Source organism: Pseudomonas sp. A39, from assembly GCF_058145955.1.
The window spans coordinates 1-57,671 of sequence record NZ_JBYVMD010000030.1; the positions used below are offsets into that span (position 1 = coordinate 1).

Sequence of the window (57,671 nt, forward strand, 5' to 3'; positions counted from 1 at the left end):
GTGACAGCCACAACTGCATCAGCTGACACACCGCCATCGAGAGCAAGCCAGCTCTTACACGTACCTGCTTTTGATCCAACCACTCAGGTCGGCTACTAGGCCGCCGTGCTCTTGCTTTTGATCTTGATCTTGATCTCAGGCGCCCCGTCAAACACGCTGGCCGAACGCAGGCTTGAATCCGTGGGTAACCCGGCAGGACGCCGGGTTAGCCGTCCTGGGCCAAGGATGGCCCATGACGGCGGCCCACGGATTCAAGCCGGAGTGAGGGCACACCGAGCCTAGGCGAGGTGCCGAGTGTTGGGGCAAGAGCGCTTTGGTTACTTTCGCGCTTTTCGAAAGTGACCCGCCGTAAGGGCGGAACCATAAGCCGCCGTTACCCAAATAACGGATATGTACCCACATCCCCAATTGACTCCCCTCCCACCCCCATGCTCTCCTACACATCTTGTTTCGGGTGCCCTGCAAAGGGTGAAACGGGAAACCGGTGACTCATGCACACACGCATGACAGTCCGGTGCTGCCCCCGCAACGGTAAGCGAGCGAAACGTCATATCCACTGTGCCAGCCGGCATGGGAAGGCGACGTTTTCAGGCATTGAGCCCCTCGCAAGCCCGGAGACCGGCCCGAAAAAATCAGATAACAAACCCGCGGTGGGCGGGCGCTGTTCAGAACCCTGCGTGCCTGGCTCACGGGGTTTTCATGCGCTCGTTTCACCCTGACACCTGAAAGGGACGCGCCATGTCGATCATCAGCAGCACCTCGCACTCCGCCAGCAGCACCTCTACGTTGAGCCAACGCCTGACCGCCGCCATCGGCGCGTCGATCCTCGGCGCATGCCTGGTGTACTTCGCCGGTTTCTCGCACATCGAGGCCGTGCACAACGCCGCCCACGATACCCGCCACAGCGCCGCGTTCCCGTGCCACTGAGACCTGCCGACATGATCAAGCGTATTGCGCAAACCGCAGGTTTCACCGGTCTCCTGGCCGCCCTGCTGCTCACCCTGCTGCAAAGCTTCTGGGTCGCCCCGCTGATTCTGCAGGCGGAAACCTTTGAAAAGGCCCCAGCCGTCACTGAAGTGACGCATGAACACGCTGCCGGTGCTGCCGCGCATACCCACGACGCCGAAGCCTGGGAGCCGGAAGATGGCTGGCAGCGCGTGCTGTCCACCACGGGCGGCAACCTGGTGGTCGCCGTCGGTTTCGCCCTGATGCTGGCCGGCCTGTACACCCTGCGCGCACCGACCCGCACGGCTCAAGGCCTGCTCTGGGGCCTGGCCGGTTATGCAACCTTTGTACTGGCGCCGACAATGGGCCTGCCGCCCGAGCTGCCAGGCACCGCCGCCGCCGACCTGGCGCTGCGCCAGACGTGGTGGATCGGCACCGCCGCCTCTACCGCTGCAGGTATCGCTTTGATCGTATTCGGTCGCAACGGGTTGCTGAAAGTGCTGGGCGTGGCGATCCTTGCAGTACCGCACGTAATCGGCGCGCCGCAGCCTGAGGTGCATTCGATGCTGGCACCGCAAGCCCTGGAAGCACAGTTCAAGATCGCTTCGCAGTTGACCAACGTCGCGTTCTGGCTGGCCTTGGGCCTGATCAGCGCCTGGCTGTTCCGCCGCAACCGCGACGATCAATACTCCGCATGACCCTGGTGGCCGGCCTGGGCTGCCAGCGCGGCTGTGATGTTCATACCCTGCTGGGCCTGTTTGATGCCGCCCTCGCCGAGGGCGGTATCGAGCGCCAGCGCATCACCGCACTGGCCAGTATCGCGCGCAAACAGGATGAACCGGGGCTACTGGCACTGGCCGCGGCCCTGAACCTGCCGCTGCGTTGTTTCAGCGCAGAACAACTGGCGCCTTTCGCAGACCGCCTGAGCCACAAATCCGCGATCGCCTTTGCCCATACCGGCTGTTACGGCATCGCCGAAAGCGCCGCCCTGGCACTCGCCGAACACCTTGCTGACGCCCCTGCCCGCCTGCTGATCACGCGCAAAAAAACCGCGCAGGCAACCTTTGCATTGGCTTGCGCCGGCTGAAATCCCGATAATCGCCCTTCTCGATCATGAACAATATTCATGCTCGCCCGTTTTTCGACAGGAATCACCATGACCGTCTACTTCATCGGCGCAGGCCCCGGCGACCCGGAATTGATCACCGTCAAAGGCCAGCGGCTGATCCGCAGTTGCCCGGTGATCATCTATGCCGGTTCGCTGGTACCCGCTGCCGTGCTGGAAGGCCATCAGGCAGAAACCGTGGTCAACAGCGCCGAACTGCATCTGGAACAGATCATCGACCTGATCAAGACCGCCCATGCCAAAGGCCAGGACGTCGCCCGCGTGCACTCCGGCGACCCGAGCCTGTATGGGGCGATTGGCGAACAGATCCGCCATTTGCGCGAGTGGGGTATCCCGTTCCAGATCATCCCCGGCGTGACCGCAGTCGCCGCGTGTGCGGCGTTGTTGGAAACGGAACTGACCCTGCCCGACATCGCCCAGAGCGTGATCCTGACCCGCTACGCCGATAAAACCAGGATGCCCGCCGGTGAAGACTTCGACAGCCTGGCGCGACATGGCACCACCATGGCGATTCACCTGGGGGTCAACCACCTGGAAAAGATCGTTGCCGAACTGTTGCCACACTATGGCGCCGATTGCCCGATTGCGGTGGTGCACCGGGCGACTTGGCCGGACCAGGATTGGGCGGTGGGCACGCTGAGTGACATTGCCGGGAAGGTGGCGGCGAAAGGGTTTCGGCGCACGGCGCTGATCGTGGTGGGCCAGGTGTTGGCAAGTGACAGTTTCAGCGAGTCGTCGCTGTACCGGGCCGGGCATGCGCATTTGTACCGACCATGACAATCAACATGCACTTTTAATCGTAACCAGCTGATTTAAATGAATAAATTAAAATAAAAATGCAAGAGCATGCTTGCCCTAACAATTAATCTTTTTTGTTAGGTAGTTAACGCAATCCATTGAATTTTAAGCATAAAAAAACGGCGCTCACGGGGCGCCGTTTTTTCTGTCCGCAGTGAACACCTTACTCAGTAGTAGGCGTTTTCTTTCTGCGTGTGGTCGGTCACGTCACGGACCCCCTTGAGCTCCGGAATACGCTCGAGCAAGGTGCGCTCGATGCCTTCACGCAAGGTCACATCCGCCTGACCGCAGCCCTGGCAGCCGCCACCGAATTTGAGCACGGCGATACCGTCATCGACCACGTCGATCAGGCTGACCTGACCCCCATGGCTGGCCAGCCCAGGGTTGATCTCGGTTTGCAGGTAGTAGTTGATGCGCTCGTTGACCGGGCTGTCGGCGTTGACGTTCGGCACCTTGGCGTTTGGCGCCTTGATGGTCAACTGGCCACCCATACGGTCGGTGGCGTAGTCGACCACGGCGTCGTCGAGGAAGGCTTCGCTGAAGGCGTCGATGTACGCGGTGAAGCTTTTGAGCCCCAGGGCGGTGTCTTCAGGTTTCTCTTCCCCTGGCTTGCAGTAGGCAATGCACGTTTCAGCGTATTGGGTGCCGGGCTGGGTGATAAAGACGCGGATGCCGATACCTGGGGTGTTCTGCTTGGACAGCAGGTCAGCCAGGTAATCGTGGGCGGCGTCGGTAATGGTTATGGCAGTCATGGAAACTCCTCACAGGCTTGCCGGCAGTTTACGCCAAAATATTACGCAGGTACAAAGTCCTAGTGTTTTTGTCGGGATAGTGGGTTTTTTGATGGGTGTGCCTAGCTGTTATTTGTGTTTAACGGGCGTCTAAGATCAAAAGCAGGCTGATATCAACCTGATGCATGGAGATCAAACTGTGGGAGGGGGCTTGCTGCCGATGACGGTGTGTCAGTTGATGCATCTATAGCTGTCCCACTGCTATCGGGGGCAAGCCCCCTCCCACACTTTTAACCGAGTACGGCACACACAACATTGCTCGGCTTCAATGCCGCCGCGCTTTTGATCTTAGCCGCCCAAATCAATGTCGGATTACGGGCACACCGAGCGTTGGGGCAAGAGCCTTTGGTTACTTTTCAAATAACGGATATGCCCCTGCCCCTTACAAATTCTCATACCGATTCATATCCAACACCCCCTCTTCCACTGGCGTGGTCTCACGGATGTACCGCGACAAATCATGGAAATATTGCCAAAAAAACGGATGACTACGCCGCACACCCCACCGATCCACAATCTTCTCAAACCGCTTGGCATCGTGAGCCTGCTCCATCTGCGCAACAAACTCCGGCACTTCCTGAGCCGGAATGTTGAACATGAAGTTCGGGTAGCTGCTGAGCACGCCCGGATAGAGGGTCAACGTGTCCAGGCCCGGTTGGTAGCGATACGCCTCCCCCAGCAGAAACGCCACGTTACTGTGGGCCCGGTTGCGCAGCATGCTGTAGACCACGCGCTTGCCGCTGGCCGTCTCGACACGCAGCATCGTGGCCTCGGGCAGTTGGTCGATGACCTTGAGCCCCGCGGCCGGGCGCGACGTCAAGCGGCTAAGCGCCTGCTCCGCATCCTGTAAGGCCGGATCAACACCGTCACGGGAACAATACGCACCACTGCACCGGTTGATCGGATCCGGGCTGGCGTTCAAATCGCCATAACGGCTAAGCAACTGCTTGGCAAAATCGCGCTTCGGGTCTTTTTCATCCAGATGCAAGCCGGTGGGCTTATCGTCATCAATTGCCTCGTAATCCAGCCACAACTTGAGCTTCCCGCTGTTCTGGTACCAGTCATCCATAAAGCCATCACGGGAATCAGCCGGCATCAGGCGCAGGAAGTTCTGCTCAGCGCCATTGCGGATCAAGTCGAAGTACAACCGCGTCTGGGCCTGGTGCGACACATTGCCGAACACATCGAAATTCACCGCCAACTGGTAATACGTACGCTCCAGCAGCGGGTAGTCGAACAGCCACATCGTCTGCGGCACTTCGCCGATCAGGCCTTTGGTCACCGAGGCACTGTCGAAGTGGCGGAAGATGCTCAGCAAGGCATTGTCATTGCCCGCCCACAGGCTCGACCAACTCGGCGGCGGCAGGTCGGCGTAGCTGTCACGGCGCAGGGCCTCGTACTCATTGCGCTTGTCACGGTAGGCCAGCCATAGGCTGAGTACACTGCCGACGTCATCGTTCTGCCCAGGCATGGCCAGCAATGGCGTGGCCTGGCCGCGATAGCGCGCATCAGTGATGTACAAGTCGTGGTCCGGGTCCTGGAACAGCGTCCAGAAGTTGTCGCGGATCACGTCCGTGGCGATCTGCCCACGGCACACCGGCCCGCGAATAAAGGTGCGTACGAAGTATTCGGCGTTATCCAGCATGAACTGGTAGCGCGCCTTGGCCGGGATGGCTTCGAAGGTTTCGAACGGGTTGGCGCGCCGGCCAGGGCCGTAGCCCGGCAAGGCGTTGACCTGCCAGTTATCGGCGTAGAACAACGCCTTGATGCGCGCCATCTTCTCGGCACTGAACGGGTATGTGATGTGGGTTTTATGCACGATCACGCCCTGCACCGGCCACAGGCGGTAATACACACGGGTGCCGGGGTCATCATTAGGGCGTCGGGTGGCAATCAGGTCGATCGGTTGACCGCTCGGCGTGCGCGAACGCACCCACTGGAAGAAATGCCCCGGCTCGCCGTTCTCAAAGTAGATATGGGCGAGGAACAAATGCTCGAACAACCAGCGCGCCACGAGGCTTTCGCGGGCCCCGGGCTGGTTGAACAGGTTCTCCCACTGTTGCACCTGCAGGGCTTCCTTGGCGCTTGGCGCCAGGCCTTGCTCATCAATCGGCGCGCCGGAAGCCAGCCAGCGTTGCAGGGTCTGGTATTGCTGGTCGGTCAGGCCGGTGACCGCCAGCGGCATGCCTTCCTTAGGATGGGCACCGGCGTAGGCATTGAACTCGCCGGGCATGGCGCACAGGTTTTCGCGGTTCAGGCCCAGCACGATGTCATCCGGCAGCTTGGCATTGGGCGCCAGCGGGGCGTTATGGCCCAACTCCAGCATGCGCGCCATCAAGGCGGCCTGGCTGCCCTGGGCGTCCAGCACCGAGTAGAAGCCCTTCTGCTGCCAGGCTTGCTTGCCAAAGGCGTCATAGAACAACCGGGTGGTCGGGGCGGCCTGGCTGCGTTCGCCATCGTAGACCGGCATTTTGCTCGCTCCGCGCACCGCCCCCTCGGCACTGCCCAGGTTGAGTTGGCAGGCGGAGTCGTAGCAGGCATGGCAGGCCACGCATTTCTCGGTAAAAATCGGTTGAATATCGCGGGTGTACGAAATCGCCGGGGCGGGTCCGTCGGCCTGCGCAATGCAGGCGACCAGTGCCAGGACGGCGCTGGTGATGAGGCGAAGTGACATGTATCCGGTCCCGATTCAATGCGTGCGCTGAAAAATTGCCGTGATTCTACCGATGTCGACAGGCCACCAACCTGAACGATATTCATGCAAAACCTGGACATGCCGCAAATCGGCACAGGTTTGCTATGATCCACGCCCTCCGTAATGCCTGACCAGAGTAGTCCCATGTCCGATCGTAGCGTTCGTCTGCAAGCCCTTCATCAAGCCCTCAAGGAACGTATCCTGATCCTCGACGGCGGTATGGGCACGATGATCCAGAGCTACAAGCTGGAGGAGCAGGATTACCGTGGCAAACGCTTCGCCGACTGGCCAAGCGACGTCAAGGGTAACAACGACCTGCTGGTGATCACCCGTCCGGACGTGATCGGCGGTATCGAAAAAGCCTACCTGGATGCCGGTGCCGACATCCTCGAAACCAACACCTTCAACGCCACCCGCATTTCCATGGCCGACTACGGCATGGAAGAACTGGCCTACGAACTGAACGTAGAAGGCGCACGCCTGGCGCGCAAGATCGCCGACGCCAAAACCCTCGAGAACCCGGCCAAGCCGCGCTTCGTCGCCGGCGTGCTCGGCCCGACCAGCCGCACCTGCTCGTTGTCGCCGGACGTGAACAACCCCGGCTACCGCAACGTCACCTTCGATGAACTGGTGGAAAACTACACCGAGGCCACCCAAGGCCTGATCGAAGGCGGCGCCGACCTGATCCTGATCGAGACCATCTTCGACACCCTCAACGCCAAGGCTGCGATCTTCGCCGTGCAAGGCGTGTTCGAAACATTGAATATCGAACTGCCGATCATGATCTCCGGCACCATCACCGACGCCTCCGGCCGTACCCTGTCGGGCCAGACCACCGAAGCGTTCTGGAACTCCGTGGCCCATGCCAAGCCGATTTCGGTGGGCCTGAACTGCGCCTTGGGCGCCAGCGAACTGCGTCCGTACCTGGAAGAGTTGTCGAACAAGGCCAGCACCCACGTTTCCGCACACCCGAACGCCGGCCTGCCGAACGAATTCGGCGAGTACGATGAATTGCCGTCGGAAACCGCCAAGGTCATCGAAGAATTCGCCCAGAGCGGCTTCCTCAACATCGTCGGCGGCTGCTGCGGCACCACGCCGGGCCACATCGAGGCCATCGCCAAGGCCGTGGCCGGGTATGCGCCGCGTGTGATCCCGGACATTCCCAAGGCCTGCCGCCTGTCGGGCCTGGAGCCGTTCACCATTGATCGCAGCTCACTGTTCGTCAACGTCGGCGAGCGTACCAATATCACCGGTTCGGCGCGTTTTGCCCGCCTGATCCGTGAAGACAACTACACCGAAGCCCTCGAAGTCGCCCTGCAGCAGGTGGAAGCCGGCGCCCAGGTGATCGACATCAACATGGACGAGGGCATGCTTGATTCGAAGAAGGCCATGGTGACCTTCCTCAATCTGATTGCCGGCGAGCCGGACATCTCCCGCGTCCCGATCATGATCGACTCCTCCAAATGGGAAGTGATCGAAGCCGGCCTCAAGTGCATCCAGGGCAAGGGCATCGTCAACTCCATCAGCATGAAGGAAGGCGTCGAGCAGTTCATTCACCACGCCAAGCTGTGCAAGCGCTACGGCGCCGCCGTGGTGGTGATGGCGTTCGACGAAGCCGGCCAGGCCGACACCGAAGCGCGCAAGAAAGAGATCTGCAAACGCTCCTACGACATCCTAGTGAATGAAGTCGGCTTCCCGCCGGAAGACATCATCTTCGACCCGAACATCTTCGCGGTCGCCACCGGTATCGAAGAGCACAACAACTACGCGGTCGATTTCATCAATGCCTGCGCCTATATCCGTGACGAATTGCCGTATGCGCTGACCTCCGGCGGCGTGTCCAACGTGTCGTTCTCGTTCCGTGGCAACAACCCGGTGCGCGAGGCGATCCACTCGGTGTTCCTGCTCTACGCAATCCGCAACGGCCTGACCATGGGCATCGTCAACGCCGGCCAACTGGAGATCTACGACCAGATCCCGGCCGAACTGCGCGATGCGGTGGAAGACGTGGTGCTCAACCGTACCCCGGAAGGCACCGATGCCCTCCTCGCCATTGCCGACAAGTACAAAGGCGACGGCAGCGTCAAGGAAGCCGAGACTGAGGAATGGCGTGGCTGGCCAGTGAACAAGCGCCTGGAACATGCGCTGGTCAAGGGCATCACCACCCACATTGTTGAAGACACCGAAGAGTCCCGACAGTCGTTCGCGCGTCCGATTGAGGTGATCGAAGGCCCGCTGATGTCCGGCATGAACATCGTCGGCGACCTGTTCGGCGCCGGCAAAATGTTCTTGCCCCAGGTGGTGAAATCCGCCCGCGTGATGAAACAGGCCGTGGCCCACTTGATCCCGTTCATCGAGCTGGAAAAAGGCGACAAGCCGGAAGCCAAGGGCAAGATCCTCATGGCCACCGTGAAAGGCGACGTGCACGACATCGGCAAGAACATCGTCGGCGTGGTGCTCGGTTGCAACGGTTATGACATCGTCGACCTGGGCGTAATGGTGCCCGCAGAGAAGATCCTGCAGGTGGCCAAGGAGCAGAAGTGCGACATCATCGGCCTGTCCGGCCTGATTACGCCGTCCCTGGACGAAATGGTGCATGTGGCCCGCGAGATGCAGCGCCAGGACTTCCACCTGCCGCTGATGATCGGTGGCGCCACCACCTCCAAGGCGCACACGGCGGTGAAGATCGAGCCCAAGTACAGCAACGATGCAGTGATCTACGTCACCGACGCCTCGCGCGCCGTGGGTGTGGCGACGCAGCTGCTGTCCAAGGAACTCAAGGCCGGCTTCGTCGAGAAGACCCGCCTGGAATACATCGACGTGCGTGAACGGACGTCCAACCGCAGCGCGCGGACTGAGCGCCTGAGCTACCCGGCGGCCATCGCCAAGAAGCCGCAGTTCGACTGGAGCACCTACACCCCGGTGGTGCCGACCTTTACCGGCGCCAAGGTGCTGGACAATATCGATCTCAAGGTACTGGCCGAATACATCGACTGGACGCCGTTCTTCATCTCCTGGGACCTGGCCGGTAAATTCCCGCGCATCCTCGAAGACGAAGTGGTCGGCGAAGCCGCTACCGCGCTGTATGCCGACGCCCAGGAAATGCTCAACAAGCTGATTGACGAAAAACTCATCAGCGCCCGCGCCGTGTTCGGCTTCTGGCCGACCAACCAGGTGCAGGACGATGACCTGGAAGTCTACGGTGACGATGGCCAGCCGATTGCCAAGCTGCACCACCTGCGCCAGCAAATCATCAAGACCGACGGCAAGCCGAACTTCTCCCTGGCTGACTTCGTAGCACCAAAAGACAGCGGTGTGACCGACTACATCGGTGGTTTCATCACCACCGCCGGCATCGGCGCCGAAGAGGTGGCCAAGGCATATCAGGACGCTGGCGACGACTACAACTCGATCATGGTCAAGGCCCTGGCCGACCGTCTGGCCGAAGCCTGCGCCGAGTGGCTGCACCAGCAAGTGCGTAAAGAGCACTGGGGCTACGCCAAGGACGAGCAACTGGATAACGAGGCGCTGATCAAGGAGCAGTACAGCGGTATCCGCCCTGCGCCCGGCTACCCGGCGTGCCCGGACCACACCGAGAAAGCCCAGCTGTTTCAACTGCTGGACCCTGAAGCCCGCGAAATGCAGGCGGGCCGCAGCGGCGTGTTCCTCACCGAGCACTACGCAATGTTCCCGGCAGCGGCGGTCAGTGGCTGGTACTTCGCCCACCCACAGGCGCAGTACTTTGCCGTGGGCAAGGTCGACAAGGACCAGGTGGCGAGCTACACCGCCCGCAAAGGCCAGGACCTGAGCGTGAGCGAGCGGTGGCTGGCACCGAACCTGGGGTATGACAACTGATCAGCCAGGCGCTTGCCGGGCTAGTTGCCCAGTTCGGCGATTTCGCGGGTGGAGAGTTCTCTTCTCAACCCGCGTAGCTCAACCTCATTGGCTTTTTGCAACGCATCGACTTGCTCGAGATACGCTGGATTGATGTCAGGATACTGCTCTTCCAGAGTCTCTGATTGGTCGGCCAGCGTCTGTTGCACCTTAGCGAACTCGGTTGGGTATTTTTCCTGCAGATAACTCTTCCAGTAGTCACGCGTGATCAGTTGCTCGATAAACGCCGGGGTCTGTTCCTCGGCTATCACGCTGGCGTAGGCCACGTCCAAGTCAGCAGCCTGTACCCCTGACACGCCGCGGTAGAGCATGGTAGAGGGCTGCGTGGGGAGATCCAGGCGTTGCGCCAACCCGGTTCGATACGCCAGGCGGATCTCCGCCGGGTCCGTGCCAGGGAAGCGCTGAATGCGCTTTCTCGCCAGCGCCTCAACCTCCCCCAGGCGAAACAGACGCCTGGAAAGCCTCAGTAACGTGCGGCCCTTATCGGAGGGATCCATGCGACGAAGGGCATTGAACTCATAGACCCCGACTTCCACATCGTTGAACAACAGTATTCGACCATCACCACAGGTCGCCTTATTCCTTGAGGTCCGTGCAATGAGCATCAGGCGTTCGCTCAACGCCGGGTCGCTGTGCGCAGCCTCCAGAACGTCCCAAACCCGCTCTGTCAGCCTGACGCGGTCCTGCTGAAAATCACTGGTGTGCTGAAGTTGCGCCAACATGTTCGAGAAATCCTGCGTGGTGTCCTGGGCCAACACTTCGCGCCATATCTGGTGCTTTTCCGAGTCGGCGGCCACGCCGTCGAACCATCGGGCTTTTTGCGCCTCAGGCGTCTCGAGATCAGGGTGAGCGTCAAAGTGCTCGTCGTCGGCTTCTGGCCCGTACCCCGCGATCATTTGGTCAATTTCCTGCGTGGTAAACCCAAGCCCTCGCCCGGTTTCGCGCTCGTATTCACGCAAGCGTATCAGCTCCTCCTCCAGCAACAGGTTATCGGACAAGTCCGTGCCCGCCATCAAACCGGCATGCTCGGGCAGAAAGGCGTCGAGCGGAATCCGCTGTATTTCCAAATTACTCCGCAAGTCCAGGCGAGTCAGTTGGGGTGACTGCAGCACGCCCACCGGCCAATCGCTAAGTCGGTTGCCACTCAGATTAAGGCTTTGCAACCGGTCAAGGCCGGTGACATCAAAGTCAGGCAGACGATTGCCTTCCAGGTCCAGCACCTGCAACAGGGGCAAAGCACGCAACTGGCGCTGCAACCGTTCTGCGTCGAGAAAACCGTTCTGGCTGGCGCTCAACCGAACAAGGCGTTCACACTGCGTTACCGCCTCCGGCAATGCGCCCAGCCCGTTGCCATTCAACGTCAGACTGTTCAATCGTGGAAATGCGCGCAAAAACTCGTCCGAAGCGCTCGTTAGCCTGACGTTGCTCAGGTCCAGCGCACCGACACAGTTGGGCAAATGCTTCAGGCTTGATCGCCAGCTTGTCACGAATGCGGTAACGCACCCTGCCAAACGGGTAGTGCTCAGTTTCATCGTAGCGGTGTTGTTCCAGTGCATCTTCTGGCGCCAAGGCGCTGGTTTCCTGCAGCGCCACCTCATCGAACGGCTCATCGGCCTCGAAGTTGCGCAGTGCCGCCTGCAACAGGCTCTGGGCGTCGGCACGATTGGGCGCGCGCAGATGAAACAGCTGGGTTTTGTTGACGTCCGGTGCCAGGCCAAAAGTGTCGCGCAACGCCTGGTTGAGCAACGGTGTGGCGAAGTCGGTGAGGGTCTTGAAGCTCGCCAGGGTGTTGGCCAGGGTTTGACTGGCGGACAAGTAGCCGGCCTGGCTATCCAGCAATGCTCGGCGCAACGCAGGCCGGGCACTGGCAAAAAGCTCAGGCTGGGCGGCTGTTAACGCCTGCAGCGGGTCGCGCGCGCGATGCAATCGCGGGATGTCGGCGGTCGTCAGCTGTTCGAGCCACTTGGGCAGGCGTCCTTTGATAAAAGTGACGTGAAGCCCCTCGCTGAGGGGGCTGTCGAGTGGTGACATGAGGCATGGGTTCCTGATGCTGTTTAGGGAGCCTCAGGACATCACGCGGATCAACGGGCGAAGCGGTGCATAGTTGCGCGGGTTCTGTTGTGTTGGTTTCGCTGCGGTCATTGCCGCGGAACTGACTATGCTGGATACACAGGGCGCTAACCCTGAACCGGGAGGGTGTTATGGACGACTCAGGCAACAAACCGCCAACGTTCTGGCAAATGCTCCACAGCGTGGTCGCTGCCGCCTTCGGCGTGCAAAGCGGGAAGAATCGCGCACGTGACTTCACGCACGGCAAGCCCAGCCACTTTGTCGTCCTGGGCATTCTGTTCACGGCCGTGTTCGCCTTGACGCTGTTCGGCATCGTCAAGCTGGTGTTGCACTTGGCGGGGGTGTAGAGCACGCGAAATAAGGGAACGGGCAGGCCGTTCCCTTATTCCGGATGTTACGGGTCCTGCTGCGGATCTCGCCCTCTTCCTACTGATGGCTGACCCAGAACACGGCAGTTCCCACCACCAGGATGATCAGGAACAGAATGGCCCAGGCATCAACGGTGCTGTCGGGTTTACGGGCTTTTGTCGAATTGCTCATCGCATCGCCTCTTGTCGGTTTTATAGGTGATTGCATTAAGACTCGACCACAGTTAAGTCCACACTTGCCCCTATGACAAATGTGGATATCGAGATAATCAATCTCATTAGTCGATTTGGTTCTTTGCATATACTCAAACATCACTTTTGCGCATAAACGCAAACTGGTATCGTGCCCCCGCTCCGTTGGGAGTGCGCGGCCGTGCGCGCAGATTTGCCGAGAACAGGACCTATATGTACGTATACGACGAATACGATCAGCGCATCATCGAGGACCGCGTCAAGCAGTTCCGTGATCAGACCCGACGCTACCTAGCAGGTGAACTGAGCGAAGAAGAGTTCCGCCCTCTGCGCCTGCAAAATGGCCTTTATGTTCAGCGCTTTGCGCCGATGCTGCGGGTGGCCGTGCCTTATGGCCAACTGACTTCGCGCCAGACGCGCATGATGGCCAAGATTGCCCGTGACTTCGACAAAGGCTATGCCCACATCAGTACCCGCCAGAACGTACAGTTCAACTGGCCGGCCCTGGAAGATGTGCCGGACATCCTGGCTGAACTGGCGACCGTGCAAATGCACGCCATTCAGACCAGCGGTAACTGCCTGCGCAACGTGACCACCGACCAATTCGCCGGCGTGGCCGCTGACGAACTGATCGACCCACGCCCCTGGTGCGAAATCGTCCGTCAATGGACCACCTTCCACCCAGAATTCGCCTACCTGCCGCGCAAGTTCAAGATCGCCATCAATGGCTCGACCTCGGACCGCGCTGCCATCGAAGTGCACGATATCGGCCTGGAGCCGGTGCACAACGCGGCCGGCGAGCTGGGTTTCCGTGTACTGGTCGGCGGTGGCCTGGGCCGTACGCCCGTGGTCGGCGCGTTTATCAACGAGTTCCTGCCGTGGCAGGACCTGTTGAGCTACCTCGACGCCATCCTGCGGGTCTACAACCGCTATGGCCGTCGTGACAACAAATACAAGGCCCGGATCAAGATCCTGGTAAAAGCGCTGACCCCTGAGGTTTTCGCCCAGAAAGTCGACGCCGAGATGGAACACCTGCGCGGCGGCCAGACCACCCTGACCGAAGCCGAAGTGCACCGCGTCGCCAAACACTTCGTCGACCCTGAGTACAAGGCCCTGAGCAATCAGGACGCCGAGCTCGCAGCGCTGGATAAAGAGCATCCAGGCTTCGCCCGCTGGCGCACCCGCAACACCCTGGCGCACAAGAAGCCGGGTTATGTGGCGGTCACCCTGTCGCTGAAACCAACCGGTGTTGCACCGGGCGATATCACCGACAAGCAACTGGACGCCGTGGCCGACCTGGCCGAGCGCTACAGCTTCGGCCAACTGCGCACCTCCCACGAGCAGAACATCATCCTGGCGGACGTGGAACAGAGCCAACTGTTCACCCTGTGGGGCGAGCTGCGCGAAGGCGGTTTCGCCACGCCGAACATCGGCCTGCTGACCGACATCATCTGCTGCCCGGGCGGCGATTTCTGCTCCCTGGCCAACGCCAAGTCGATCCCGATCGCCGAATCGATCCAGCGCCGTTTCGACGACCTGGACTACCTGTTCGACATCGGCGAGCTGGACCTGAACATCTCCGGTTGCATGAACGCCTGTGGTCACCACCACGTCGGCCACATCGGCATCCTGGGCGTGGACAAGAAAGGCGAAGAATTCTACCAAGTGTCCCTGGGTGGCAGCGCCAGCCGCGATGCGAGCCTGGGCAAGATCCTCGGCCCGTCCTTCGCCCAGGAAGCCATGCCCGAGGTGATCGGCAAGCTGATCGACGTGTACATCGAACAGCGCACCGAAGATGAGCGTTTCATCGACACCTACCAGCGCATCGGCATTGACCTGTTCAAGGAGCGCGTCTATGCAGCGAATCATTAAGAACAACGAAGTCCTCGACGAAACCTGGCACCTGCTGCCCAAGGACGCGAGCTTCGACGGCATCTCCAACTGCGACGACCTGATCGTGCCGTTGGCACTGTGGCGCGAACACGGCCACGCCCTCAAGGCCCGCGATGGCGGCCTGGGTGTGTGGCTGGACGCCGATGAAGAAGCCGAAGAAATCGGTGAGGACGTGGAACACTTCCAAGTCATCGCCCTGAACTTCCCGGCCTTCACCGACGGGCGTAACTACTCCAACGCACGCCTGCTGCGCGACCGTTACGGTTACAAAGGCGAGCTGCGCGCGATTGGCGACGTGCTGCGCGACCAACTGTTCTACCTGCGCCGCTGCGGGTTCGATGCCTTCGCCCTGCGCGCCGACAAAGACCCGTACGAAGCGCTGGAAAGCCTCAAGGACTTCTCGGTGACGTACCAGGCGGCAACGGATGAACCGCTGCCGTTGTTCCGTCGGCGCTGAGTCTCAAATGTGGGAGGGGGCTTGCCCCCGATGGAGGTGGATCAGTCAATGAGTCTGTTGACTGGCCCTCTGCTATCGGGGGCAAGCCCCCTCCCACATTGGCATCTACTTGCTCTGTAGACCGGTCTTGATCGACGCCAGCACCTGCTTCTGCCCCATCGAACACGGCACGCCTTCCGGCTGCGCCCGCACTGCCTCGATCACCCCCAGCAACTGCGCCTTGCTGTGGGCTAACTGCGCCTGCATCTCTTCGATCTGCACGACCTTGCATTCCAGTACCTCAATCAACGCCTCGCGCTTGTGCTCGCCCGGCGCAGGCATCAGCGCCTTGAGTTCCTGCAAGGTAAAACCTGCCTGCTGCGCGCTCTGGATCAGTTGCAGGGTTTGCAGCGCCTCCGGCGCGTAACGCCGGTAACCGTTTGCCTGGCGCCCCACCTGGCTGATCAGCCCTTCGGCCTCATAAAAGCGGATCCGCGACGCCGCCAGCCCGCTCTGCTTTGCCAGCTCACCAATATTCATCACCGCACCTGCTTGACATTAAAGTTAACTTTAAGCTTAGCCTGAGACCTCCCCTGCTCAGGAGTCAACCCATGTCACCCTTTGAAGCCCTGCAACTGCCCAATGGCCAAGTCCTCTCCAACCGCATCGCCAAAGCGGCGATGGAAGAAAACATGGCCGATGGCAATCAGGCGCCGTCCCGTGAATTGAAGCAGCTTTACAAAGCCTGGGCCGCCGGTAATCCCGGTTTGTTGATCACCGGCAACGTGATGGTCGACCGCCGCGCCATGACCGGCCCCGGCGGCGTGGCCCTTGAGGATGAGCAATACCTGGCGAGCTTCAGTGAGTGGGCCGACGTCGCCCGCGGCAACGGCGTGCACTTCTGGGTACAACTCAGCCACCCAGGCCGCCAGACGCCGGCCAACCTACGCCAGCAAGCCATTGCACCGTCCGCCGTGGCACTCGACCTCGGTGGTTTCTCGAAGATGTTTGCCACGCCCAAGGCCATGACCGAAGACGACATCCAGGACGTGATCCAGCGCTTTGCCACCAGCGCACGCCTGGCCGAAAAAGCCGGGTTTACCGGCGTGCAGATCCACGGCGCCCATGGCTACTTGCTCAGTCAGTTCCTGTCGCCACTGAGCAACCAACGCACCGACCGCTGGGGCGGCGCCCTGGAGAACCGCGCACGCCTGTTGCTGGAAGTGATCCGTGCGGTACGCGCCAGCGTCAGCCCGTCGTTTTGTGTCGCTGTCAAACTCAACTCTGCCGACTTCCAACGTGGCGGTTTTGCAGAGGCCGATGCACGTGCCGTGGTCGCAATGCTCAACCCGCTGCCCATCGACCTGCTGGAGTTATCCGGTGGCAGTTACGAAGCACCCGCCATGCAAGGCGAAACGCGTGACGGCCGCACCCTGGCGCGTGAGGCGTACTTCCTTGAGTTCGCCAGTCAACTGGCAACCATCGCCAAGATGCCGGTGATGGTCACCGGCGGCATCCGGCGCCTGCCCATCGTGCAACAGGTACTGGACAGTGGCGTCGCCATGGCCGGGATCGCCACCGCCCTGACGCTGGAACCCCACTTGATCCAGCACTGGCGCGAAGGCCGCGACCCCAACCCGCAACTCAAGCCTATCGACTGGCAACGCAAGCCCCTGGCCTCCCTCGCCATACTCGCCGTGGTGCGCTACCAGATGCGCCGCCTCAGCCGCGGCCATTCGCCCAAAGCCAACGTCGTGCCGTGCATGGCGCTGGTGCGCGACCAATGGTTTCTGGCGCGGCGCACGCGGCAGTACCGGGCGGCCATGACGCAATCTTCACATTAAAGGCGGAGCATTCGCCGTGATCGAACTGTCCCCTATTGATCAGCAGTTTTTAACCTCACTGACGATTGGAGTTCTTCATGGCGAAAATCAACCTGGCCCAGCAATTGGCGACCACCCTTGAACAGGCGGGCATCAAGCGTATCTGGGGCCTGACCGGCGACAGCCTCAACGGCCTCACCGACGCCCTGCGCACCATGGACAGCATCGAGTGGATGCACGTGCGCCACGAGGAGGTGGCGGCCTTCGCCGCCGGTGCCGAAGCAGCGGCCACGGGTGAACTGACGGTCTGCGCCGGCAGCTGCGGGCCGGGTAACCTGCACTTGATCAATGGCTTGTTCGATTGCCATCGCAACCATGTGCCGGTGCTGGCGATCGCCGCACAGATTCCGTCCTCGGAAATCGGCCTGAACTATTTCCAGGAAACCCATCCCCAAGAGCTCTTCAAGGAGTGCAGCCACTTTATCGAGCTGGTCACCAACCCCGAGCAGATGCCCCACGTGCTGCACCGCGCCATGCGTTCGGCGATCCTCAATCGCGGCGTGGCAGTGGTGGTTATTCCGGGTGACGTATCGCTGCTGGAAGTGGAGGACACGCTCAAGCCCTGGCCAGCCCTGCACGCGCCGCGCACATTGCCCGCGGAACAAGACCTGCAACGCCTCACCGAGCTCCTGGAAAACAGCCAGAAGGTCACCCTGCTGTGCGGCAGCGGCTGCGCCGGCGCGCATGACCAAGTGGTGGCCCTGGCTGACGCGCTGGGCGCACCCGTGGTGCATGCCCTGCGCGGCAAGGAACATGTGGAGTGGGACAACCCGTTCGATGTGGGCATGACCGGCCTGATCGGCTTCAGCTCCGGTTACCACGCCATGCTCGGCTGCGACACGTTGATCATGCTCGGCACCGACTTTCCTTATCGCCAGTTCTACCCCACTGACGCCAAGATCATCCAGGTTGACCGCAACCCGCAGGCCCTCGGCCGCCGCGCCACGCTGGACCTGGGCATCGCCGCCGATGTCAGTGAAACCATCGACGCCCTGCTGCCGCGCTTGACGCGCAAGACCGATCGCAGCTTTCTCGAGACCTCCTTGAAGCAGTATGAAAAAGCCCGCCAAGGGCTCGATGACCTGGCTCAACCGTCGAAGGCCAATCGGCCGATCCACCCACAATACGTGGCGCGTTTGCTCAGCGAGTTGGCGGATGACGATGCAATCTTTACTGCCGACGTCGGCTCACCGACCGTGTGGGCTGCGCGATATTTGAAGATGAACGGCAAGCGCCGCCTGATCGGTTCGTTCAACCACGGCTCGATGGCCAATGCCATGCCCCAGGCCATCGGCGCGCAGGCGGCCTTCCCGGATCGCCAGGTGATTTCGATGTCCGGTGACGGCGGCTTTGCCATGTTGATGGGGGATTTCATTTCCTTGGCGCAGTTGAAACTGCCGGTGAAAGTCATCGTGTTCGATAACGCCTCGCTGGGCTTTGTCGCGATGGAGATGAAAGCCGCAGGCTACCTGGACGCCGGTACCGAACTGAAAAACCCGGACTTCGCCGCCATGTCCAACGCCATGGGTATCCTCGGCATTCGCGTGGAGCAATCCGAAGACCTGGAGCCGGCCCTGCGCCGCGCCCTGGCCCATGATGGCCCGGTGCTGGTGGATGTGGTCACCGCCACCCAAGAGCTGGTGATGCCGCCGACGATCAAGCTGGAACAAGCCAAGGGCTTCAGCCTGTACATGCTCAAGGCGGTGATGAGCGGCCGGGGCGATGAAGTGATCGAACTGGCGCGCACCAACTGGTTGCGCTGACCCTCATTGGCGCAAGGAAGCGCCGTACCTGTGGCGAGGGAGCTTGGTCCCGTTGGACTGCGTAGCAGTCCCAGTCTTTTCAAACAAAGGCCTGGGGCCGCTTCGTGGCCCAACGGGAGCAAGCTCCCTCGCCACATTGAGAGTAAACAGCTTTAAGTGGGCGGGTAATCAGCCGTGCTGCTTGGCCACCCACTTGGCGTAAGCATCAATAAACGCCTGCAGGAACGGCTTGGTCTTTTCAGACACCTTGCCCGCGTCGTCAAATACACTGCCCGCGCCGCCCAGGTAGGCCTCCGGCTGCTGCATGCAGGGCACATCGAGAAACACCAGGGACTGGCGCAGGTGATGGTTGGCGCCAAAACCACCAATCGCCCCCGGCGACACGCTGATGATCGCCCCCGGCTTGCCACTCCAGGCGCTCTGCCCGTAAGGCCGAGAACCTACGTCGATGGCATTTTTCAAGGGCGCGGGCACGGAGCGGTTGTATTCCGGGGTCACGAACAGCACCGCGTCGGATGAGCTCACGTGTTGACGGAAAGTACTGTAGGCTGCCGGCGGTGTCGCACCGTCAATGTCTTCGTTGTAGAGCGGCAAGTCGCCAATTTCCACAATGTTCAACTTCAGGTTGGCAGGGGCCAGTTCGGCCAATGCCAGCGCGACCTTGCGGTTGATCGAGTCTTTTCTCAAGCTGCCAACCAGGACGGCTACGGTGTAGACCTTGCTCATTGGGGGTTCCCGACATCTGACTAAAGGAGCTTGTAGTTATAGAGTCTTCGCGGCGTGTTCACCAGAAGGTTTTGATAATCCTCCGGGCATTTGCATCACGCAGTGACATGTAGGAATCATCTGAAAAGATAAGCGAATAGTATTTTTATTCCGTAAGTAAACTACCCCGCTCCCTGACGGTCTACAGAACCGCAAATCGAGTGTTTATCTCCAGAGGTTCTAAACAGATGGCAGCAGTACTAGTCGGACAGTTTCATGCCAGAGACGCAGAAGGACGTGTGTATTCGGTGCATGAGTTCCAGGAATCCAACCCGGCGCAAGGCGACCTGGCTGGCTCGGCACCTACCACCACCTACAAGCTGGCCATTGGCGATCGTGTAGAAAAGCTGGAAGGCGACGAATTCAAGTTGATTCAATCGGGCACGATTCTCGTGCGCGAGTCGCAAACCACCCTCGCGTCATAAGATCACGCCTTATCCACCTGCTCAGTCCTGGCCATTGATGGCGTCGACTGGGCTGGGGTGATCACGGCCGGCGAATCTCCGTGACCTCAATGCCCTGCTCCCCCTCGACCTTCTTCAAGGTCACCATCAAGCGTCCCCGCTCGCCCTCCACGGCAAACATCGAACGCTGGTAGCCCGCGCTGTGGTAACCCGGATACGCGACCACCTGCCTGACCAATGCCACTTCCAGGACTGCCCCCACCTGTTCGGCCACCTGTTCCTGGGAACGGATGAACGTTTCAAGTGCCAGGTTTTCCGGCGTGCTTTCGTTTTGAGCGTTGAAGAGATAAGCAGCCACGCACCCGACGGTCACCAAGACCAGCAGTTGCTTGGCCGTTACCCCGAGGATCGAGGGTAGAGGCATGTGAGACCAGACCTGTTTTTGTTGTTAATGCCGGCAGCCGGCTTTGGTCGTTGATGATCAGCGCAGCCATTCTATTGAATCCCCGGCGCGCTGCACATAGACTCCGGCGATGCGTTTACGTCATATCGAAGTGATTCAAGCCATCTTGCAGACCGGACACCCAGGCTTGGCCGCCGAGTGGTTGCAACTCTCCGTGGGCGATGTGGACGCGGCGCTCAAGGAGGCCGAGGCGCAATTGGGCTTTATGCTGTTCGCCAGCGTCCGTGGACGCTTGCAGGCGACACGGGAAACCCTGGAGCTGCAGGCGGAAATCGCCCACGTGTATGAGGCGCTGGAACCGGTGCAACGCCTCGCCAGCCGCCTGAAACACCATCACGCCCCGACCCTGCGCGCCCTCTGCACCCCGCCCCTGGCCAATCAACTGTTGCCGCAAAGCATTGCGCTGCTGCGCCGACGCTTCCAGGACACGCCGTGCAACCTGTCAAGCCAGCCGACCCGCGAGATCGTCAGGAGCCTGCTGCTGCACGAAGCCGACGTAGGCCTGAGCCTGCATGACCCGGAACACCCACAGATCCACAGCACCGTGCTGGCCCAAGGCAAGCTGCAATTGCTCGCGCCCCATGGCTGGCTCAAACCCAAGCAGAAGTACATCGCGCTGCAGGACCTGGCCGGGCAAGCGATGATCGGGCTCGAAGGCCAGGACCCGCTCAGCCGCTTGCTGGATGCCAAGCTGCAAGCCCTGCGCCCGCTGCCGGTGGTGCAGACGCGCGTACAGACTTACCAGATGATGCGCAGCATGGTGGAAGCGGGAGAAGGCCTGGCGGTGGTCGACCCTTTCACCGCGTTCGGCGCACGCGAGGCCGGGCTGGATGCGTGCCCGGTGTCGCCGCCGATCATGGTCAGCCTGTATGCGCTGACCCTCAAGGAGGGCGTGACCTCCCCAGCGCTGAATGCACTGCTGGAGATCGTGACGCAGAAGGCCGAAGGCCTGTTGGCGGGCTAAGCCTTGTCGACTTCGTTCTTGAACAGCCGATACCAGAAAATCGCCACTTCGCGGGTTTGCGGATCAATGCCGCGATAGCGCAGGTGGTCGATGCCGCCCATCACGTAGCCGCAGCGCTCGTACAAACGGCAGGCCCCGAGGTTGTTGTTCTGGGTTTCCAGCATCATGCCGGGCAGGTTTTTCTTGCGGCTCCAGAACTGCGCCACATCCAGCAGCGCCTTGGCCACGCCATGGCGCCGGGCGGGCAAGGCCACGGCCAATTCGTCGACATGGGCAAAGCCGTTCCAATTGGTGCTGACCACGATGTGTCCTACCGGGCGGTCGTCCAAGTAAGCCATGAAGATCGCGCTGTCGGGCGCGTCGCGAAAACTGGCGAACTCTTCCGGATCGATGCCATAGCACTTGCGGTACGGCAAGATGCGCTCCACAGGCCATTGATCGACCCGCTTGCCCATCTGCGGCTCACCGTAGGCGCTGACTTCAAAGCTGAAATCATTGCCCCACACATAGGCGTCAAAGCCTTCGTCGGCGACCCGTACACTGAGCCCTGGATACTTCGGGTTCATTACAGCTTGCATAAACATTCTTAACCCTTGATGCAATCGACGGTGTAACAACGACCACTGCCGTCATCTTCGTGTTGTAACCCATGAACATCGGCGACAAAACCGGGGAAACTGCTATCGAACGTCCGGGCAAAGGCCAGGTAGTCGATAATCGAACGCGTCGACTCGGTGAAGCGCTCGCCCGGCATGATCAGTGGAATACCGGGCGGATAAGGCACCAGCATCACGGCTGCGATGCGCCCTGGCAAGGCATCGATGGAAACCGCTTCCACTTCACCCCTGACCAACTGGTCGTAGGCATCGGCGGGTTTCATCGCGATTTCCGGCAGAACGGTATACATCCGTTTAAGGTGCTTTGCAGTGGCGTTGCTACGGTAACAGCTATGCAGTTGGTCGCACAGGTCGCGCAGGCCCAGGCCTTGATAGCGCGTGGGGCCTTGGGCAAACACCGATGGCAAACAACTGGCCAGGCTCACATTGGCGTCGTAGCTGCGCTTGAACTCCAGCAATTCGGTGAGCAAGGTACTCCATTTGCCTTTGGTAATACCCATGGAGAACAGCACGAGGAAGGAATACAACCCGGTCTTTTCCACCACCAGACCACGCTCCCAGAGGAACTTGCTGACCACGGCAGCCGGAATCCCGCAATCGCTCAGGGCGCCGCCGGCGTTGAGGCCGGGCATCACCAGCGTCACTTTGATCGGGTCCAACAGCACGTAGTCCTCGGCGACCTCGCCAAAGCCATGCCAGTCAGCCTGGGGATGCAACAGCCAATCAGCGGTGACGACGCGGTCGATGCCCGCCACCGACGGCGGTTGCCAGATGGTGAACCACCAATCCTCGGCGGCAATGTGCTGGCGCAGGTTGGCCAGCGCCCGACGGAAGCTCAGGGCTTCGTCGAACATTTCCTGCAACAGCGAACGCCCGGCCGGACCTTCCATCATCGCCGAGGCCACATCCAGCGAAGCAATGATGCTGTACTGCGGCGACGTCGAGATATGCATCATGAAGGCTTCGTTGAAACGGTCACGGTCCAACTGACGCGCGCCGCCGTCCTGCACTTGGATCATCGAGGCCTGGCTGAACGCGGCCAGCAGTTTGTGGGTGGAGTGGGTGGTGAACACCAGCGGGCTGTCCGGCGTGCGCGAAGTGCCCATGCCGTAGCGCCCGGCGAAGAATTCATGAAACGCCGCGTAGGCGTACCAGGCCTCATCAAAATGCAGCACCTCGACGCTGTTGCCCAATTGCTGCTTGATCAGCTCGGCGTTGTAGCACAGGCCGTCATAGGTGGAATTGGTGACCACCGCCATCTTGACCTTGGGCGCCCGGCCACGGGTCAACGGGCTGGCGTCGATCTTGGCGCGGATCGACTCGGGGCTGAATTCGCTCAAGGGAATCGGGCCGATGATCCCCAGTTCGTTGCGCTCCGGGCACAGGTACAACGGGATGGCGCCGGTCATGATGATCGAGTGCAACACCGACTTGTGACAGTTGCGGTCCACCAGCACCAGGTCATCGCGCCCGACCATGGAATGCCACACGATCTTGTTGGCGGTGGACGTGCCGTTGATCACGAAGAAAGTGTGGTCAGCGCCAAAGTTGCGGGCGGCGCGGGCCTCGGCTTCGGCCAGCGGCCCGGTGTGGTCCAGCAGCGAGCCCAGCTCGGGCACCGACACCGATAAGTCCGAACGCAGGGTATTTTCCCCGAAAAATTGATGAAACGCCTGCCCCACCGGGCTTTTGCGGTAGGCCACGCCGCCGCCATGGCCGGGGGTGTGCCAGGAATAGTTGGAATCAGCGGTGTGCTGCACCAGTGCCTTGAAGAACGGCGGCAACAGGCCATCCAAGTAAGTGCGCGCCGCACGGGCAACCTGCCGGGCGAGAAACGGCACGGTGTCTTCGAACAGGTACAGAATGCCGCGCAGCTGGTTAAGCTCGCTCATGGCGTCAGCCGGCGCATTTTCCAGGGTGACTTGCTCGCCCAAGGCAAAGATCGGCAGATTCGGCGCCCGCAACCGCGCGAGCCGGATCAGCTCGACCATGTTCTGCAACAGATGGGTATTCTCGCCCGCGCCTTCGGCGGCGATCAGCATGCACGCCAGGCCATGATGGGTGGAGGCCACCAGCCGGCCCTCGGCGTAGTCCACTGCCGAGAAAATACTGAAGCCCTCCTGTTCCAGCTCTCGAGCGATGCCTCGGACCCGGTCACCGGCGACGGTGTCGGCCTTGATATCGCGGTGCACGATAAGGACGGGGAACTTCAGGTCTTTGTACATGAGTGCTTGTCGTCCTGAGGGTTATGCACTCAAGGGTAGAAGCTGGGAGTGGATGTGGCGAATGAAGATTTCGCAGGCAGATGGAGATCAACGGTGGGAGGGGCAAGCCCCCTCCCACCTTTGGATTACGTGCAGCCAGGCTATTGCTGGGTCAGTTGAGTCCACAACGCCGGCGCACCCGCCGACTTGGCAATCGCTTCCAACCTTGCCGCATGCTCGGCCAAGTCTTGCTCACTGGCACGAATAATAGGCGTGGGCTTGCGATCAGCCGGCAGCCGGCGGATTTCCGAAGGACGGTTACCCGAGCCTTCCGCCGAGCCCGTGCCATCCGACGCGTTGCCCGCCAGGGACAGGCTGGTCTGCCCGCCGGTCATGGTCAGGTAGACGTCGGCGAGGATCTCGGAGTCGAGCAAGGCGCCGTGCAGTTCACGGCCGGAGTTGTCGACGCCATAACGTTTGCACAAGGCATCGAGGCTGTTGCGCTGGCCGGGGTGACGCTCACGGGCCATCATCAAGGTGTCGAGGATCGAGCAGTGCTTGGAAATGTCTGCGCGATCGGTCTGCCCCATCAGGGCGAATTCGTTGTTGATGAAGCCGACGTCGAACGCCGCGTTATGGATGATCAACTGGGCGCCGTTGATGAACTCGAAGAACTCATCGGCGACTTCGGCAAAACGCGGCTTGCCCTTGAGGAATTCGTCAGTGATACCGTGGACGCCGATCGCGCCTTCGTCACTGTCGCGGTCCGGTTGCAGGTAGACGTGGAAGTGACGACCGGTGAGGCGGCGACCCATCAATTCGACACAGCCGATTTCAATGATCCGGTGGCCGTCGGTCACCGGCATGCCGGTGGTTTCGGTATCGAGTACAACAGATCGGATGGCCATCAGGGTTCAGCTCTCAACGGTGTGGTGTGCAGTGTGGTGTGCGTCAACGGGCGTGATCTTAACATGTGAGTCGCCATCAGCTCTGCTTGTAGCCGCGCACTTCGTCCACGCCCCGGTTGGCCAGCTGGTCCGCGCGCTCGTTGCCAGGGTGGCCGATGTGACCGCGCACCCATTTCCAGGTGATGTCATGGCGATTGCATTGCTCGTCCAGCAGCTGCCACAGGTCGGCATTTTTCACCGGTTCCTTGGCCGCAGTCTTCCAGCCACGCTTCTTCCAGTTGACCATCCACTCGTTGATGCCCTTCATCACGTATTGCGAGTCGGTCACCAGCAGCACGTTGCAGCGGCGCTTGAGTTCTTCCAGGCCACGAATGGCGCCCATCAGTTCCATGCGGTTGTTGGTGGTGTTGGCTTCACCGCCCCACAACTCTTTCTCCACGCCCTTGCACACCAGCAACGCGCCCCAGCCGCCAGGGCCCGGGTTGCCTTTGCAGGCGCCATCGGTGAAGAGTTCTACGCTATCGGTCATCGGTTACTCGGTATTCATTCAAGAAGAGGGTTGCGCATCGCTTTGCTTGCGGTTGACCTTGGCCATCGGCATCGGCACCAGTTTGCCCATCGGCTCACGGCGCACCTGCTGCACCGGCCGCAGCCCAACCACGATCTTGCGCGCCACCAGCAGATAGAAGCCGCCACCCGCCAACTGCCAGGCACCTGCGCGGCGCTCCCAACCGGCCAGGCGGCCTTGCCACTTGGTCGACGCAAGCGGCGGACGATAGCACCCGAAGCGGCGTTTCTCCAGCGCGAAGCCCAGCAGGTTAAGCCAGTCGCCCACCCGCTGCGGCGAGATGCAACGCGCCTGGCGCAGGCCATCGTGGGCGAACGCATGGCGCAGGCCCCAGCTGCTCCAGGGGTTGATCCCCACAATCAGCAAATGGCCACCCGGCCGTACGCTGCTCGCCGCTTCGCGCAGCAAGCCATGGGGTGACAGGCAGAAATCCAGGCCATGCTGCAACACCACCACGTCGGCGGCGTGCTCGCTCAAGGGCCACGCCTGTTCTTCGCAGACGATCTCCACCCCCGGCAACGGCGCCCCCAAGCGCACATTGCGCTGCACTTGGGGCGCACACGGCGGCGTTTCGGCCGAAGGGCCGTAATGCACCAGATAGCCACCAAAGAACCGGCCCAGCTCGTCTTCGAGCATGCGCCGTTCTTCGTCCAGCAGAAATTGCCCGATGGGACCGGACAGCCATTCGCGGGCGGCGCTGATCAGGGCCAGCCACTCAGGATCGGCCTGGGCGAACGCTTTATCAGTCATTGCATTCTCCAACTCGCCTAGACGTTCTAAGATGCACCAATGTGTTCAGCTTGGCGAATCGAAGAATGATACAGATCAGTGCCCTGCCCGCCTTCACCGATAACTACATCTGGTTGTTACAGGACCCGCACACCCAACGCTGCGCCGTGGTCGACCCCGGCGATGCCGCCCCGGTCCTGGACTGGCTCGAACAGAACCCAGGCTGGGCCCTCAGCGACATCCTGGTCACCCACCATCACCATGATCATGTCGGCGGCGTCGAACAGCTCAAAGGTGCTACCAACGCCAAGGTCTACGGCCCGGCCAACGAGAAGATCCCCGCACGGGACGTGGCCTTGAACGATAACGACCGCATCACGGTACTCGGCTGGGACTTCGACATTTATACAGTGCCCGGCCACACCCTGGGCCATATCGCCTTTTATCACAGCGGTGTGCTGCTGTGCGGCGACACCCTGTTCGCCGCCGGCTGCGGGCGCCTGTTCGAAGGCACGCCGGAACAGATGTACACCTCCCTTGAACGGTTGGCCGCCCTGCCCGCCGACACCCGGGTGTACTGCACCCACGAATACACACAAAGTAACCTCAAGTTCGCCCAAGCGGTGGAACCGGATAACGCCGATATCGCCGAACGAGTGGAAAGCGTCCGCCAACTGCGCGCCCGTGGCGAGATCACATTGCCTTCCAACCTAGCCCTGGAGCGGCTGACCAACCCTTTCCTACGTACCTCTGAAACATCCGTTAAACAAAAAGCGGACGAACGGAATGGCCGCGACAACCGCTCTGGGGCCGAGGTGTTTGCTAGCTTGAGGGCGTGGAAAGATAAGTTCTAACCAGAAGCAATCTGATACGTAATTTCTGAATGGTTGACCGGAACCGAACGGGTTTCTAGAATCGCCCGACATTTTTGCCCGGAACTTACTTCCAGCCAATGTCGTCATCTATTCGTAAATCCAACCATTCAGACGCATTGACCCGCCTGGCTCAAGCTGTGGCGGTGGCTGTGTCCGCCACGCTGGCGGGCTGCCAATCAAGCAATTTCACCGCACAATCCACCGTGCAACCCAAGCCGAACCTTAGCGCCAAGATCAAACAGAAACCCGTCATCTGGCTGTCAGAGAAGCCTGCACCCGAAGTGCCCCAGGACGTCTGGGAACGCATGCGACGGGGCTTTCAATTGCAGGAAGGCCTAGGCGTCAACCCGCGCATCGAGCAACAGCGCCTGTGGTTCGCCAGCAACCCTTCCTTTCTGGAGAACGCCGGAGAACGCGGCAGCCTCTACATTCACTACATCGTCGAACGCCTTGAAGAACGCAACATGCCCCTGGAGCTGGCGCTGCTGCCGGTGATTGAAAGTGCCTACAACCCGATGGCCTATTCGCGCAGCGATGCGGTCGGCCTGTGGCAGTTCATCCCATCCACCGGGCGCTACTTCAACCTGCGCCAGACCCGCGCCTACGACGGCCGCCGCGACATCACCGCCTCCACCACCGCCGCCCTCGACTACCTGACCCGCCTGCACGACATGTTCAACGGCGACTGGCTGTTGGCCCTGGCCGCCTACAACGCCGGCGAAGGCACGGTGAGCCGGGCAATCGAGCGCAACGAGAAGCTCGGCCTGCCGACCGACTACTGGAACCTGCCCCTGCCCCAGGAAACCAAGGACTACGTGCCCAAGTTCCTGGCACTGTCCCAGGTGGTGCTGGCGCCCGAGGCCTATGGCGTCAACCTGAACCCGATCGCCAACACGCCGTACTTCGAAGTGGTTGAAGTCAAGCAGAGCATGGACCTGTCACGGGTTGCCGCGCTGGCCGAGATCGACGAAGACGAACTGTTCCAGCTCAACCCTGCCCTGAAACAACGCACCACCCTGGACGGTCCCCAGCATTTGCTGGTGCCCAGCTCCAAGGCGCAACTGCTCACCAGCACCCTGTCGACGATGAAGCCGGAAGAATTACTGGCGATGCGTCCGAAAAAGCAGGTGTTCGACGAAGTCGAGACCGCCCGGGTGGCCGGCCGCAGCCGCAGCTACAAAGTGCGCAGTGGCGACAACCTCACGCTCATCGCCAAGGCCAACAAGGTCGACGTGCATGACCTGCAACGCTGGAACAAGCTCAACGGCCAGGCCCTCAAGGTCGGCCAGACGCTGGTAATGCAGGACACGCGCAAGCTGGTGGCCAAGGCCGACAGCAAGAAGCCAGTGCAGTACAAAGTCAAGAAAGGCGACTCGCTGTACATCGTCGCCAAGCGCTTCAACGTTGAGATGCAACATCTCAAGCGCTGGAACCCGCGCACAGGCCAGGCGCTTAAGCCAGGGCAGATGCTGGTGGTTTCCGGGCCACGCTAACTGACAAACCAGCCTGTTTGTGTGAACAGGCTTGTATGGTGAACAGGCTTGCTGTGTTGAGTGGGCTTCTGTGGTGAGCGGGCTTGCCCCGCGCTGGGCTGCGAAGCAGCCCCAATGGCTACACGCATTCCTCCAGACAAAACTCACCGCCTGGTTCCAGGGCTGCTCCGCAGCCCAGCGCGGGGCAAGCCCGCTCACCACAACAAGCCCGGTCCCACATAGGTTTATCGCCGATTTCAAGATGCTTTTTCCAACCGGAACAAGCTGTTACTGTACCGATCATAAAGCCCAAGCCGCCTGGATCGGATCTCTGACTTGAAGCGTCCCCTCCTTCTACTAATAAGTCTGGCCTTGAGCTTTGGTGCGAACGCGACGATTACCGAGAGCCACGGTTATACGCAGTTCGGCAGCCTCAAGTACCCGGCCAAATTCACCCACTTCGATTGGGTAAACCCTGCAGCGCCGAAAGGCGGGACATTGCGGGTCATGGCATTTGGCACCTTCGATACCCTCAACCCCTATACCTTCAAGGGCTCAAGCCCGGTTTCCACGCCCAATTTCCTGCAATACGGCGTGAATGAGCTGAATGAGCCATTGATGGTCGGCACCGGCCTTTATGCGCCGTCCGGCGATGAACCCACCTCCAGTTATGGGCTGATCGCGCAGTCGGTAGAGTACAGCGAGGACCGCAGTTGGGTGGTGTTCAACCTGCGCCCCCAGGCGCGCTTCCACGATGGCAAGCCAATCACCGCCTACGATGTGGCGTTTTCCTATCGCACGCTGCTGACCGAAGGCCACCCGCAATACCGCACCAACCTGCAGGAAGTGGCACGGGTGGATATCCTCAACCGTCACCGCATCCGCTTTGTGTTCAAGCGCGCCGGCAACCCGTTGCTGATCCTGCGCCTGGGCGAGTTGCCGGTATTGCCCCAGCACTATTGGAAGAACCGCGACTTCAAGGCCACCACCTTCGAACCGCCGCTGGGCAGCGGGCCATACCGTATCACCAAGGTTAGCCCGGGGCGGCAACTGGTGTTCGAACGGGTCAAGGACTACTGGGGCAAGGACCTGCCGGTCAACCAGGGTTTCTATAACTACGACAAGGTCGAAGTGGAGTTCTACCGAGACAGCGACGTGGCCTTCGAAGCCTTCAAGGCCGGCGAGTTCGATATCTATATCGAGCACCAGGCCAAGAACTGGGCCAACGGCTACACCTTCCCGGCAGTGAACCGGGGTGATGTGATCAAGGCGCAGATCGCCCACCAGATCCCGACCCAAAGCCAAGGCCTGTTCATGAACACCCGGAGGCCGACCTTCAGCCAGACCAAGGTGCGCGAAGCCCTGGGGCTGATGTTCGACTTCGAATGGACCAACCGCACCCTGTTCAGCAGCGCCTATAAACGCACCTTGAGCTACTACCCCAACAGCGAGTTCGCCGCGACCGGCGTGCCCACCGGGCATGAATGGCTGATGCTCTCGCCGTACCGCGAGCAGTTGCCGGCCAACCTGTTTACCCAGCCGTTCAGCCTGCCCCAGACCGACGGCCGCGGCATCCCCCGCGAGACCCTGCGCCACGCCCTGGCGTTGCTCGGCGAGGCCGGTTGGAAACTGTCAGGCCAACGGCTGCTGAACAAGGACGGCCAACCCCTGCGCTTCGAGATCCTGCTGGTCAACCCGAACCTGGAGCGCATCCTGCAGCCCTACGTCGAGAACCTGATCAGCATCGGCATCGACGCACGCCTGCGGACCGTCGACCGCGCCCAGTACAAGCAGCGCCTGGATCAATTCGACTTCGACATGATCCTGATCACCCTCAACCAGACCTTGAGCCCCGGCCTTGAGCAGTGGCAGTACTTCCACTCCAGCCAGGCCGCGATCAAGGGCAGCAAGAACTACGCAGGCATCGCCAACCCGATTGTCGATCACCTGCTGGAACAACTGCTGGCCGCCAAGACCCGCGAGGAGCAACTGGCCGCCGGCCGTGCCCTGGACCGCGTGCTGCTGTGGCAGCACTACAGCATTCCCAACTGGTACCTCAACTATCATCGCTTGGCGTACCGCAACCGGTTCGCCTTTGTCACCACGCCGCCCTACAGCCTGGGCCTGAGCGCGTGGTGGCTGAAAGCTTCGGAGAAAGCCCAATGATGTATTTGCGTACTGCCCTGCTCGGCAGCCTGCTGCTGTGCACCGTGGCCCAAGCCGCCCCGCAACATGCGTTGACGCTGTACAACGAACCGCCGAAATACCCCGCCGACTTCAAGCACTTCGACTACGTCAACCCGGACGCCCCCAAGGGCGGCACGTTCCGCGAGTCGGCCATGGGCGGCTTCGACAGCCTCAACCCCTACATCAGCAAAGGTGTGCCGGCCGATAACCTGAGCCTGATCTACGACACCCTGGCCATGCAAAGCCTGGACGAGCCCATCACCGAATACGGCCTGGTCGCCGGCAAGATCGAAAAAGCCCCGGACAACAGCTGGGTGCGGTTCTACCTGCGCCCCGAAGCACGCTTCCATGATGGCCACCCGATCCGTGCCGAAGACGTGGTGTTCACCTTCCAGGAACTGATCAAGGAAGGCTCGCCGATCTATCGCACGTATTACGCCGACGTCGACGAAGTGATCGCCGAAGACCCGCTGAAGGTGCTGTTCAAGTTCAAGCGCACCAATAACCGCGAATTGCCGCTGATCCTCGGGCAACTGCCGGTACTGCCCAAACATTGGTGGGCGACCCGCGACTTCGCCAAGGGCAACCTGGAAGTGCCGCTGGGCAGCGGGCCGTACAAGGTGGCCGAGGTCAAGGCCGGGCGCATGATCCGCTATGAGCGAGTCAAGGATTACTGGGCCAAGGACCTGCCAGTCACCCAAGGTTTCTACAATTTCGATAACCGCATCACCGACTACTACCGCGACAGCACCGTGTCGCTGGAGGCGCTGAAGGCCGGGCAGTTCGATTACTGGCTGGAATTCAGCGCGAAAAACTGGGCCAATGCCTACAACATCCCGGCAGTGACTGAGGGCCGCTTGATCAAGGAAGAAATCCCCAACGGCAACCCCACCGGGATGCAGGGCTTTGTGTTCAATACGCGCAAGCCGATGTTCCAAGACGTGCGCGTGCGCAAGGCCATCAGCCTGTTGCTGGATTTCGAGTGGAGCAACAAGCAGCTGTTCAACGGGGCCTATACCCGCACCCGCAGTTATTTCGAAAACTCGGAAATGGCCGCCACCGGCCTGCCCGGCCCGGACGAGCTGGCGATTCTCGAACCGCTGCGCGACAAGATCCCGCCCGAAGTCTTCACCCAGGCCTTCGAACCCTCCAAGACCGATGGCAGCGGCATGATCCGCAACCAACAGCGCGAGGCGTACCAGTTGCTGCAGGACGCCGGCTGGCGGATCGTCGATGACAAGATGGTCGACACCACCGGCAAGCCGGTGAAAATCGAATTCCTGCTGGCCCAGACTGAGTTCGAACGCATCCTGTTGCCGTTCAAGCGCAACCTGGCCGACCTGGGCATCGACCTGGTGATCCGGCGAGTGGACGTCTCGCAATTCGTCAACCGGATCCGCTCGCGGGATTTCGACATGCTGGTGGGCAGCTTCCCCCAGTCCACCTCACCGGGCAATGAACAACGGGAATTCTGGAAATCCTCCAGCGCCGACAAGCCGGGCAGCCGCAATTACATGGGGCTCAAGGATCCAGCCGTCGACCAGCTGGTAGAAGAACTGATCGATGCACACTCGCGAAAAAGCCTGGTGGCCCACGCCAAGGCGCTGGATCGCGTACTGCAATTTGGCTACTACGTGATCCCCAATTGGCACATCAAGACCTACCGCGTGGCGTATTGGAATCACCTCGGGCACCCCAAGGTCCCGCCGCGCTACGACGTCGGCACCGCGACTTGGTGGGCCAAACCCAACGTCAAACCGGCTATTCCTTTAGACACAAGTACCAACGCCGATCCGGCGAGCGGAGGCGATTAAATGCTGGCCTATATCTTTCGCCGCCTGTTGCTGATCATCCCGACGCTGTTCGGGATCCTGCTGATCAACTTCGTCATCATCCAGGCCGCCCCCGGTGGCCCCGTGGAGCAGATGATCGCCAAGCTCGAAGGCTTTGAGGGCGCCACCAGCCGCATTGCCGGCGGCGGGGCCGAAGTGTCGGTGGCCGGTTCCAGCAGTTACCGTGGCGCCCAGGGCCTGGACCCGACGCTGATCAAGGAAATCGAAAAGATGTACGGTTTCGACAAATCGGCGCCGGAACGCCTGTGGATCATGGTCAAGAACTACGCCCAGCTGGATTTTGGCGACAGCTTCTTCCGTGACGCCAAGGTCATCGACCTGATCAAGGAAAAGATGCCGGTGTCCATCTCCCTCGGGTTATGGAGCACGCTGATCATGTACCTGGTGTCGATCCCCCTGGGGATCGCCAAGGCCACCCGACATGGCAGCCATTTCGACGTGTGGACCAGTTCGGCAATCATCGTCGGTTATGCGATCCCGGCGTTCCTGTTTGCGATCCTGCTGATCGTGGTGTTTGCCGGCGGCAGTTATTTCGACTGGTTCCCCTTGCGCGGGCTGACGTCGAACAACTTCGACGAGTTGAGCTGGGGCGGCAAGGTCCTCGATTACTTCTGGCACCTGGCGCTGCCGATTACCGCGCTGGTGATCGGCAACTTCGCCACCATGACCCTGCTGACCAAGAACAGCTTTCTCGACGAGATCAACAAGCAGTACGTGATCACCGCCAAAGCCAAGGGCCTGACCAACCACCGTGTGCTGTACGGCCATGTGTTCCGCAACGCCATGCTGCTGGTGATCGCCGGTTTCCCCTCGGCGTTCATCGGCATCTTCTTCACCGGTTCATTGCTGGTGGAGGTGATTTTCTCCCTCGACGGCCTGGGCCTGATGAGCTTTGAAGCGGCGATCAACCGCGACTACCCGGTGGTGTTCGGCACGCTGTTCATCTTCACCCTGCTGGGGTTGATCGTGAAACTGATCGGCGACCTCACCTACACCCTGGTCGATCCGCGAATCGACTTTGCCAGCCGGGAGCATTGAGATGAATCTGTCCCCCCTCAATCGCCGCCGGTTCGAGCGGTTCAAGGCCAACAAGCGCGGCTGGTGGTCGCTGTGGCTGTTCCTGATCCTGTTCGTGCTGAGCCTGGGCGCCGAGCTGATCGCCAACGACAAGCCGCTGGCCGTGCACTACGACGGCGGCTGGTATTTCCCGGCGCTCAAGCGCTACCCGGAGACCACCTTTGGCGGTGAATTCCCGCTGGAGGCCAACTACAAGAGCCCGTATATCCAGGAACTGCTCAAGGCCAAGGACGCCTGGACGTTGTGGGCACCGATCCCGTTCAGCTACCAGAGCATCAACTACGACCTCAAGGTGCCCGCACCGGCACCGCCCTCTTCGGTGAACTTGCTGGGCACCGATGACCAGGGCCGCGATGTGTTGGCGCGGGTGATCTACGGGTTCCGCGTGTCGGTGCTGTTTGCCCTGACCCTCACGGTGCTCAGCTCGATCATCGGCGTGATCGCCGGGGCCTTGCAGGGCTTCTATGGCGGCTGGGTCGACCTGGCCGGGCAGCGCTTCCTGGAAATCTGGTCCGGGTTGCCGGTGCTGTACCTGTTGATCATCCTCGCCAGTTTCGTGCAGCCCAACTTCTGGTGGCTGCTGGGGATCATGCTGCTGTTTTCCTGGATGAGCCTGGTGGACGTGGTGCGCGCCGAGTTCCTGCGCGGGCGCAACCTCGAATACGTGCGCGCGGCCAGGGCCTTGGGCATGCAGAACGGCGCGATCATGTTCCGCCACATCCTGCCCAACGCGATGGTCTCGACCATGACCTTCATGCCGTTCATCCTCACCGGCGCCATCGGCACCCTCACCGCCCTGGACTTCCTCGGCTTTGGCTTGCCGGCCGGCTCGCCGTCGTTGGGCGAGCTGGTGGCCCAGGGCAAATCAAACCTGCAAGCGCCGTGGCTGGGCATGAGTGCCTTTGCCGTGCTGGCGATCATGTTGAGTTTGCTGGTGTTTATCGGCGAGTCCGCTCGCGATGCCTTCGACCCGAGGAAATGAGATGAATCAGGACAATCTGATCGAAATCCGCGACCTCTCCGTCGAGTTCGTCACCGGCGACCATCACCAACGCGTGGTGAACAACGTCAGCTTCGACATCAAGCGCGGCGAAACCATCGCGCTGGTGGGCGAAAGCGGTTCGGGCAAATCGGTCACCGCCCACTCGATCCTGCGCCTGCTGCCCTACCCGCTGGCGCGGCATCCTTCCGGCACCATCAACTATGCCGGGCAGGACCTGCTGACACTGAAAGAAAAAACCATCCGGCACATTCGCGGCAACCGCATTGCGATGATCTTCCAGGAGCCGATGACCTCGCTGAACCCGCTGCACAACATCGAGAAACAGATCAACGAAGTACTGGGCCTGCACAAGGGGCTCACCGGCAAGGTCGCCACCCAGCGCACCCTGGAGTTGCTGGAACTGGTGGGCATCCCCGAGCCGCACAAGCGCCTCAAGGCCCTGCCCCATGAACTCTCCGGCGGCCAGCGCCAGCGGGTGATGATCGCCATGGCGTTGGCCAATGAACCCGAACTGCTGATCGCCGATGAGCCGACCACGGCCCTCGACGTGACGGTGCAGTTGAAAATCCTCGAATTGCTCAAGGAGCTGCAGGCACGGCTAGGCATGGCGCTGCTGCTGATCAGCCATGACTTGAACCTGGTACGGCGTATCGCCCATCGCGTGTGCGTGATGCAAAAAGGCTGCATCGTTGAACAGGCCGATTGCGAGACGCTGTTCCAGTCGCCCCAGCACCCCTACACCCAGGAACTGCTGGCGGCGGAACCCAGCGGCGGCCCGGCGACCAATGTGATTGGCCCGCCGTTGCTGGAAGTCGATGACCTGAAAGTGTGGTTTCCGATCAAGAAGGGCTTTTTGCGCACCACCGTCGATTACGTCAAGGCGGTGGACGGCATCAACTTCAGCCTGCCCCAGGGACAGACCCTGGGCATCGTCGGCGAAAGCGGCTCGGGCAAATCCACCCTGGGCCTGGCAATTCTGCGGTTGATCGGCAGCAAGGGCGGCATTCGTTTTGAAGGTCAACAACTGGATCGGCTCACCCAGCAACAGGTGCGACCGTTGCGTCGGGAAATGCAGGTGGTGTTTCAGGACCCGTTTGGCAGCTTGAGCCCGCGGATGTGCGTCAGTGAGATCGTCGGCGAGGGGCTGCGCATCCACAAGATGGGTACGCCTGCCGAGCAGGAGGCGGCGATTATTGCGGCGCTCAAGGAAGTGGGGCTGGATCCGGAATCGCGGCACCGGTACCCGCATGAGTTCTCTGGCGGTCAGCGGCAGCGTATTGCCATTGCCCGGGCGTTGGTGCTCAAGCCACGCCTGATTCTGCTGGACGAGCCGACCTCGGCGCTGGATCGCACGGTGCAGCGGCAGGTGGTCGAGTTATTGCGCAGTTTGCAGGCTAAGTACAACTTGACCTATCTGTTTATCAGCCATGATTTGGCGGTGGTTAAGGCGTTGAGTCACCAGTTGATGGTGGTGAAGCATGGGCAGGTGGTGGAACAGGGGGATGCGGCGGGGATTTTTGCTGCGCCGCAGCATGGGTATACGCGGCAGTTGTTGGAGGCGGCGTTTTTGGTGCCTGCTGCTCGCGTTGATTGACGCAGTACCTATCCGTTAATGGGGGATGGCTGTCCGCCCTTACGGCGGGTCACTTTTGAAAAGAGCCGGGATACCGGCCCAGCCAAACGTATCGACGTGATGTAGGGAGATCAATCAGCTCTGCTTTTGATCTACACCGCGCCATGCCGAGCCTAGGCGAGGCACCGAGTAGTGGGGCGAAGCGTTTTTGGCGCGCTTCCAAAAGTGCCCCGCTGTAAGAGCAGAACCCTGAGTAGCCGTTACCGAAGAAACGGATATGTACGCCAATCCCACGGAACTTTGCCAGGAAATAACCGCCTGAATCCGGTACGCTCACCCTTTTTACTCAAGGAGTTACTCCCCATGGCCAAAGCCACCGCCCGTCACATCCTCGTTTCCACTGAAGACAAGTGCAACGAACTCAAGGCCCAAATCGAAGGCGGCGCCGATTTCGCAGAAATCGCCAAAGCCAACTCCAGCTGCCCTTCCAGCCGCGACGGCGGCAACCTGGGTTCGTTCGGTCCAGGCCAGATGGTCAAGGAATTCGACACCGTCGTCTTCAGCGCCCCGGTCAACACCGTGCAAGGCCCGGTGAAAACCCAGTTCGGCTACCACCTGCTGGAAGTCACCAGCCGCCAGGACTGATCCTGTCTGTGCTGATGCTATAAACAACGGCCCGCCTTTTGGTGGGCCGTTGTGCATGTGATGACTGGCGACGCTGATGCCGTTAGCGTACAAATCCTTTTTCTTCTTCACACGGCGTTCAAGGCTGACAATGCGATTGGCTTTTTCCTACATGCTGAGCTCGACCCTGGCCCTGCTGCTGGCCAGTTCCGCCGTGATCGCGGCGCCCCAACCCTACCTGACGGTGTACGGCGAACCGGCCAAGTACCCCGCCGGTTTTACCCATTTCGACTACGCCAACCCCAACGCCCCCAAAGGCGGCAGCCTGCGCCGCTCGGCCATCGAGATTGGGCGCTTCGACCATGTGCTGCCGTATATCGACAAAGGCATCGGCGTGTCCCAGGTCGACGGCTGGCTCTACGCGCCCCTGGCCCAGCGCTCCCTCGACGAGCCCTACACGGTCTACGGCCTGGTCGCCGAGAAGATGGAACGCGCCGACGATGGCCTGTCGCTGCGCTTTTTCCTCAACCCCAAGGCACGCTTTGCCGACGGCAAGCCGATCACCGCCGAAGACGTGCGCTACAGCTTCGACCTGTTGATGACCCAAGGCAGCCTGCGCTTTCGCACCCTGTTCGCCGACGTCAAGCACGTCGAGGTCGAGGGCGAGCGTCAGGTACGCTTCGATTTCTCCAGCAATGAAAATCGCACCCTGCCCCTGGATATCGCCACCCTGCCCGTCTTCCCGGAGCACTGGTGGAAGACCCGCGACTTCGCCAATGGCGGCGGCTATGAAGCGCCCCTGGGCAGCGGCCCTTACAAAGTCAGCAAGATCGACTCCGGCAGCACCATCACCTTTACCCGCGACCCGAACTGGTGGGGCAAGGACTTGCCCGTCAGCCGTGGTCTGTACAACTTCGATCACCTGAGCCTGGAATATTTCGGCGACACCGAAGTGGCCCGCCAGGTCCTGCGCGGCGGCGCCTATGATTTCAACCGCGAATTTTCCGCCACCGGCTATTCCATCGGTTACAACGGCCCGGCCCTGGATGACGGTCGCCTGCAACGCGCGCACCTGGCCAAGGAGATGCCGCAACCGGCCCAGGGTTATGTGTTCAACGTGCAAAAACCAGTCTTCAAGGACCGCCGCGTGCGCCAGGCCCTCGCGATGCTGTGGGACTTCGAATGGGCCAACCGGCAGATGATGCGCAATATGTATATCCGCCAACAAAGCTTCTTTTCCAATAGCCCGTTGGCGGCCAGCCAGCCGCCGACCCAAGAAGAACTGGCGATTCTTGAACCGTTGCGCGGCCAAGTGCCCGACGAGGTGTTCACCCAGGTGTTCAAGGCGCCGGTTACCGACGGCAGCGGCATGATCCGCGACAAACAGCTGCAGGCACTGGCCTTGTTGGAAGAGGCCGGCTGGAAACCGGACGGCGACAAGCTGGTTAACGCCGAGGGCGAGCCGCTGGAGTTTACCTTCCTTAATGCCCAATCTGGCCTCGAACGCCTGTTGCTGCCGTACAAACGCAACCTGGCGCAGATCGGTATCACCCTGAATATCCGCCGTATCGACGCCTCCCAATATGTGAACCGGGTGATGGCACGGGACTACGACATGATCGTCACCGGCTTCCCGGTCACCACCTCGCCGGGCATGGAGCTCTACAACTATTTCGGCTCGGCCGCCGCTTTTGACCCCGGCGCCAACAACTACATGGTGCTCAAGGACCCGGCCGTCGACAGCCTGATCAAGGGCCTGGTCAAGGCCGACACCCAGGCGCAGATGCTCACCTACGCCCACGCACTGGACCGCGTGCTGCAATGGAACTACCTGTGGATTCCCAATTACTACCCGCCCGGCACGTCCGCCGCGTGGTGGAACCGCTTCGGCCGCCCGGCCATCGAGGCGAAAAACGACGAAGCCCTGGAAACCTGGTGGGAAATCAGCCCCACGCCCCTGACCAACGAGCAAATGAAGGCTGAGCTGAACAAACGCGGAGGTGCACGCTGATGTTTGCCTATATCGTGCGGCGCCTGCTGCTGATCATCCCGACGCTGGTGATCATCCTGTTGGTGAATTTCGTGATCGTGCAGGCCGCCCCAGGCGGTCCGGTGGAACAAGCCATCGCTCACCTGCAAGGGATTGGCGGCGGTGGCGTCGGCGGTTCATCCGGCGAAAGCATCAGCGGCGGCTCCCGCGCCAGCCGTGGCCTGGACCCGAAGCTGATCGCCGACATCGAAAAACAGTACGGTTTCGACAAGCCCGCGCCGGAACGCCTGTGGCTGATGCTCAAGAGCTATGCGCAGTTGGACTTCGGCAACAGCTTCTTTCGCGGCAAGACCGTGATCGACCTGATCCTGGAAAAAATGCCGGTGACCATTTCCCTCGGCCTGTGGGCCACGCTGATCACTTACCTGGTGTCGATACCCCTGGGAATTCGCAAGGCGGTGCGCCATGGCAGCAGCTTCGACGTATGGAGCAGCACCGCGATTGTGATCGGCTATGCCATGCCTGCGTTCCTGTTCGCGATGTTCCTGATCGTGGTCTTTGCCGGCGGCACCTCGCTTAACTGGTTCCCGGTGCGCGGGCTGGTGTCGGAAAACTTCGAAGAGCTGAGCACCGTGGGCAAGATCGCCGACTATTTCTGGCACCTGGTCTTGCCGGTCACCTCGCTGGTCATCGGCGGGTTCGCCACGCTGACCATCCTGACCAAAAACTCGTTTCTGAATGAAATTACCCGCCAGTACGTGGTGACGGCGCGCGCCAAGGGCTTGAGCGAACGGCGCGTGCTGTACAGGCATGTGTTTCGCAACGCGATGTTGCTGGTGATCTCGGGCATTCCGCAGGCGTTTATTGCGGTGTTCTTTGCCGGCTCGCTGCTGATCGAGGTGATCTTCTCCCTCGACGGCCTGGGCCGCATGAGCTACGAAGCCGCGGTGTCCCGCGATTATCCGGTGGTGTTCGGTTCGCTGTTTATCTTTACGTTGTTCGGCCTCTTGATAAAACTCATCGGTGACCTCTGCTACACCCTGGTGGACCCGCGTATCGACTTCGCCGCGAGGAACGCCTGATGCTTAATCTGTCTCCCGTGGCGCGTCGACGTTTCGAGCGGTTCAAGAAGAACCGTCGCGGCTGGTGGTCGCTGTGGCTGTTTATCGGCCTGTTTATCCTGACCCTCGGCGGCGAGTTGATCGCCAATGACAAGCCCTTGGTGCTGAGTTTCAAGAACGAGCTGTATTTCCCGGTGTTCAAGCGTTACACCGAGCAGCAGTTCGGCGGCCAGTTGCCGTTCCAGGCCGACTACCGCAGTGACTACGTGCAAAAGCTGATAGAGCAGGACGGCGGCTGGATGCTGTTCCCACCGATCCCGTTCAGCGACGACACGCCCAACTACGAACTGACCCGCCCTGCCCCCAGCCCGCCCTCGGCGGTGAACTGGCTCGGCACCGATGACCAGTCGCGGGATGTGCTGGCGCGGGTGATCTTTGGCGCACGCGTGTCGATTCTGTTTGCCTTGGCGCTCACCGCGATCAGCGCTGCCATCGGCATTGCCGCCGGTGCATTGCAGGGCTATTACGGCGGCTGGGTGGATTTGATCGGCCAGCGCGTGCTGGAGGTGTGGTCCGGGCTGCCGGTGCTGTACCTGCTGATCATCCTGTCGGGTTTTGTGGAGCCGAATTTCTGGTGGTTGCTGGGGATCATGGCGCTGTTTTCCTGGCTGGCCTTGGTGGACGTGGTGCGCGCCGAGTTCCTGCGCGGGCGCAACCTGGAATACGTCAAGGCCGCACGAGCCCTGGGCTTGGGCGACGGCAAGATCATTCGCCGGCATATCCTGCCCAACGCCATGACCGCTACGTTGAGCTACCTGCCGTTTATCCTGACCGGGGCGATTTCCACCTTGAGCGCCCTGGATTTCCTCGGTTTTGGCATGCCGGCGGGCAGCGCGTCGCTGGGTGAACTGATCGCCCAGGGCAAGCAGAACCTGCAAGCGCCGTGGCTGGGCCTCACGGCGTTTTTCACCTTGGCGCTGATCCTGTCGCTGCTGGTCTTTATCGGCGAGGCGTTGCGTGACGCCTTCGACCCCCGTTCATGAGTGCCTCCCCTATGAACCTGATCGAAATCCGCGACCTCAACGTCGCTTTCAGTGGCCAGACCGTGGTCCGCCACCTGAGCCTGGACGTTCGCCCCGGCGAGTGCCTGGCGCTGGTGGGTGAGTCGGGCTCGGGCAAGTCGGTGACGGCCCATTCGATCCTGCAACTGCTGCCGGAAGCGGGCACCGACACCACCGGTTCCATCACGTATCGCGGCCAGGAGTTGATCGGCGCCTCGGCCTCGACGTTGCAGAAACTGCGCGGTGACCGCATTGCGATGATCTTCCAGGAGCCGATGACCTCCCTGAACCCGCTGCACAGCATCGAAAAGCAGATCGGCGAAACCCTGCTGCTGCACAAGGGCTTGGGCGGCAAGGCGGCGCAGGCGCGCATCCTCGAATTGCTCGAGCTGGTGGGCATCCAGAAACCCCAGGAACGCCTCAAGGCTTATCCGCATCAATTGTCCGGCGGCCAACGCCAACGGGTGATGATCGCCATGGCCCTGGCCTGCGAGCCGGAACTGTTGATCGCCGACGAACCCACCACCGCCCTGGATGTGACCGTGCAGCGCAAGATCCTGCTGCTGCTCAAATCCCTGCAACAACGCCTGGGCATGTCGCTGCTGCTGATCAGCCATGACCTCAACCTGGTGCGCAGCATCGCCCAGCGCGTGTGCGTCATGCGCGCCGGCGAGATCGTTGAGCAGGCCGACTGTGAGACCTTGTTCACCGCGCCGCAGCATCCTTACAGCCAGTTGCTGCTGGATGCGGAACCGGCCGGTGATGCACTGTGCAGCGATGCGCGCGAGACGGTGTTGCAAGTGGATGACCTGACCGTGCAATTCCCCCTTGGCGGCGGGTTGTTCCGCCGCAAGACCTACCTGCGTGCGGTGGACGGCATCAGCCTCAGCCTGCAGCGCGGCAAAACCCTGGGGATTGTCGGCGAGTCCGGCTCGGGCAAGTCCACGCTGGGCCAGGCGATCCTGCGTTTGCTCGACTCCACCGGCAGCATCCGCTTCCAAGGCGAAGCGCTCGACCCGTTGAATAACCAGCAAATGCGCCCTTGGCGCAAGCAGATGCAGGTGGTGTTCCAGGACCCCTACGGCAGCCTCAGTCCGCGCATGACCGTGGAACAGATCATCAGCGAAGGCCTGGAAGTGCACGCGCCGTGCAGCCTGGCCGACCGCGATGCGCAGGTGATCCAGGTGCTCAAGGACGTCGGCCTCGACCCGGCCAGTCGCCACCGCTACCCGCATGAATTTTCCGGTGGGCAGCGTCAACGCATCGCCATCGCTCGCGCCCTGGTACTCAAGCCGGCGCTGATGCTGCTGGATGAACCGACCTCGGCCCTCGACCGCACCGTGCAGAAGCAAGTGGTGGCATTGCTGCGTGAGCTGCAGGAAAAATACGGCCTGACCTACCTGTTTATCAGCCATGACCTGGCCGTGGTGCGGGCCATGGCCCATGACATGATTGTGGTCAAGGACGGTAAGGTGGTGGAGCGCGGCGCCAGCCATGAGGTGTTCGATGCACCGCAACACCCGTACACCCAAGAGCTGCTGGCAGCGGCGCACATCCCCTTGTAAACACGCCCGCTCCCACAAGGATCGCGATTCCATGTCCAATTTGTGTTGGTGGCCTAAACATGAACATCACCGATAACCTCAAGGACTACCAACAGGTTCGTGGCCTGGCCATCCAGTCGCTGTTCGAGATCATCGAGCAGTCCAGCGAAGGCACGGTGATTGTCGACCGCGACGCCAATATCGTCTGGATGAACGAGCGCTACGCCAAGCGCTTCGGCCTGAAAAGCGCCGACGAAGCCATCGGCCAGCCATGCGAGCAGGTGATTTCCAATAGCCTGTTGCGCCAGGTGGTGCGCAATGACCAGCCGATCCTGCTGGATATCCAGGACACGCCCAAGGGGCCACTGGTGGTGATGCGCTTGCCGATCCACAACGAGGCCGGCGCGGTGATCGGCGCAATCGGGTTCGCCTTGTTTGATGAGCTGCGCAACCTGTCGCCGCTGATCGAGCGCTACCTGAGCATGCAGCAAGAGCTGGCCTCGACGCGCTCGCTGCTGCGTTCACGCCAGAGCAAGTACAACTTCGCGCATTTCATCGGCACCAGCGCTGCCAGCCTCGAGGTGAAACGCCGGGCGCGGCGCAGTGCGAGTGCCGAATCGCCGGTATTGCTGCTGGGCGAAACCGGCACCGGCAAGGAATTGCTGGCCCAGGCGATTCACGGTGCCTCCACGCGGGCGCACAAGGCCTTTGTCAGTATCAACAGCGCCGCGATTCCCGCTGACCTGCTGGAGGCCGAGTTCTTCGGCACCGCACCGGGCGCGTTTACCGGCGCCGACCGCAAGGGCCGTCCGGGCAAATTCCAGATTGCCCAGGGCGGCACCTTGTTCCTGGATGAAATCGGCGACATGCCGCTGCCGCTGCAAAGCAAACTGCTGCGGGTGCTGCAGGAAAAGGAATTCGAGCCGGTCGGCTCCAACGAGATGCTGCACAGCGATGTGCGCGTGATCGCGGCCACGTCCATGGACCTGGAAGCGGCGATCAAGCGCGGGGAGTTCCGCGCCGACCTGTATTACCGGCTGAATGTGCTGCCGATCCAGGTGCCGCCGTTGCGTGAACGGCTGGACGATATTCCGGCATTGAGCGAGGCGATCCTGGAGGAGCTGCGCAGCCAGCATGAACTGGACCACGCGGCGTTGGCCTTGCTGGCACAGCATGCGTGGCCGGGGAATATCCGTGAACTGCGCAATGTGCTGGAGCGGGCGGCGTTGCTGAGTGATGACCTGGTGCTGAATGCCGGTGAGATTCGTGCGGCGATTGGCACCTTCACCCCCGTGGAGCGTGGCAGTGCCGTGCCGGCGGTTGAGGGTGAGTCGTTCAGCGCAGCGCGGGAGCGGTTTGATCGGCAGGTGATTGGCGCGGCGTTGAGGGCGTGCGAGGGGAATGTGGTGGAAGCGGCCAAGCGGTTGGGGCTTGGGCGGTCGACGCTGTACAAGAAGATGGTGGCCCTGGGCATCGACTGATCTCTAAAAAGAGACACCATTATCAATATAGAGACTTTTCAATGTGTGAGGGGGCTTGCCCCCGATGGCAGTGTGTCAGTCAACTCACAAGCAACTGAAACACAGCCATCGGGGGCAAGCCCCCTCCCACATTGGCTCATCATTTGTCTCAATTTAGAGACAGTAGCTGAAACGGCACACCACCCACCAAAGATTATCTATATTTTTCAACCACTTAAATAATTGGCACACATCTCGCTATAGCCCTTCTCCAAAGCCTCACCCCACAAAAATAACAATTCGATGGAGACACACCATGAGTGTGATCATTGCCCTGGCAGCCCTCGCGCTGCTGATGCTGGCTGCTTACCGTGGCTATAGCGTTATCCTGTTTGCCCCCATCGCCGCCCTCGGCGCTGTCCTGCTCACTGACCCTTCCGCCGTCGCCCCTGCGTTTACCGGGGTGTTCATGGAAAAGATGGTTGGCTTCATCAAACTCTACTTTCCGGTGTTCCTGCTTGGCGCGGTGTTCGGCAAGCTGATCGAGCTGTCGGGCTTTTCACGCTCGATCGTGGCGGCGGCGATCCGCTTGCTCGGCACGCGCCAGGCGATGCTGGTGATCGTGCTGGTCTGCGCCCTGCTCACCTACGGCGGCGTGTCGCTGTTCGTGGTGGTGTTTGCGGTGTACCCGTTCGCGGCGGAGATGTTCCGCCAGAGCAATATCCCCAAGCGCCTGATCCCGGCGACCATCGCCCTCGGCGCGTTCTCGTTCACCATGGACGCCCTGCCCGGCACGCCGCAGATCCAGAACATCATCCCCAGCACGTTCTTCAACACCACGGCCTGGGCCGCGCCCTGGCTGGGGTTGATCGGTACGATCTTCGTGTTCTGCGCCGGCATGCTGTACCTGGCGCGCCAGCGCAACAAGGCGCAACGTGCCGGTGAAGGTTATGGCACCGAGCTGCGCAACGAGCCGGAAACCGCCGAAAACCTCACCCTGCCCAACCCGTGGATCGCGCTGTCGCCGCTGATCCTGGTGGGCGTGATGAACCTGTTGTTCACCCACTGGATCCCGCAGTGGTACGGCAAGACCCACAGCCTCAGCTTGCCGGGGATGAGCACGCCGGTGACCACCGAAATCGCCAAGCTGACGGCGATCTGGGCGGTGCAGGCCGCACTGCTGGTGGGCATCGTCATGGTGCTGGTGTTTGGCTGGTCGGCGATCAAAAGCAAACTCGCCGAAGGCAGTAAAAGCGCGGTCAGCGGTGCGCTGCTGGCGGCGATGAACACCGCGTCGGAATACGGCTTTGGTGCGGTGATCGCCTCGCTGCCGGGCTTTCTGGTGCTGGCGGACTGGCTCAAGGGCATCCCCAACCCGCTGGTCAACGAAGCGATCACCGTGACCCTGCTGGCCGGTATCACCGGTTCTGCTTCCGGCGGCATGAGCATCGCCCTGGCGGCCATGTCCGAGAGCTTTATTTCGGCGGCCCATGCGGCCAATATCCCCCTTGAAGTGCTGCACCGCGTCGCGGCCATGGCCAGCGGCGGCATGGACACCCTGCCCCACAACGGCGCGGTGATCACGCTGCTGGCGGTCACCGGCCTGACCCACCGCGAAGCCTACAAGGACATTTTCGGCATCACGATCATCAAGACCCTCGCGGTGTTCGTGGTGATCGGTACTTTCTATGCCACCGGCATTGTGTGAGGTTTTCATGACGACATTGAACGGCAAGACCGCCCTGGTCACCGGTTCCACCAGCGGCATCGGCCTGGGCATCGCCCTGAGCCTGGCCAAGGCCGGCGCCAACCTGATCCTCAACGGCTTCGGCGATGCCAGTGCGGTCATCGCCCAGGTGCAGGCCTTCGGCGGCAAGGTCGGCCACCACCCGGCCGACGTCAGCGACCCGGCGCAGATCGCCGACATGATCGCTTACGCCGAGCGTGAGTTCGGCGGCGTGGACATCCTCGTCAACAACGCCGGCATCCAGCACGTGGCGGCGGTCGAAGACTTCCCCGCCGAGCGCTGGGACTCGATCATCGCGATCAACCTGTCGTCGGTGTTCCACAGCACGCGTTTGAGCCTGCCGGGGATGAAGGCCAAGGGCTGGGGGCGTATCGTCAACATCGCCTCGGTGCATGGCCAGGTCGGTTCGGTGGGCAAGGCGGCGTACGTGGCGGCCAAGCATGGCGTGATTGGCTTGACCAAAGTGGTCGGGCTGGAAACGGCCACCAGCAACGTCACCTGCAACGCGATTTGCCCCGGCTGGGTATTGACGCCGCTGGTGCAGAAACAGATCGATGATCGCGCCGCCAACGGCGTAGACCCGCAACAGGCGCAGCATGATTTGCTCGCGGAGAAGCAGCCGTCGCTGGAGTTTGTAACGCCGCCGCAGTTGGGTGAACTGGTGCTCTTCCTGTGCAGCGAGGCCGGCAGCCAAGTGCGCGGCGCCGCGTGGAATATCGACGGCGGCTGGCTGGCCCAGTAACAGCGGACACTGGCATTCAAAATGTGGGAGGGGGCTTGCCCCCGATGAGGCAGTGCCAGTTGATACATCGGGTGGTTGACACACCGCAATCGGGGGCAAGCCCCCTCCCACATTGGCCCGGTGTTGTCTGGATGAATTAATACATAAAAAGAGACCTGCCTATGTCCGAGATCCTCTGGCAACCCTCCCCGGAGCGCATCGCCAACACGCGGATGGACCAGTTCCGGCGCTTTATCAATGACCGCTACAGCGTGCAGCTCAGCGACTACCCGGCCCTGCACCAGTGGAGCATCGACCAGCGCCCGGACTTCTGGCGGGCGATCGTGGCGTTCTTCGACGTGCAGTTTCGCAGCCCGCCCAGCGCAGTGCTGATCGAAGACGCCGAGATGCCCAGCGCCCAGTGGTTTCCCGGCGCGACCCTGAACTTTGCCGAGCACCTGTTGCGCCGGCGCGATGATCACCCGGCCGTGGTGGCCATCAGCGAAGACGGCCAACGCGAACAATTGACCTACGCCGAACTCGCCGAACATGTCGCCGGCCTGCAAAAAAGCTTGCGGGCTGCCGGTGTCACTCAGGGCGACCGCGTCGCCGCGTGCATGCCCAACACTTGGCAAACCCTGGTGGGCATGCTTGCCACCACCAGCCTCGGGGCGATCTGGTCGTGTTCATCGCCGGACTTCGGCACCCAGGGTGTGATTGACCGATTCGGCCAGATCGAACCCAAGGTGCTGATCACCTGCGCGGGCTACCGCTATGCCGGTAAAGACATCGACCAGACCGCCAAGCTCAATGAAATCCTCGCGCGCCTGCCGTCCCTGGAGCAGTTGATCATTGTGCCGTACGCACGGCCCCAGGCACGGGTCGAGGACTATCAGACCCATGCCCGCGTCACGCGGTGGTCGGACTTCTACCCGCCTGGCGGCGAACCTGAGTTCGTCGCGGTGCCGTTCGATCATCCGCTTTATATTCTCTATTCCAGCGGCACCACCGGCGTGCCCAAGTGCATCATCCACGGCACCGGCGGCGTGCTGCTCACGCACCTCAAGGAACACGGCCTGCATGCGGACCTGTCCCGCGATGACTGCCTGTTCTACTACACCACCTGCGGCTGGATGATGTGGAACTGGCTGGTGTCGGTACTGGCCATCGGCGCCACGGCGGTGCTGTATGACGGCTCACCGTTTCATCCGGGACCGGAGCGCCTGATTGACCTGATCGACGCGGAAAAGATCAGCGTGTTCGGCACCAGCCCCAAGTTTCTCGCCACGCTGGAAAAGGCCGGGTTGCAACCGCGCCTGAGCCATGACCTGGGCAGCCTCAAAGGGCTGATTTCGACCGGCTCGCCGCTGTCGCCGCAGAGCTACGACTACGTGTACCGCGAGATCAAGGGCGAGCTGTGCCTGTCATCGATGTCCGGTGGCACCGATATCGTTTCCTGCTTTGTGATCGGCAACCCAGTGTTGCCGGTGCGGCGCGGCGAAATGCAGTGCAAGAGCCTGGCAATGGCGATTGAAGTGTGGGACGACCAGGGCCAGCCGCTGGTCGGCGAAAAAGGCGAACTGGTGTGCACCCGGCACTTTCCGGCCATGCCCATCGGCTTGTGGAACGACCCGGATCGCCAGAAGCTGCGCGCCTCGTATTTCAGCCAGTTCCCCGGTGTCTGGGCCCAGGGCGACTATGCCGAGCAACGCCCCAACGGCAGCCTGTTGATTCACGGGCGTTCCGACGCGGTGCTCAACCCCGGTGGCGTGCGCATCGGCACGGCAGAGATTTATCGCCAGGTGGAAAAAGTCCCGCAGGTGCAGGAGAGCCTGGCCATTGGCCAACGCTGGCAGGATGACGTACGGGTGGTGCTGTTCGTGCGCCTCAATAACGGTGTCGAGCTGGATGAAGCCCTTGAGCAGCAGATCCGCCAAGTGATCCGCGCCAACACCACACCCCGCCACGTACCGGCGAAGATCCTCGCTGTCACCGATATCCCCCGCACCATCAGCGGCAAGATCGTTGAACTGGCGGTGCGCAATGTGGTGCACGGCGAACCGGTGAAGAACACCGACGCCCTGGCCAACCCGCAAGCCCTGGAACAGTTTCGCGACCGGCCCGAACTGACTGAAAGGTGAAAGGTTTCAGCGCTGACGCACTCATTTGAAGACAATCCCCGAATGCATGCTATTTTTCGGGGGTAGTCACCCATTCCCGACTCACGGGATAATGGGTGTTGTCATCTTTCAAAGCGTTACGCTCAGGGTTTTTACATGAAGGCAACCTCCACCGGCAGCGAAGCCGCCGCAATGATTGCGCGGCTGGACTGGGCGCAAAGCCCCCTCGGTGAGGCCAATGAGTGGCCGCAAAGCCTGCGCACGGCCGTGGATATCGTCGTCCACTCGCCGATGCCGATGCTCCTGCTGTGGGGCGACCAACTGACGCAACTCTACAACGACGCCTTCGCCCAGTTGGCCGGCAACAAGCACCCCGACGCCATGGGCCAACCGGCGCACCAGACCTGGCCGGAGCTGGAAAGCTTTACCGCGCCGATCTACGACGCCGTGCTCAGTGGCCAGGTGCGTACCTTCAGCGAGCAGCGCTTCGTACTGCAACGCCATAATCGCGACACTGAGATCTGGCTGGACCTAACTTACAGCCCGATCCGCGACGAAAGCGGGTGTGTCGCCGGCATCCTGGTCACCGCCATCGAAACCAACGAACGCCGTAAGGCCCAGCACAACACCGAACAACGCTTGCAGCTTGCACTGGCGGCGACCGACGCGGTGGGCACCTGGGACTGGGATATCGGCGAGGACCACTTTATCGCCGACGCCCACTTCGCCTACCTGCACGGCGTCGACCCCAGCGAGGCTGGCAGGCTGCCGATCAGCGACTACCTGCAAGGCGTGCACCCCGAAGACCGGGGCATGGTGGCGCGTAGCATCAAGCATTGCATCACCTTCGGCACCGAGTACGCCGAAGAGTACCGCCTGTTGCAAGCCGACGGCCAGGTGCGCTGGGTGTTCGCCCGCGGACGTTGCTACAAGGATCACCAAGGCCGCCCGGCGCGCTTCCTCGGCGCCGCGCTGGACCTCACCGAGCGCAAACACACCGAGCAGGCGCTGCGCCAAAGCCAGACCGAGCTGCAACTGATCATCAACGCCATGCCGGTGCTGATCGGCTATGTCGACCATGAACAGCGTTTTCGCCTGAACAACAGTGCGTACCTGGAGTGGTACGGCATGACGCCCCAGGAGCTGTACGGCAAGACCATCCGCGAAGTGCTCGGTGACGAGGTGTATGCCGGGCGCGCGGACAAGATCGCCGCCGCGCTGAAGGGCAAGCCCTGCAGCTTCATGACCATCACACCGCACTGCGACGGGCGGCCACGCCATGCCTTGATGAAGTACCTGCCGCGCTTCAGCACTGACGGCTCGGTGAATGGTTTCTACATCTTTGTGATCGATGAGACCGAACGCAAACTCACCGAAGAAGCCCTGCGCCACCTTAACGAAAACCTTGAGGAACGGGTCGCCCAGCGCACCCAGGCACTGGCCGAGGCCAACCAACGCCTGCAAAACGAAATGTTCGAGCGCGAACGCGCCGAAGATGCCCTGCGCCATGCGCAGAAGATGGAAGCGGTGGGCCAGCTCACCGGCGGTATCGCCCACGACTTCAACAACATGCTCACCGGCATCATCGGCAGCCTGGACCTGATGCAGCGCTATATCGCCGCCGGGCGCAGCGATGACATCGGGCGCTTTACCGATGCCGCCGTGTCCTCGGCCCATCGAGCCGCCGCCCTGACCCACCGGTTACTGGCGTTCTCGCGGCGCCAGTCGTTGGACCTTCAACCGCTGGACCCGAACCAGTTGGTGGCCTCCCTGGAAGATTTATTCCGGCGGACCAAAGGTGCGCATATCACACTCAACGTGCAGCTGGGCCACGACATCTGGCCGGTGAACACCGACGCCAGCCAACTGGAAAACGCCCTGCTCAACCTGGTGATCAATGCCCGTGACGCCATGCCCGATGGCGGCGAGATACTCATCGAAACCGCCAACAGCTACCTGGACGGCACCGACATCACCACCCTGGAACCGGTCAAGGCCGGCGACTACGTGATGCTCGGTGTGTGTGACAACGGTACCGGCATGGCGCCGAAAATCCTCGCCAAGGCGTTCGACCCCTTCTTCACCACCAAACCCATCGGCCAGGGCACCGGCCTGGGGCTGTCGATGATTTACGGGTTTGCCCAGCAGTCCGGTGGCCACGTGACGATTCAGAGTGAACCGGGCCAGGGCACCTGCGTGCGCCTGTACCTGCCGCGCCTGCACGGTACGTCGCTGGAAAGCAACCTGCCGCCTCACTCGGGCGAGGCGCCATTGGCGCTGGCGGGTGAGGCGGTCGTGGTGGTCGAGGACGACCCGGCGGTGCGCATGCTGGTGGTCAATGTACTCGATGAGCTGGGCTACACCGCACACCAGGCCGCCGATGCGCGTACCGCATTGCCGCTGTTGGAATCGGACTTGCGCGTGGACTTGCTGGTCACCGACGTCGGCCTGCCCGGCATGAACGGCCGACAACTGGCCGAGATCGCCCGCCAGCACCGGCCGGGCCTGCGCGTGCTGTTCATGACCGGTTACGCCGAGAAAGCCGCCGAGCGCCAGGGGTTCCTCGAGGACGGCATGGACATGGTCGCCAAGCCGTTTTCCATCGACCTGCTGGCGACCAAAATCCGCAGCATGATCAGCGTCGACCCATGAGTTCAGGCATAATCGCGCGCCGTCGCACACCTGGTAGAGATCAATGAAAGCCCAAGCCCGTCATATCCTGGTGAAAACCAGCGAAGAAGCCGAACAACTCAAGCAGCGTATCGCCAAGGGCGAGGCGTTTGATGTGCTGGCCAAGAAGTACTCCACCTGCCCGTCCGGCAAACGCGGCGGTGATTTGGGCGAAGTGCGGCCAGGGCAGATGGTGGGGGCGATTGATGCGGTGATCTTCAAGAAGCCGGTGAAGGTGGTTCACGGGCCGATCAAGAGCAAGTTTGGGTATCACTTGGTGCAGGTGTTTTACCGGGATTGAGGGGTTGGCGGCGGACCGCTATCGGGGGCAAGCCCCCTCCCACAAGTGACTGCATTCCTCCAGATGAAATGCGGTCAACTGTGGGAGGGGGCTTGCCCCCGATCCGCCGCAGGCGGCCATTCACCCCCTGGAAATCAGCGCCCCCGGCACCTGGATAACCCGGCTGGCCAACCGATGCCCGGCCAAAGCCGCCGCCTCTGGAGTACCGCCCTTAAACCGACTGGCCAGGTACGCCGCACTGAACGAATCCCCCGCCGCCGTCGTATCCACCACCTGTTCGACCTTGATCGCCGGCACCGCAAACCGCTCGCCCTTGCACCGGATCAGGCACGCATCCGCGCCACGTTTGAGCACCACTTCTTCAATCGCCGGGTACGCCGCGAACACTTGCTCACTGTCGGCGTAGCCAAACAACGCCCGCTCGTCATCCTCGGTCAGCAAGGCGATATCCACTTCTGCCAACACCGTGCGATACGCCGCGCGCGCCGCCTCGACACTGGCCCACAAACGCGGCCGGTAGTTATTGTCGAACACCACCTTGCCGCCGCGCCGACGGGTTTCTATAAGGGTCTGCAGTAAACGCCCACGGCCAATTTCCCCCAGCACTGCCAGGGTGATACCGCTGAAATACACCACGGCATAGTCCGGCAAGGCGGCCAGAATCGGTTCGGCGGCGGGCGTGGTGAAGCAGTCGCGTACGGCGGCTTCGTTGCGCCAGTAGAGGAACTTGCGCTCGCCGTTGGCGTCGGTCTGGATGCAGTACAAGCCTGGCAAACGTCCGGCCAGGCGCTGCACCATGCCCAGGCCGAGGCCTTCCTCCGTCCATTGCCGGCACATGGCATCGCTGAAACTGTCGTCGCCCAGGGCGGTGACGTAGTCGACGCTGCCGGTGTCGCCCAGTTCGCGACGCAGGTACACCGCGGTGTTCAGGGTGTCGCCGCCGAAGCTCTGGTGCAAGCTGCCGTCGGCGCGGTGTTGCAGTTCGATCATGCATTCGCCGATCAGGGCGATTCGGAGTTGGGTGTTCATAGTGATTGTCTCGGGCGTGGCTGATGGCCTCATCGGGGGCAAGCCCCCTCCCACCGTTTGATGTGTGAACCTATTCAATGGTGGGAGGGGGCATACCCGCGATAGGAACGGCGCGGTCTAGAAGCAGGTATGCAGAGACTCGACGACCTGCAACTGCTCATCCACCAGGCAGCCGACCTGCCACTTATCAAAGGTCAGGCACGGGTGCGAAGTGCCGAACGAAATGATGTCACCAATACGCAGTTCAACCCCAGGCGCTACGGTCATGAACGCGTGCTGGTCCATCACCGCCGTGACCTTGCACGCCCCCACGTCATCGCCTTGTGCCGGGAGAATCCCGGCCTTGTAGCGCTTGAGCGGCACCGGCAGGCCGGCATCGTAGGCAACGTCGCGCTTGCCCAGGGCGATCACCGCAAAGCCCGGCTCGGGCATCGATTGCACGTGGGCCCAGACCTCCAGGGCCGGGCGCAAGCCTTCGCTGAGGTCGCTGCGGCGGTCGAGCACGCAGCATTGCGCGTCTTTGTAGATGCCGTGGTCATGGGCCACGTAGCTGCCGGGGCGCAGCACGCTGAGGAAGCGACCCGCAGCGTTTTGCTCTTCGAACGACTCGGCGATCAGGTCATACCAGGCCGAACCCGAGGCCGTGATGATCGGCTTGGGCAAGTCGAAAGCGCCATTGTTCTGCAGGTCCACCGCCAGGCGCACCAAGCTGGCCGCGAAGTCGCGGATGCCGCTGATGGCGTGCTCGCCGTGGATCACACCTTCATAGCCTTCGATACCGGTGAGGGCCAGGGACGGCTGGGCCTTGATCGCCTTGGCCAAGTCGCGCACCTCCTGCTCGCTGCGGCACCCGCAACGGCCGCCGACCACGCCGTATTCGATCATCACGTTCAGGCGCAAGCCACGGGCGGCGAAGAACAGGCCCAGGTCGGCAACGTTATCGGGGTGATCGACCATGCAGTGGAAGTCGAAATCCGGGTCGGCCAGCAGGTCGGCGATCAGCGCCATGTTCGGCGCGCCCACCAGTTGGTTGGCCATCAGCACACGGCGTACACCGCCGGCGTAGGCCGCGCGGGTCTGCACCGCGTTGGCCAGGGTGATGCCCCAGGCGCCTTGGGCGAGCTGGCGCTGGAACAGCGCCGGCATCATGCTGGTCTTGCCGTGGGGCGCGAGTTCCGCGCCGCTCTTGCTGACAAAGTCCTGCATCCAGCGGATGTTGTGTTCCAGGGCGTCGCGGTGCAGCACCAGGGCCGGCAGGCTGACATCGCGGACCAGGTGGGCACCGACGGCGGCGGCGCCTTTTTCAACAGCGTTGAGGGCAGACATGGAAACTCCTATTCGTTGATGCGCCGGGCCAGGTTGTTGGCGCTTTCGATCAACACCCGGCGATAGTCGTTGTAGTTTTTGCTGGCATCGGCGCGTGGGGCGACGATGCACAGGGTCGCAATGCTGATGCCTTGCGCGTCCCGCACCGGGGCGGCAAAGCAATGGGTAAAGGTGTCGGCCACGCTGTCGAAGGAAAAGAACCCATCGAGGGTGGCCTGGCGGATTTGTGCCAGGAACGTCTCCAGCGGCAGGCGCTGGCCGTCCGGCAGGATGAAGTCATCGTGGTCGATCAGGTCGACGATCTGCTGGTCACTCAAGTGCCCCAGCAACAGGCGCCCGGACGCCGTCCACGGGATCGGTGCGTTTTCACCGATGTCCGAGGAAATGCGAAAATGCCGCTCGCCCTCGCGCATCAGCGCCACTGTGTATTTGCGCCCGTTGAGCAGGCACATCTGCGCGGTTTCGTGGGTCTGGCTGACGATCTCCTGCAAGGCATGGTCGGCCTCGCGGGTCAGGTCGAAATGACGCAAGTGCGCCTGGCCGAGAAAGTACAACTGGCGGCCGAGGTAGACGTGGCCGTCCTTGCCCACCGTTTCCAGGATGCGTCGCTCCAGCAGGGACGCGACCAATTCGTAGACGGTGGACTTGGGGCTGCCGATGCCGCTGGCAATATCATTCGGGCGCAGGGGCTGGCCGATTTCCTTGAGGAAATCGAGGATATCGAATGCACGGTCCAGGCCTTTGGCGCGGCGTTTGATGGTGTCTTCGGTCATGGCAATTTCGGTCCGGTCGAAGTTGTTGGGTACGACACAATTCTACTGTGGGAGGGGGCTTGCCCCCGATGAGGGAGTGTCAGCACATGCATGTGTGACTGACTCACCGCCATCGGGGGCAAGCCCCCTCCCACATTGGATTTGCGGTGGGCTTGAGAGTGGGGGCATTTAGCCTTTTTTCTTGTAGGCCACGCAATCGATCTCCACTTTGCAATCAACCATCATGTTGGCCTGCACACAGGCGCGCGCCGGGGCGTGTTCCGGGGTGAAGTATTCGCCGAACACCTTGTTGAAACTCCAGAAGTCCCGTGGGTCTTCCAGCCACACACCAACGCGCACCACGTCTTTGAGCTCGTAGCCGGCTTCTTCAAGGATCGCCACCACGTTGCGCAGGGTCTGGCGGGTTTGCTCGATGATCCCGCCGGTGATGATTTCGCCGTCCACCGCAGGCACTTGGCCCGAGACGTACAACCAACCGTCCGCTTCCACGGCGCGGGCGAAGGGACGGGGCTGGCCGCCGCCGGCAGTACTGCCGGCACCGTAACGAGTGATGCTCATAAAACTATGCTCCTGATTAAAAACGAATGTTCTTGAGAAATTCCGCCAGGCGCGGCGATTGCGGGCGTTCAAAAATATCCTTCGAGGTGCCCTGCTCTTCAATGCGGCCCTGGTTCATGAAAACGATTTTGTCCGAGACTTCATAGGCAAAGCGCATCTCGTGGGTGACCAGCAACATGGTCATGCCCTCCTCCGCCAGGCCCTTGATCACGCTGAGCACTTCGCCCACCAATTCCGGGTCGAGGGCCGAGGTGACTTCGTCAAACAGCATCAGGCTGGGGTTCATGGCAATCGCGCGGGCAATCGCCACGCGCTGTTGCTGGCCGCCGGACATCTGGCCGGGAAAGTGGTTGCGGCGCTCCAAAAGTCCTACACGGTCCAGCCATTTTTCTGCCAATACCACTGCCTCGTCCTTAGGCATTTTCTTAACTTTCAATAAGCCCAAGGTGACGTTCTGTAACGCGGTCAAGTGCGGGAACAGGTTGAACTGCTGGAACGCCATGCCGGTCATCGCCCGGTGCTGGGCAATCACGCGCTCGGGGTGACGCACGCGCTTGCCGGCGATTTCGCTGTAGCCGATGGACTCCCCATCCAGGGTGATCTGCCCGCCCTGGAATTCTTCCAGCAGGTTGACGCAGCGCAACAGCGTGGTCTTGCCCGAGCCGCTGGACCCGATCAAGGTCACCACATTGCCGCGCTGCATGGACAGGTCGACGCCCTTGAGCACTTCGACCTCACCGTATTGTTTACGCAGGCCGCGGATGTTCAGCAGCGGTGGGTTGGTGTGAGGTTGGTTCATGGCAAGGCCACCCGCTTTTCAATGTAGCGCCCGAATAACTCGATGGCGTAGTTGATGACAAAGAACAGAAACCCGGCGAACAGGTAGAACTCCAGGGTCATGAAAGTGCGCGCAATCACTTGCTGGGTGCTCAGCAGCAACTCGGCCACGCCGATCACCGAGAGCAAGGTCGAGGCCTTGACGATTTCCGTGGAGGAATTGACCCAGGTCGGCAGGATCTGGCGCAGCGCCTGGGGCAACAGCACGTAACCCAGGGACTGGTAGAACGTCAGGCCGATCGCCTTGCCCGCTTCCAGTTGCCCACGGGGAATGGCTTGCAGCGCACCGCGCACGATTTCCGACACGTGGGAGCCGCAGAACAGCGTCAGCCCGACCGCACCAGCCTGGAACGCGCTGATCTGCCAACCGAGCGCCGGCAGCATGTAGAAACACGCCAATACCAGCACAAACACCGGCGTGCCACGGATCAGGTCGACGTACAGGCGGAACGGCGCACGCATCCAGAATTTGCCGTAGGTGAGGACCAATCCGGCGACGATGCCGATCAGGGTGCCAAAGATAATGGCCAACGCTGACACATAAACGCTGGCTTGGAAGCCCGCCCAGAGGGTATCCCGGGCGATCCACAACTCATGCAACCAGCTGGGGGATTCGTACATGGAAACCTTCCTTAACGACGGATCGCCAGACGCTGTTCCAGGTAACGGAGCAGCATGGCAATGAGGTAACAGGCGGCCACGTAGAGCGCGGTCGTGACCAGCCAGGTTTCAATCACCCGGTAGCTTTCGACGTTGATCTTGCGGGCGTAATAGGTCAGCTCGGGCACTGCGATGGCGGCGGCGAGCGAGGTGTCCTTGAACAGCGAAATGAAGTTGTTCGACAGCGCGGGCAGCACGTTGCGCAACATCACCGGCACGGTGATGTAGGCACGGATACGCCACTCACCCAAACCGATGGCCAGCCCGGCTTCACGCAAGCCCTTGGGAATGTTCAACAGCCCGGCGCGGAATACTTCGGTCAGGTAGGCACCGGCGTACAGCGACAAGGTGATGATGAACGACGGGATCTTGTCCAGGCGGATGCCCAGGCTGGGCAAGGCGAAGTAGATCAACAGGATCAGCACGAGGATCGGCGTATTGCGGATCACCGTCACGTACACCGAGGCGAGCACGCGCAGCGCCTTGTGCCTGGACAGCATGGCAAACGCCATCATCAGGCCGATCACGCAGCCCATCGCAATCGACAGCAGCGCCAGCTCAAGGCCCAGGCCGAGCCCCGCCAGCAAGCTGGGGAAGTCGCGCCACACGGCGGCAAAGTTCAACTGATAGTTCATGGTCGGCAGTACCTGATTGGGGCGCCTTCAGCGACGCC

49 protein-coding genes and 1 riboswitch are annotated in these 57,671 nt (G+C 61.4%); of the genes, 30 read left to right on the forward strand and 19 right to left on the reverse strand.

What is annotated here, in order from left to right; translation table 11 throughout:
• The first annotated feature begins 435 nt into the window (after nt 1-435).
• Nucleotides 436-641: riboswitch (cobalamin riboswitch) on the forward strand.
• Nucleotides 642-738: 97 nt separating this feature from the next.
• The 4 genes from AC3ZU9_RS20995 (at nt 739) to cobM (ending at nt 2,848) form a co-directional block, all read left to right on the forward strand.
• A complete protein-coding gene (locus tag AC3ZU9_RS20995) occupies nt 739-927 on the forward strand; it encodes a CbtB domain-containing protein (protein WP_012723860.1) in 189 nt (62 codons plus the stop codon).
• Between the two features lie 11 nt (nt 928-938).
• Nucleotides 939-1,643: a CbtA family protein gene (locus tag AC3ZU9_RS21000; RefSeq protein WP_043205253.1), complete on the forward strand. Its 705-nt coding sequence runs from the start codon at nt 939-941 to the stop codon at nt 1,641-1,643.
• Nucleotides 1,640-2,032: a cobalamin biosynthesis protein gene (locus AC3ZU9_RS21005; RefSeq protein ID WP_490091259.1), complete on the forward strand. Its 393-nt coding sequence runs from the start codon at nt 1,640-1,642 to the stop codon at nt 2,030-2,032. Before AC3ZU9_RS21000 ends, AC3ZU9_RS21005 begins: the two co-directional genes overlap by 4 nt.
• 69 nt (nt 2,033-2,101) lie before the next feature.
• Nucleotides 2,102-2,848 (forward strand): precorrin-4 C(11)-methyltransferase, encoded by a 747-nt coding sequence (gene cobM / locus AC3ZU9_RS21010; protein ID WP_093545314.1) that lies wholly within the window; start codon nt 2,102-2,104, stop codon nt 2,846-2,848.
• Nucleotides 2,849-3,036: 188 nt separating this feature from the next.
• On the opposite strand, the gene nfuA is transcribed toward cobM, so the two are convergent.
• Together nfuA and AC3ZU9_RS21020 are read right to left on the reverse strand one after the other, a co-directional pair.
• Nucleotides 3,037-3,621 carry a Fe-S biogenesis protein NfuA gene (nfuA, locus tag AC3ZU9_RS21015; protein ID WP_003190728.1) on the reverse strand — a complete coding sequence of 195 codons (585 nt, stop codon included), beginning with the start codon at nt 3,619-3,621 and terminating at the stop codon, nt 3,037-3,039.
• Between the two features lie 421 nt (nt 3,622-4,042).
• On the reverse strand, nt 4,043-6,334 hold the full coding sequence (locus AC3ZU9_RS21020) for a fatty acid cis/trans isomerase (protein ID WP_490091260.1): 2,292 nt from the start codon (nt 6,332-6,334) through the stop codon (nt 4,043-4,045).
• A 165-nt stretch (nt 6,335-6,499) separates the two neighbouring features.
• Here AC3ZU9_RS21020 and metH point away from each other — a divergent pair, with 165 nt between their 5' ends.
• Nucleotides 6,500-10,210, forward strand: coding sequence for a methionine synthase (gene metH / locus AC3ZU9_RS21025; protein WP_064053857.1), 3,711 nt, complete (start codon nt 6,500-6,502; stop codon nt 10,208-10,210).
• A gap of 20 nt (nt 10,211-10,230) precedes the next feature.
• On the opposite strand, the gene AC3ZU9_RS21030 is transcribed toward metH, so the two are convergent.
• Nucleotides 10,231-11,622 carry an NEL-type E3 ubiquitin ligase domain-containing protein gene (locus AC3ZU9_RS21030; protein ID WP_490091261.1) on the reverse strand — a complete coding sequence of 464 codons (1,392 nt, stop codon included), beginning with the start codon at nt 11,620-11,622 and terminating at the stop codon, nt 10,231-10,233.
• Entirely contained in the window at nt 11,558-12,280 is a 723-nt protein-coding gene (locus tag AC3ZU9_RS21035) for a dermonecrotic toxin domain-containing protein (protein ID WP_490091262.1), read from the reverse strand. The genes AC3ZU9_RS21030 and AC3ZU9_RS21035 overlap by 65 nt, the downstream gene beginning before the upstream one ends.
• A 170-nt stretch (nt 12,281-12,450) precedes the next feature.
• Between AC3ZU9_RS21035 and AC3ZU9_RS21040 the strand changes: the two genes are divergently transcribed.
• The 3 genes from AC3ZU9_RS21040 (at nt 12,451) to AC3ZU9_RS21050 (ending at nt 15,229) form a co-directional block, all read left to right on the forward strand.
• Nucleotides 12,451-12,666 carry a DUF2970 domain-containing protein gene (locus AC3ZU9_RS21040; protein WP_012723854.1) on the forward strand — a complete coding sequence of 72 codons (216 nt, stop codon included), beginning with the start codon at nt 12,451-12,453 and terminating at the stop codon, nt 12,664-12,666.
• A gap of 426 nt (nt 12,667-13,092) precedes the next feature.
• Nucleotides 13,093-14,751 carry a nitrite/sulfite reductase gene (locus AC3ZU9_RS21045; RefSeq protein ID WP_012723853.1) on the forward strand — a complete coding sequence of 553 codons (1,659 nt, stop codon included), beginning with the start codon at nt 13,093-13,095 and terminating at the stop codon, nt 14,749-14,751.
• Nucleotides 14,735-15,229: a DUF934 domain-containing protein gene (locus AC3ZU9_RS21050; RefSeq protein WP_012723852.1), complete on the forward strand. Its 495-nt coding sequence runs from the start codon at nt 14,735-14,737 to the stop codon at nt 15,227-15,229. Before AC3ZU9_RS21045 ends, AC3ZU9_RS21050 begins: the two co-directional genes overlap by 17 nt.
• A gap of 105 nt (nt 15,230-15,334) precedes the next feature.
• Here AC3ZU9_RS21050 and AC3ZU9_RS21055 read toward each other — a convergent pair whose 3' ends face one another.
• Nucleotides 15,335-15,748 (reverse strand): MerR family transcriptional regulator, encoded by a 414-nt coding sequence (locus AC3ZU9_RS21055; RefSeq protein ID WP_490091263.1) that lies wholly within the window; start codon nt 15,746-15,748, stop codon nt 15,335-15,337.
• 71 nt (nt 15,749-15,819) lie between these two features.
• Between AC3ZU9_RS21055 and AC3ZU9_RS21060 the strand changes: the two genes are divergently transcribed.
• Nucleotides 15,820-17,052, forward strand: coding sequence for an NADH:flavin oxidoreductase/NADH oxidase family protein (locus AC3ZU9_RS21060; RefSeq protein WP_490091264.1), 1,233 nt, complete (start codon nt 15,820-15,822; stop codon nt 17,050-17,052).
• A 77-nt stretch (nt 17,053-17,129) separates the two neighbouring features.
• Complete coding sequence (poxB, locus tag AC3ZU9_RS21065) at nt 17,130-18,854, forward strand: ubiquinone-dependent pyruvate dehydrogenase (protein ID WP_490091265.1); 1,725 nt, start codon at nt 17,130-17,132, stop codon at nt 18,852-18,854.
• A 168-nt stretch (nt 18,855-19,022) separates the two neighbouring features.
• Here poxB and AC3ZU9_RS21070 read toward each other — a convergent pair whose 3' ends face one another.
• Nucleotides 19,023-19,580, reverse strand: a complete 558-nt coding sequence (locus AC3ZU9_RS21070; RefSeq protein ID WP_046034071.1) for an NADPH-dependent FMN reductase — start codon at nt 19,578-19,580, stop codon at nt 19,023-19,025.
• A 227-nt stretch (nt 19,581-19,807) separates the two neighbouring features.
• Between AC3ZU9_RS21070 and AC3ZU9_RS21075 the strand changes: the two genes are divergently transcribed.
• Nucleotides 19,808-20,044 carry a hypothetical protein gene (locus AC3ZU9_RS21075; protein ID WP_016979714.1) on the forward strand — a complete coding sequence of 79 codons (237 nt, stop codon included), beginning with the start codon at nt 19,808-19,810 and terminating at the stop codon, nt 20,042-20,044.
• A gap of 61 nt (nt 20,045-20,105) precedes the next feature.
• Here AC3ZU9_RS21075 and AC3ZU9_RS21080 read toward each other — a convergent pair whose 3' ends face one another.
• Nucleotides 20,106-20,447: a hypothetical protein gene (locus tag AC3ZU9_RS21080; protein WP_102060304.1), complete on the reverse strand. Its 342-nt coding sequence runs from the start codon at nt 20,445-20,447 to the stop codon at nt 20,106-20,108.
• A 109-nt stretch (nt 20,448-20,556) separates the two neighbouring features.
• On the opposite strand from AC3ZU9_RS21080, the gene AC3ZU9_RS21085 reads away from it, so the two are divergent.
• Nucleotides 20,557-21,450 (forward strand): LysR substrate-binding domain-containing protein, encoded by an 894-nt coding sequence (locus tag AC3ZU9_RS21085; protein WP_012723845.1) that lies wholly within the window; start codon nt 20,557-20,559, stop codon nt 21,448-21,450.
• Here AC3ZU9_RS21085 and AC3ZU9_RS21090 read toward each other — a convergent pair.
• The 5 genes from AC3ZU9_RS21090 to AC3ZU9_RS21110 form a co-directional block, all read right to left on the reverse strand.
• Entirely contained in the window at nt 21,447-22,028 is a 582-nt protein-coding gene (locus tag AC3ZU9_RS21090; protein WP_043206225.1) for a GNAT family N-acetyltransferase, read from the reverse strand. The genes AC3ZU9_RS21085 and AC3ZU9_RS21090 overlap by 4 nt on opposite strands.
• Before the next feature lie 8 nt (nt 22,029-22,036).
• On the reverse strand, nt 22,037-24,292 hold the full coding sequence (locus tag AC3ZU9_RS21095; RefSeq protein ID WP_490091266.1) for an Orn/Lys/Arg family decarboxylase: 2,256 nt from the start codon (nt 24,290-24,292) through the stop codon (nt 22,037-22,039).
• 140 nt (nt 24,293-24,432) lie between these two features.
• Entirely contained in the window at nt 24,433-25,173 is a 741-nt protein-coding gene (dnaQ, locus tag AC3ZU9_RS21100) for a DNA polymerase III subunit epsilon (RefSeq protein ID WP_163825756.1), read from the reverse strand.
• An 82-nt stretch (nt 25,174-25,255) separates the two neighbouring features.
• A complete protein-coding gene (rnhA, locus tag AC3ZU9_RS21105; protein WP_003173571.1) occupies nt 25,256-25,708 on the reverse strand; it encodes a ribonuclease HI in 453 nt (150 codons plus the stop codon).
• Between the two features lie 18 nt (nt 25,709-25,726).
• On the reverse strand, nt 25,727-26,497 hold the full coding sequence (locus AC3ZU9_RS21110) for a class I SAM-dependent methyltransferase (protein ID WP_043205244.1): 771 nt from the start codon (nt 26,495-26,497) through the stop codon (nt 25,727-25,729).
• A gap of 65 nt (nt 26,498-26,562) precedes the next feature.
• Here AC3ZU9_RS21110 and gloB point away from each other — a divergent pair, with 65 nt between their 5' ends.
• The 18 genes from gloB to AC3ZU9_RS21200 all read left to right on the forward strand — a co-directional run bounded on the left by gloB (nt 26,563) and on the right by AC3ZU9_RS21200 (nt 51,815).
• A complete protein-coding gene (gloB, locus tag AC3ZU9_RS21115; protein ID WP_122810667.1) occupies nt 26,563-27,330 on the forward strand; it encodes a hydroxyacylglutathione hydrolase in 768 nt (255 codons plus the stop codon).
• Nucleotides 27,331-27,428: 98 nt separating this feature from the next.
• On the forward strand, nt 27,429-28,844 hold the full coding sequence (locus AC3ZU9_RS21120; RefSeq protein ID WP_046034069.1) for a lytic transglycosylase domain-containing protein: 1,416 nt from the start codon (nt 27,429-27,431) through the stop codon (nt 28,842-28,844).
• A gap of 315 nt (nt 28,845-29,159) precedes the next feature.
• The gene (locus AC3ZU9_RS21125) at nt 29,160-30,989 is read left to right on the forward strand and encodes an extracellular solute-binding protein (protein WP_102060307.1); all 1,830 of its coding nucleotides are present in this window, start codon (nt 29,160-29,162) and stop codon (nt 30,987-30,989) included.
• On the forward strand, nt 30,986-32,824 hold the full coding sequence (locus tag AC3ZU9_RS21130) for an extracellular solute-binding protein (protein WP_489096348.1): 1,839 nt from the start codon (nt 30,986-30,988) through the stop codon (nt 32,822-32,824). Before AC3ZU9_RS21125 ends, AC3ZU9_RS21130 begins: the two co-directional genes overlap by 4 nt.
• Nucleotides 32,825-33,901 (forward strand): microcin C ABC transporter permease YejB, encoded by a 1,077-nt coding sequence (locus AC3ZU9_RS21135; protein WP_012723836.1) that lies wholly within the window; start codon nt 32,825-32,827, stop codon nt 33,899-33,901.
• A gap of 1 nt (nt 33,902) precedes the next feature.
• Nucleotides 33,903-34,922 (forward strand): ABC transporter permease, encoded by a 1,020-nt coding sequence (locus tag AC3ZU9_RS21140; RefSeq protein WP_012723835.1) that lies wholly within the window; start codon nt 33,903-33,905, stop codon nt 34,920-34,922.
• Between the two features lies 1 nt (nt 34,923).
• Nucleotides 34,924-36,537, forward strand: coding sequence for an ABC transporter ATP-binding protein (locus AC3ZU9_RS21145; protein ID WP_012723834.1), 1,614 nt, complete (start codon nt 34,924-34,926; stop codon nt 36,535-36,537).
• Nucleotides 36,538-36,879: 342 nt separating this feature from the next.
• Complete coding sequence (locus AC3ZU9_RS21150; protein ID WP_010210937.1) at nt 36,880-37,161, forward strand: peptidylprolyl isomerase; 282 nt, start codon at nt 36,880-36,882, stop codon at nt 37,159-37,161.
• Between the two features lie 130 nt (nt 37,162-37,291).
• The gene (locus tag AC3ZU9_RS21155) at nt 37,292-39,151 is read left to right on the forward strand and encodes an extracellular solute-binding protein (RefSeq protein WP_012723833.1); all 1,860 of its coding nucleotides are present in this window, start codon (nt 37,292-37,294) and stop codon (nt 39,149-39,151) included.
• On the forward strand, nt 39,151-40,212 hold the full coding sequence (locus AC3ZU9_RS21160; RefSeq protein WP_490091267.1) for a microcin C ABC transporter permease YejB: 1,062 nt from the start codon (nt 39,151-39,153) through the stop codon (nt 40,210-40,212). Before AC3ZU9_RS21155 ends, AC3ZU9_RS21160 begins: the two co-directional genes overlap by 1 nt.
• A complete protein-coding gene (locus tag AC3ZU9_RS21165; protein WP_012723831.1) occupies nt 40,212-41,234 on the forward strand; it encodes an ABC transporter permease in 1,023 nt (340 codons plus the stop codon). The genes AC3ZU9_RS21160 and AC3ZU9_RS21165 overlap by 1 nt, the downstream gene beginning before the upstream one ends.
• Nucleotides 41,235-41,245: 11 nt before the next feature.
• On the forward strand, nt 41,246-42,817 hold the full coding sequence (locus AC3ZU9_RS21170) for an ABC transporter ATP-binding protein (RefSeq protein ID WP_490091280.1): 1,572 nt from the start codon (nt 41,246-41,248) through the stop codon (nt 42,815-42,817).
• A 59-nt stretch (nt 42,818-42,876) separates the two neighbouring features.
• Nucleotides 42,877-44,277 carry a sigma-54 interaction domain-containing protein gene (locus AC3ZU9_RS21175; RefSeq protein ID WP_102060309.1) on the forward strand — a complete coding sequence of 467 codons (1,401 nt, stop codon included), beginning with the start codon at nt 42,877-42,879 and terminating at the stop codon, nt 44,275-44,277.
• Nucleotides 44,278-44,572: 295 nt separating this feature from the next.
• Nucleotides 44,573-45,964 (forward strand): GntP family permease, encoded by a 1,392-nt coding sequence (locus AC3ZU9_RS21180; RefSeq protein WP_046034062.1) that lies wholly within the window; start codon nt 44,573-44,575, stop codon nt 45,962-45,964.
• A 7-nt stretch (nt 45,965-45,971) separates the two neighbouring features.
• Complete coding sequence (locus AC3ZU9_RS21185; RefSeq protein WP_046034061.1) at nt 45,972-46,745, forward strand: 3-hydroxybutyrate dehydrogenase; 774 nt, start codon at nt 45,972-45,974, stop codon at nt 46,743-46,745.
• A gap of 161 nt (nt 46,746-46,906) precedes the next feature.
• Nucleotides 46,907-48,865 (forward strand): acetoacetate--CoA ligase, encoded by a 1,959-nt coding sequence (locus tag AC3ZU9_RS21190; protein ID WP_490091268.1) that lies wholly within the window; start codon nt 46,907-46,909, stop codon nt 48,863-48,865.
• Between the two features lie 135 nt (nt 48,866-49,000).
• Nucleotides 49,001-51,496, forward strand: coding sequence for a hybrid sensor histidine kinase/response regulator (locus tag AC3ZU9_RS21195; RefSeq protein ID WP_122810671.1), 2,496 nt, complete (start codon nt 49,001-49,003; stop codon nt 51,494-51,496).
• Nucleotides 51,497-51,539: 43 nt separating this feature from the next.
• A complete protein-coding gene (locus AC3ZU9_RS21200) occupies nt 51,540-51,815 on the forward strand; it encodes a peptidylprolyl isomerase (RefSeq protein ID WP_003174397.1) in 276 nt (91 codons plus the stop codon).
• Between the two features lie 120 nt (nt 51,816-51,935).
• Here AC3ZU9_RS21200 and AC3ZU9_RS21205 read toward each other — a convergent pair whose 3' ends face one another.
• From AC3ZU9_RS21205 to AC3ZU9_RS21235, 7 genes are all read right to left on the reverse strand, one after another.
• Nucleotides 51,936-52,844, reverse strand: a complete 909-nt coding sequence (locus tag AC3ZU9_RS21205) for a sugar kinase (RefSeq protein WP_320400611.1) — start codon at nt 52,842-52,844, stop codon at nt 51,936-51,938.
• Nucleotides 52,845-52,961: 117 nt separating this feature from the next.
• Complete coding sequence (locus AC3ZU9_RS21210; protein ID WP_490091269.1) at nt 52,962-54,170, reverse strand: amino acid deaminase; 1,209 nt, start codon at nt 54,168-54,170, stop codon at nt 52,962-52,964.
• 8 nt (nt 54,171-54,178) lie between these two features.
• A complete protein-coding gene (locus AC3ZU9_RS21215; RefSeq protein ID WP_012723822.1) occupies nt 54,179-54,943 on the reverse strand; it encodes an IclR family transcriptional regulator in 765 nt (254 codons plus the stop codon).
• 168 nt (nt 54,944-55,111) lie between these two features.
• On the reverse strand, nt 55,112-55,501 hold the full coding sequence (locus tag AC3ZU9_RS21220; RefSeq protein ID WP_012723821.1) for a RidA family protein: 390 nt from the start codon (nt 55,499-55,501) through the stop codon (nt 55,112-55,114).
• A 16-nt stretch (nt 55,502-55,517) separates the two neighbouring features.
• Entirely contained in the window at nt 55,518-56,300 is a 783-nt protein-coding gene (locus AC3ZU9_RS21225; RefSeq protein ID WP_490091270.1) for an amino acid ABC transporter ATP-binding protein, read from the reverse strand.
• Nucleotides 56,297-56,959, reverse strand: a complete 663-nt coding sequence (locus tag AC3ZU9_RS21230; RefSeq protein WP_012723819.1) for an amino acid ABC transporter permease — start codon at nt 56,957-56,959, stop codon at nt 56,297-56,299. Before AC3ZU9_RS21230 ends, AC3ZU9_RS21225 begins: the two co-directional genes overlap by 4 nt.
• A gap of 11 nt (nt 56,960-56,970) precedes the next feature.
• Nucleotides 56,971-57,633 carry an amino acid ABC transporter permease gene (locus AC3ZU9_RS21235; RefSeq protein ID WP_093545278.1) on the reverse strand — a complete coding sequence of 221 codons (663 nt, stop codon included), beginning with the start codon at nt 57,631-57,633 and terminating at the stop codon, nt 56,971-56,973.
• Nucleotides 57,634-57,671 lie beyond the last annotated feature (38 nt).

Excerpts from the sequence above, each read along its gene's own strand:
- AC3ZU9_RS20995 (WP_012723860.1), top strand. The coding sequence starts at position 739 with ATGTCGATCATCAGCAGCACCTCGCACTCCGCCAGCAGCACCTCTACG.
- AC3ZU9_RS21000 (WP_043205253.1), top strand. The coding sequence starts at position 939 with ATGATCAAGCGTATTGCGCAAACCGCAGGTTTCACCGGTCTCCTGGCC.
- AC3ZU9_RS21005 (WP_490091259.1), top strand. The coding sequence starts at position 1,640 with ATGACCCTGGTGGCCGGCCTGGGCTGCCAGCGCGGCTGTGATGTTCAT.
- cobM (WP_093545314.1), top strand. The coding sequence starts at position 2,102 with ATGACCGTCTACTTCATCGGCGCAGGCCCCGGCGACCCGGAATTGATC.
- nfuA (WP_003190728.1), bottom strand. The coding sequence starts at position 3,621 with ATGACTGCCATAACCATTACCGACGCCGCCCACGATTACCTGGCTGAC.
- AC3ZU9_RS21020 (WP_490091260.1), bottom strand. The coding sequence starts at position 6,334 with ATGTCACTTCGCCTCATCACCAGCGCCGTCCTGGCACTGGTCGCCTGC.
- metH (WP_064053857.1), top strand. The coding sequence starts at position 6,500 with ATGTCCGATCGTAGCGTTCGTCTGCAAGCCCTTCATCAAGCCCTCAAG.
- AC3ZU9_RS21035 (WP_490091262.1), bottom strand. The coding sequence starts at position 12,280 with ATGTCACCACTCGACAGCCCCCTCAGCGAGGGGCTTCACGTCACTTTT.
- AC3ZU9_RS21040 (WP_012723854.1), top strand. The coding sequence starts at position 12,451 with ATGGACGACTCAGGCAACAAACCGCCAACGTTCTGGCAAATGCTCCAC.
- AC3ZU9_RS21045 (WP_012723853.1), top strand. The coding sequence starts at position 13,093 with ATGTACGTATACGACGAATACGATCAGCGCATCATCGAGGACCGCGTC.
- AC3ZU9_RS21050 (WP_012723852.1), top strand. The coding sequence starts at position 14,735 with ATGCAGCGAATCATTAAGAACAACGAAGTCCTCGACGAAACCTGGCAC.
- AC3ZU9_RS21055 (WP_490091263.1), bottom strand. The coding sequence starts at position 15,748 with ATGAATATTGGTGAGCTGGCAAAGCAGAGCGGGCTGGCGGCGTCGCGG.
- AC3ZU9_RS21060 (WP_490091264.1), top strand. The coding sequence starts at position 15,820 with ATGTCACCCTTTGAAGCCCTGCAACTGCCCAATGGCCAAGTCCTCTCC.
- poxB (WP_490091265.1), top strand. The coding sequence starts at position 17,130 with ATGGCGAAAATCAACCTGGCCCAGCAATTGGCGACCACCCTTGAACAG.
- AC3ZU9_RS21070 (WP_046034071.1), bottom strand. The coding sequence starts at position 19,580 with ATGAGCAAGGTCTACACCGTAGCCGTCCTGGTTGGCAGCTTGAGAAAA.
- AC3ZU9_RS21075 (WP_016979714.1), top strand. The coding sequence starts at position 19,808 with ATGGCAGCAGTACTAGTCGGACAGTTTCATGCCAGAGACGCAGAAGGA.
- AC3ZU9_RS21080 (WP_102060304.1), bottom strand. The coding sequence starts at position 20,447 with ATGCCTCTACCCTCGATCCTCGGGGTAACGGCCAAGCAACTGCTGGTC.
- AC3ZU9_RS21085 (WP_012723845.1), top strand. The coding sequence starts at position 20,557 with ATGCGTTTACGTCATATCGAAGTGATTCAAGCCATCTTGCAGACCGGA.
- AC3ZU9_RS21090 (WP_043206225.1), bottom strand. The coding sequence starts at position 22,028 with ATGCAAGCTGTAATGAACCCGAAGTATCCAGGGCTCAGTGTACGGGTC.
- AC3ZU9_RS21095 (WP_490091266.1), bottom strand. The coding sequence starts at position 24,292 with ATGTACAAAGACCTGAAGTTCCCCGTCCTTATCGTGCACCGCGATATC.
- rnhA (WP_003173571.1), bottom strand. The coding sequence starts at position 25,708 with ATGACCGATAGCGTAGAACTCTTCACCGATGGCGCCTGCAAAGGCAAC.
- AC3ZU9_RS21110 (WP_043205244.1), bottom strand. The coding sequence starts at position 26,497 with ATGACTGATAAAGCGTTCGCCCAGGCCGATCCTGAGTGGCTGGCCCTG.
- gloB (WP_122810667.1), top strand. The coding sequence starts at position 26,563 with ATGATACAGATCAGTGCCCTGCCCGCCTTCACCGATAACTACATCTGG.
- AC3ZU9_RS21120 (WP_046034069.1), top strand. The coding sequence starts at position 27,429 with ATGTCGTCATCTATTCGTAAATCCAACCATTCAGACGCATTGACCCGC.
- AC3ZU9_RS21130 (WP_489096348.1), top strand. The coding sequence starts at position 30,986 with ATGATGTATTTGCGTACTGCCCTGCTCGGCAGCCTGCTGCTGTGCACC.
- AC3ZU9_RS21135 (WP_012723836.1), top strand. The coding sequence starts at position 32,825 with ATGCTGGCCTATATCTTTCGCCGCCTGTTGCTGATCATCCCGACGCTG.
- AC3ZU9_RS21140 (WP_012723835.1), top strand. The coding sequence starts at position 33,903 with ATGAATCTGTCCCCCCTCAATCGCCGCCGGTTCGAGCGGTTCAAGGCC.
- AC3ZU9_RS21145 (WP_012723834.1), top strand. The coding sequence starts at position 34,924 with ATGAATCAGGACAATCTGATCGAAATCCGCGACCTCTCCGTCGAGTTC.
- AC3ZU9_RS21150 (WP_010210937.1), top strand. The coding sequence starts at position 36,880 with ATGGCCAAAGCCACCGCCCGTCACATCCTCGTTTCCACTGAAGACAAG.
- AC3ZU9_RS21155 (WP_012723833.1), top strand. The coding sequence starts at position 37,292 with ATGCGATTGGCTTTTTCCTACATGCTGAGCTCGACCCTGGCCCTGCTG.
- AC3ZU9_RS21160 (WP_490091267.1), top strand. The coding sequence starts at position 39,151 with ATGTTTGCCTATATCGTGCGGCGCCTGCTGCTGATCATCCCGACGCTG.
- AC3ZU9_RS21165 (WP_012723831.1), top strand. The coding sequence starts at position 40,212 with ATGCTTAATCTGTCTCCCGTGGCGCGTCGACGTTTCGAGCGGTTCAAG.
- AC3ZU9_RS21170 (WP_490091280.1), top strand. The coding sequence starts at position 41,246 with ATGAACCTGATCGAAATCCGCGACCTCAACGTCGCTTTCAGTGGCCAG.
- AC3ZU9_RS21175 (WP_102060309.1), top strand. The coding sequence starts at position 42,877 with ATGAACATCACCGATAACCTCAAGGACTACCAACAGGTTCGTGGCCTG.
- AC3ZU9_RS21180 (WP_046034062.1), top strand. The coding sequence starts at position 44,573 with ATGAGTGTGATCATTGCCCTGGCAGCCCTCGCGCTGCTGATGCTGGCT.
- AC3ZU9_RS21185 (WP_046034061.1), top strand. The coding sequence starts at position 45,972 with ATGACGACATTGAACGGCAAGACCGCCCTGGTCACCGGTTCCACCAGC.
- AC3ZU9_RS21190 (WP_490091268.1), top strand. The coding sequence starts at position 46,907 with ATGTCCGAGATCCTCTGGCAACCCTCCCCGGAGCGCATCGCCAACACG.
- AC3ZU9_RS21195 (WP_122810671.1), top strand. The coding sequence starts at position 49,001 with ATGAAGGCAACCTCCACCGGCAGCGAAGCCGCCGCAATGATTGCGCGG.
- AC3ZU9_RS21200 (WP_003174397.1), top strand. The coding sequence starts at position 51,540 with ATGAAAGCCCAAGCCCGTCATATCCTGGTGAAAACCAGCGAAGAAGCC.
- AC3ZU9_RS21205 (WP_320400611.1), bottom strand. The coding sequence starts at position 52,844 with ATGAACACCCAACTCCGAATCGCCCTGATCGGCGAATGCATGATCGAA.
- AC3ZU9_RS21210 (WP_490091269.1), bottom strand. The coding sequence starts at position 54,170 with ATGTCTGCCCTCAACGCTGTTGAAAAAGGCGCCGCCGCCGTCGGTGCC.
- AC3ZU9_RS21215 (WP_012723822.1), bottom strand. The coding sequence starts at position 54,943 with ATGACCGAAGACACCATCAAACGCCGCGCCAAAGGCCTGGACCGTGCA.
- AC3ZU9_RS21220 (WP_012723821.1), bottom strand. The coding sequence starts at position 55,501 with ATGAGCATCACTCGTTACGGTGCCGGCAGTACTGCCGGCGGCGGCCAG.
- AC3ZU9_RS21225 (WP_490091270.1), bottom strand. The coding sequence starts at position 56,300 with ATGAACCAACCTCACACCAACCCACCGCTGCTGAACATCCGCGGCCTG.
- AC3ZU9_RS21230 (WP_012723819.1), bottom strand. The coding sequence starts at position 56,959 with ATGTACGAATCCCCCAGCTGGTTGCATGAGTTGTGGATCGCCCGGGAT.
- AC3ZU9_RS21235 (WP_093545278.1), bottom strand. The coding sequence starts at position 57,633 with ATGAACTATCAGTTGAACTTTGCCGCCGTGTGGCGCGACTTCCCCAGC.